Here is a 42,039-nt window from a genome sequence, read left to right on the forward strand (position 1 = left end):
ATAAATAGCGATGAGTAGCAAGCAGGACCCGGGCGGCGGGCTGGTGATCACTTTGCCGCCCCTCCTTGATGAACATGATCTAGAGAGACTGGTTGAACTTGTCAATGCAAAGTCAGACCTTATCTCCAAAAGCCTGGGAACCAGCCAGTTGAGCATCAGATCCACCGAGGAAGGCGTGAGTTTCCCTTGGTGGGATGAGCTGCCAGAATTTGAGAAAATCACAGCCTACACCGAGTTCTTAACGAATCTGGTCGCATACGCTAAACGGATCCGCCGCACAGTCGCTCGCAGTGCGAGCCAGGTAAGTAATGAGAAGTATGAACTGCGCTCCCTGCTTTACCGCATCGGACTTAGCGGTAAAAAGAATGCTGAGGTTCGCAAAATCCTACTTAAACCGCTCTCGGGTAATTCTGCGTGGAAAACCCCGCCACTAATAAACACTAACCAAGAGATGTAAACCACTATTTATTAGGCAAAATAGGCGGCAAAATGACTGGATAAGTAGCGAAGTCTATGGCTGTATATACATACCGAAACGGTACACAACAGAAAGGCACCAGCCATGAACACCAAAGAATCTAATTGCAGCGTCGAGGAAGAAAACACCGAACGCCTTATCGGACGTGCTAACAGGTTGGGATACACCATCACCAGCATTGAGATTGAACCTGGCCGGGTCGCGATTTTTATTGTTCCTTCCCCACTGTTCCCCTACACCCCGGAGCTTGACCGAGACTTTGAAACCGATCAATGGCGGGTGCAAACCACCGCCTACGGAGCGTTGAACCTAGACAACATCGAACAAGTCACCGAGGGATACGGACGGGCAGCAGCGATGGTGCGTGAACTTGAGCATGCTACACCGCGAAACGTTGTCAACTACCATCTGACCCGTTAAAACTAAACAGACAGGCAACCCCACCTGGCGTGGGGTTTTCCTTCATCGTGAAGCGTTATGACCTAGAGATGTACATCTCTAAGTTTTCTTGAAAATAGGCGGAAAATGACTGGATAAGTAGGCGGGTCTATGGCTGTATATACATACCGAAACGGTACACAACAGAAAGGCACCAGCCATGAACAGCACAAAGGTCACCAGCGAAACCCTCCAGATGCGCGTCGATTCCTACGGGACGGTTCTTGCCTACGGGAACTACACGCTAGCAAGTTTTGCTACCTGGACCAAGACTGAAGGCTTTGGCAATAACGCCCAAATCTACCGGTTGATGGAAGAACCCGTCAGCGGGTTCGGGCCTAACTCGAGGAGCCGCGGAGAATGCGAACTCGAACTCATCGCTGAGTCAGACCACCTTTTCGCTGACGCTGGACATGCGATCGCCTGGGCGTTAGCTAATCTGCCCGAAGCCTAGCCCCGCCGGGCATGAGGGCACCTGCTATCGCCGGTAGCAACTGACTTTTTAACCAATAGAAGGTAACTTATTCGTATGCGTCAGCTAGCTGAATATCAACCGACACGGTTCATGGCTGAAAGCTCGCGCTATGACAAGCGCCGAGCCGACTTTGCAGTCGCGTTCATCCAAGCCTTAAAGCATACGAAAGGACGGTGGTCAGGAAAACCTTTTAAGTTGATTGATTGGCAAGAACAAATCATTCGCGACCTTTTCGGCACCCTCAAAGCCGATGGATACCGCCAGTTCACGACTGCTTATGTGGAGATTCCGAAGAAGCAAGGCAAGAGTGAGCTGGCTGCTGCCGTCGCACTCTTGCTGTGTTGCGGCGATGGCGAGGAACGCGCTGAAGTTTATGGGTGTGCTGCCGATCGGCAACAAGCATCCATCGTGTTCGAAGTGGCAGCCGACATGGTGAGAATGTGTCCCCCACTAGCCAAGCGGGTAAAGATCCTTAGAAGCCAAAAACGTATCATCTACTCCCCCACCAATTCCTTCTACCAGGTACTATCGGCCGAGGCCTATTCCAAACACGGATTCAATATTTCCGGAGTGGTATTCGATGAGCTACACACCCAACCCAACCGGGCGCTCTTCGACGTGATGACCAAAGGCAGTGGGGATGCTCGCACCCAGCCGCTGTACTTCCTGATCACAACCGCCGGCACCGACACCCACAGCATCTGCTACGAGCAACACCAAAAAGCCCAAGACATCCTTGCGGGCAAAAAGCACGACCCCACCTTTTATCCAGTCATATATGGGGCAGCGCAAGATGATGATTGGACCGATGAAGCCGTGTGGCATAAAGCCAACCCATCCTTGGACGTGACGGTGCCAATCCAGAAAGTTAGGGACGCTTGTAATAGTGCCAGGCAGAATCCGGCTGAAGAAAACACCTTCAGACAGTTGCGTTTGAACCAGTGGGTCAAACAGTCTGTGCGGTGGATGCCTATGAATACCTGGAACAAAAACGATGGTCCAGTCCACTTGGATGAGTTAGAAGGTCGTGTTTGTTACGGCGGGCTCGACCTGGCATCCACCACCGATATCACTGCTTTCGTTCTCGTATTCCCACCCACGGATGACGATGACAAATACACGGTCGCGCCCTGGTTTTGGATACCCGAAGACAACCTCAAACTCAGAGTTTCTAGGGATCACGTGCCCTACGACCTATGGCATCAGCAAGGCCACCTACTCACGACTGAGGGCAACGTGGTGCACTACGGGTATATCGAGAAGTTCATTGAGGATCTTGGCACCCGGTTTAATATCCGAGAAATCGCTTTCGACCGGTGGGGCGCGATCCAAATGAGCCAAAACCTTGAGGATGCTGGTTTCACGGTGGTGCCTTTCGGGCAAGGCTTCAAAGACATGTCCCCACCATCCAAAGAACTCATGAAACTCGCACTCGAGGGCAAGCTCGCCCATGGCGGGCACCCGGTGCTGGCCTGGATGGTCGATAACATTCACGTGCGCACCGACCCAGCAGGCAACATCAAACCCGACAAACAAAAATCCACCGAGAAGATCGACGGCGTAGTAGCCACCATCATGACCTTAGATCGGGCGATCAGGTGTGGCAATAGTCCTAGTGGCGGTTCGGTTTATGACAGCCGTGGTCTGTTGGTGTTGTGAGGCTTGTGGTGAAAGTAGCTGCCGATGCCATTAGCCACCATTGCTATCAGCGAGTAGGTGGCTGCGTAGCTGAGTGCGGATTCGTTGAAAAAGATGAACATGGGCGCGATGAGAAACAGTATCGGCATCACTATCCATAAAACAGTGAATCCCTCCGTGACTGCGTCCCAGGCAGCTAGCGCAATAGTGACGAGAGGAAATGCTATGAACAGCATCAAGATAAACGCCACCATCCCCGAATCGGAGGCATTGCCTAATCCGATGGCGGCTGTCATGAGAGCAGGCAGTAAAAGATAGCCTGCGAAAAGCCCACCAAAGCGTACCCAGGTGCCGCGTCTTTTCCACCTTTGCATGCACTCATTTTTCCATGACCAGAAGGGAAAAACCATGGGTCTTAGAAACTGGCTTCGCGGCAGACCGAAACCAGTCAAGAATCACCAGCTTTCCACCAGCTAGAGCTTCTTGTTCGGGCCGACATCTGCTGGTCGTCCGGTGACCGAACGTAGCGCGATGCAGATGACTGCCGTCTATAGCTGCGTACGGATCTTGGCTGAGGCGATAGCCGGGCTACCACTGCACGTATACCGTTACAAGGACGGTGGCAGCAAGGAAAAAGCAGTCGATCACGGTTTGTACCGCCTGCTTCATGATGAACCTAACCCCGAGATGACGAGCTTCGTGTTTAGAGAAACGCTCATGACGCATTTGTTGTTGTGGGGTAATGCGTTCGCTCAGGTAGTGCGTAACGGGCTCGGCGAAGTGATCGGACTGTATCCGCTGCAACCGAATCGGATGAGCGTAGGCAGGGATCTAGACAGCAAGGCTTTGTATTACGAATACCAAACCAGCTGGGACGAACCCGCAGGAGAGTACAAGACGATCCGTCTGACCCCTAACGATGTGCTTCATGTTCCAGGGCTGGGTTTTGATGGGTTGGTTGGTTATTCGCCGATCGCGATGGCAAAAAACGCTATCGGGCTCGCGCAGGCCACTGAGGATTACGGTGCTTCATTTTTTGCTAATGGTGCGGCTCCTGGCGGGGTGTTAGAGCATCCAGGCACGATCAAGGATCCTTCTCGGGTGCGTGAGTCCTGGCAACAAACTTTCGGTGGCGCTCGTAACGGCAACAAAGTTGCGGTGCTTGAGGAGGGAATGAAATACACGCCGATATCGGTAAGCCCGGAGCAGGCACAATTTTTAGAAACACGGAAGTTTCAGCTCAATGAGATCGCCCGAATATTTCGTATCCCGCCCCACATGATTGGTGACCTCGAAAAATCCTCGTTTTCCAATATTGAACAGCAGTCTTTAGAGTTCGTGAAATACACCCTTGACCCGTGGGTAATCCGCTGGGAACAAGCCATCACGAAAACTCTCTTGAACCCGCGTGAAAAGCAGCAGTTGTTTGTGAAGTTCAACGTTGAAGGGCTGCTGCGCGGGGACTACCAATCACGCATGGAAGGATACGCGGTAGCTCGCCAAAACGGGTGGATGAGCGCTAACGATATCCGCGAGTTAGAAAACCTTGACCGGATCGAGGCGGCCGATGGCGGGGATCTGTACCTGGTAAACGGGAATATGCTCCCGCTTCCTATGGCTGGGGCTTACAGCGACGCAGACCGAGCGGTGCAAAGCCCAGGCTTTGATACCCGAGGCCAAGGAAGTTGTTGTAGAGAGGCGAAGCCGAACGAACATGCCGACTCACAACAAGCTAAAGAAGGCGAGTCTGGTGATGAACCTAGAGAGAACCAACTATTGAGGAGGAGAATGTGAAGCGTTTTTGGAACTGGCTAATCCCAGAGGAAACCAGCCCGGACAGTGATGGGGGTGACAGGGTTTTGCGTATTAACGGGGTTATCGCTGAGGAATCATGGTTAGATGATGACATAACTCCAGCTGTTTTCGCGTCTGAGTTGAATGCTGGCTCGGGTCCGGTCACTATCTGGCTGAATTCGCCTGGCGGTGACGTAGTGGCAGCTGCTCGTATCTATAACATGCTGCTGGATTATCCCGGTAAAGTCACGGTGAATATTGACGGGATCGCGGCATCGGCGGCATCTGTGATTGCTATGGCGGCGTCCACGGTGGCTATGAGCCCGGTTTCGATGCTCATGATCCATAATCCCGCCACGCTCGCTATGGGTGATAAAACCGAGCTGTCGCGTGCCCTCGACATGCTTGAATCGGTCAAAGACTCGATTATCAACGCCTACCAACTCAAGACTGGACTGTCGCGGGCGAAACTGTCCAAGTTGATGGACGCAGAGACGTGGATGGACGCTACCGCCGCTATCGACCTGGGTTTCGCCGACGAACTCCTCACCAGCAAGAGGACACCAGCCCCAGACGAAGAAGAACCAGACGATGAGCCAGAAGATCCTGATGGTCTTGACTCGGATGACCCCGACCCCGATGAAGAGGACGACGAGAAGGAACCGTCGTGTAAGAAGCGGTCGTTCCCACCAGAGAAAAACGCTGGTGGTGTGGTGTTTTCCAGAAAGGTGAATGAGCAGCGCCTCGTTGCTCAATTAGCTCGTCATCGAAAAGAAGATGGCCTGTCTGGCTCACCACCATCTTCGGATTCCCATTGTTCTTCGCAACCCGCTGCCTCTTGTGGTCGGCGGGTTGTTGATTTATACGCCCATTTAACCAACCAACCCCATTAACTAAGAGAGGAAATATTCCATTATGACTACTGTTACTGATTTGTATACCCGGCGTGCCCAGACCTGGAATAAGGCTAAGAAGTTTCTAGATGAGCGGCGCGATAGCGAGACTGGCTGTCTAAACGCCGAAGATGACGCGGCCTATGCCAAAATGGAGGCTGAGATTGAGGCGCTTAGCGGCGAGATTGCTCGATGTGAGCGGGCCGAACGTCTAGAAAGCACTCTTGCCAAGGCGACCCGTGCACCCACACCGCCACACCCGGCACTGACCTGGATGAGGATGGCAAGGTTAAGCCTGCCCGTGCTAGCACTTCCTACAAGCGGGCATTTTGGGATGCGATGCGGCTTAACACCTCCCCCATGGAAGTAAGGAATGCGCTAAGCGAGGGGGTGGATTCTGAGGGCGGATACCTAGTGCCTGACGAGTTCGAACGCACCCTAGTGCAGTCTTTAGCCGACCAAAACATCATGCGAAGCCTCGCCAAAGTTATTCAGACCACTAGCGGGGATCGCAAGATCCCTGTCGTGTCTACCCATGGCACCGCTACCTGGCTGGATGAAGGCAAACCCTACAGCGAGTCCGATGAAGCCTTCACCCAAATCTCCCTGTCGGCGTTCAAGCTGGGTACCTTCCTGAAAATCAGCGAAGAACTGCTCAACGATGCAGCGTTTAACGTTGAACAATACCTAGCGAGCGAGTTTGCTCGCCGTATTGGAGCTGCTGAAGAAGAAGCCTTCCTGGTTGGCGATGGTAAAGGTAAACCCACCGGCATCTTCAACCCAACCGGCGGAGCAGAAACTGGCGTGACCAGCGCCAAGCCCAGCGACATTAGCGCTGATGAACTCATCGATCTGCACTATAGTTTGCGCTCCCCCTACCGGGCGCGGGCGGTGTGGCTGATGAACGATGCAACCGTCAAAACCGTCCGGAAGTTGAAAGATGGTAATGGGCAGTACCTGTGGCAACCGGCGATAACTGCTGGGACTCCAGACATGATCCTTGGCCGACCCGTCTACACCAGTGTTTTTGCACCTGAGCTGAAAGCAGGGGCGCGCACAGTAGCGTTCGGTGACCTCGGTTTTTATTGGATTGCTGACCGGCAAGGCCGCTCCTTCAAACGCCTAAACGAGCTATTTGCAACCACCGGGCAGATCGGGTTCCTCGCCTCCCAACGCCTAGACGGAAAGCTCGTCTTGCCCGAAGCGATCAAGGTTCTTACCCAAAAGACCGCCGGGTAAACCATAAAAATAGTTAGGAGGTGGCAGCCATGAAAACAGACGAACTCATGGCCTTAGTCAAGCAGAATCTACTGGTCAACCATAGCGAGGATGATTCTTTGATTACCTCGTTTGTTTTGGCTGCCATCTCCTACGCTACCGCTTACCAACATCTGCCCGAGGGCTACTACCAAACGCAGCCCATGTCGCAGGCAACCCGGCAAGGCATTATCATGCTCGCCACCCATTTCTACGAATCCAGAGATGGAGCAACCGCCGGGTTTTGGGCAGACAAAACCGATGCTGCCCGCGCCGTGTGGAACGCAGTAAACACCCTGCTTCGCCTGGATCGGGACTGGAAAATCTAATGAAAGGACGCGCCCCATGGCAACGCTAGGCAAAATGAGCGAGCACATCGACTTGATACAGCCAGTAGTTACTAAAGACGCTGCCGGGTTCGCCACTACTGGTGACGAGGTTATAGCTTCGGTGCGCGCATATATGGAAGTGCGGCACGCAAGTGGTGCGTGGGTCAACCGCGCCGCCTACACCAAAGCAGACCTGTTATTCCGGATTCGAGCAATACCCGGCGTAAAAATAACCGAGGCGATGGAAATCAGCTCCGCACGTGGCAGGTACGTTATTGATGCGGTCGAATACCTCGGCCGCTATGTCGAGATTTTGGCTCACCGCACCGAAGCAGAAGGAGCACCCTGATGGCTAGAGTACAAATCAAGCTTCCCAACGATTTCATTGACGCACTCGACTCAGCCAGCAGCCTCATTGATAACTCCGCTGAGCAAGTGCTTAAAGCCGGGGCTAATATCGTGGAGCCGCGTATGCGCTCTAACCTTTCTGCCGCCATCGGCAGCTCAACGAAACAGCCCTCCCGCTCTACCGGTCAGCTCGCCAAAACGTTAGGAACCGCGCCAGTAAAAGTCAATAGCCGCGGAGACTATAACGTCAAAGTTGGTTTCGCCGAGAACCGAGACGATGGTAGAGCTAACGCACTAATCGCTAACGTTCTAGAACACGGACGCTCCAACCAGCCCGCTAGACCCTTCCTAGCCCCCACGCGTTCACAAACCAGGCGAGCCGCAATCACCGCAATGAAACAAACCCTAGCTACGCGAATCGAACAGGTGAAACCATGAGCGGGCTTTTAGAAAACCTAAGCCACATCGCTAAACAACTTGGGCTCGCCTATGCAGTCAGCTGCTACACCGCCTCCCCAGCCCCAGACACGTATCTAGTCTTCACCCCGTTAACAGATTCTTTCGAGATCTTCGCCGACAACACCCCCGGCGTCGAAATAGAAGAAGCCCGAATCAGCCTGTTCACGAAAACCAACTACTTATCTCTAAGAAACCAGATCACGAAAGCTCTAATCAGCGCTCGCCTGGTTATTACAGGCAGGCGCTATATCGGATACGAGGACGATACCGGCTACCACCACTATTCAATCGATGTTTCGAGTTTTAGAGCCTGTCCTTAAGAGTTTGCAATGATCAGGAAAGTCAAAAATCCGATGAACAAGATCTCCAGGACTAACCCGATGACGTTAATGACTTTTTCGCTCTTTTCAGGCCAGAATCTGGCTAGCAGAGCAAAAACTGCTAAGCCAGTAGCGGCTCCAGCAGTGTTCATTATGACATCGGTGATATCGCTGACCCCAATAGCGAAAACGTACTGAACGACCTCGAATGCCACGCTTGCTAAAAACGGTGGGAGCAATTGAATTAACCATGAGCGCCGTTTCAACAACATCCTCATGTACAAGCCAAACGGGATGAAAATAAGGAAGTTGACCACGATCTCATCAAAGAAGTTCGACCCGTAAAGATTCGCAGAATCTGTAAATGGGATCAGATTTAAGTAGCGCACATGCCGCATGCCCAGTATGTCGTCAACGCTGGTGGCGAATTTGAACAGCACCATCCACAACAACAAGAGCAGATAAATCCCGAACACCGCATAGGTCAAGCATCGCTTTTTCTCTCTCATGCCCCAATTCTATCTCTCGATGACATCTAAAGACACCCATGTCACGAAAACCAATACCCAAAAGGAGAAACATCATGGCAACTATTGGTTTAGACAAGCTTTACTACGCCACTATCACCGAAGACCCCACCACTGGTGAGGAAACCTATGCCACCCCGAAATCCCTCGCCAAAGCCATCAGCGCTGAACTCTCCGTGGAGGTTGCCGAGGCAATCCTTTACGCCGACGACGGGGCATCCGAGATCGTTAAAGAATTCAAGTCCGGAACGCTCACCCTAGGTGTCGATGATCTTGGTGCAGAAGCCGCCGCAGCACTCACCGGAGCCACCTTGGATGCCAACGGCGTGCTCATTAGCGCTAGCGAGGATGGCGGTACACCAGTAGCCATCGGTTTTCGAGCGGCACGTAGTAACGGAAAATACCAGTACTTCTGGCTCTACCGCGTCAAATTCGCCCTCCCAACCACGACCCTAGCTACCAAGGCCGACAGCATTACCTTCAGCACTCCGTCGATTGAGGGCACGATCCTGCGCCGTAACAAGCCCGACACGCAAGGTCGTCATCCGTGGAAGGCCGAGGTCACCGAAGGCGCAGTCGGAGTCAAGGCAGAGACGATCACTGGCTGGTACAAGCAGGTCTACGAACCCGCCGCAGCCTCCACGCCTAGCCGAATCAACAACCACTAAAAGAAAAGGGAGACAGTAATCGTGGGAAAGAAAACCGCAGCCATCAATACCGTTGATTCGTCCCGTAGGGCCACCATCACTATAGGTGGCGAGGATTACGAGCTGGTTTTGACAACGCGTGCGACTCGGTTGATTGCGCAGCGCTACGGCGGACTCGAACATCTAGGCGAAGCTCTCGAAACATCGGAAGATGTAGACAAGTCGTTGGGTGAGGTGATCTGGCTAATCACACTACTAGCAAACCAGTCAGTACAGATTCACAACCTCACGCATCCCGATGATCAGAGACCTGAGCTTACTGAGGATGCGGTGGAGTTGCTGACTGTTCCAGCTGACCTGGCCGACTACCGAACCGCCATCAGCCAGGCTCTGCAGAAGGGCACTCGTCGGGCTATCACCACCGAGACACCAGCCCCAAAAGACTAAACCAAGGCAGAGTCCTAGACAGCGATGAGGCGGCCTTCACCCGCCTGACCTATATCGGCATAGCCCACCTCAACCTCACCCGCACCGAAATAGAGCTAACTGTATTTGGTGAGCTACTCGACCTGGTGGACTGCTGGCGCATCGAAACCGGCAGAGCCCAACCCTTACATCAATGGTTCATCGACGACATCATCCCCGCAGGTATTTAGGCTTCCGGGCTTGCAAGCGAAATGCGGGTCTTTACAAGCTTTTGAGCCAGGTCACCAAGAAAACCGAACTCAAATTCGAGATGTTTATCTGTTGGATCGTTTGCAACATTAGATTCCACTTCTTCTGCAAGTCCAGTGACGGCATTAGCTAATTGCTCAACTTCTTGTGGAAGCATCCCCGGAGCAATCCGCTGATAGATCATACCAAGAGGCAAATTGACTCCTGGAACGGGGATCTTGCTTCCCTGACTAACCGCGATCTGGTTGCTACGAGCCCAAGTTCTAACGTCGTAAAACAGGGAGACGGTAGTAGGATCCATTGGTTCCCGATCCGAGTCACAATTCAAGTTGTCCCAGTAACGGAGTTGCTTTGCTCTCTCTTCAGAAGCGGCCTGAGCTACTTTGCCTCGTTCTGCTTCTTCATGCTTCTTGTCGGATTGTTTTTGAACGATGACCGTTCCCACGATACCGATTGCTGCGCCTACCAGAGTCCAAATGAATGACTCGATCATTATCGTTTCCTCCTATTTAACTTCGCAAGAAGTTCGTACAGTGCTTGGAGTATGCCCATGTCTGATTCTACTTTTGGTTTGAAGATTGGTCTTGAGGGTGAGCGGGAGTTTAAGCGCGCGATCACGGATATTAATCGTGAGATGCGGGTTTTGGGATCTGAGATGAAGTTGGTGGCTTCTCAGTTCGATAAGAACGATAAGTCTGCTTCAGCGTTGACTTCTCGTAACCAGGTTTTGGGCAAAGAGATTGAGGCGCAAAAAGCCAAGATCCAGACCCTTAAAAGTGCTCTTGATAACTCTGCTACTAGTTTTGGGGAAAATGATTCTCGGACGAAGAATTGGCAGATTCAGCTTAATAACGCTCAGGCGACTTTGAATGGTCTTGAGGGTGAGCTTAAAGAGAATAATTCTGCTCTTTCTAAGTTTGCCGATGAGGCTGACGGTGCGGGTGATGATGCGAAAACTGCAGCTAAGGATACTGGGCACTTAGAAAATGCTGTAGATGGGCTGGGTTCGCAGATGGATGGTACCAGTTCGAAGACTCGCATTTTTGGTGATGTGCTTAAAGCCAGTCTGGCAGCGGAAGCTGTTGTTGGTGGGGTGAAAGCTATTGGGCATGCTATTTCTTCTATTGGGCGGGGCATGGTTGGGGCTTTAAAGGATGGTTTGGACTATAACGCCCGGATGGAGCAATACACTACCTCGTTTACTACGATGCTGGGTGATCAAGCCAAGGCTCAGAAACTGGTTAATAACCTCAAGTTGGAAGCGGCTCGTACTCCGTTTGGGATGGAGGATCTAGCCAAGGCTACCCAAACGTTGATGGGGTTTGGCATGAGCGCTGAAGAATCCCAGGTACGCCTCAAACAGTTAGGTGATATCAGCCAGGGGGATGCGCAGAAGTTCGAATCCCTCACGTTGGCGTTTGCTCAAATGAGCTCTACTGGCAAGCTGACTGGTCAGGATTTGAACCAGATGATTAACGCGGGGTTCAACCCTTTAGAGGAGATTTCCCGTAAGACTGGTAAAAGTATTGGTGAGCTTAAAGAAGAGATGGCTAAGGGCGCGATCAGTGCGGATATGGTTGCGGATGCGTTTGCTAGTGCCACAAGTGAGGGTGGACGGTTTTATGGGGCGATGGATGCCCAGTCCAAAACCTTCTCTGGCCAACTAGCTACGCTAAAAGACGGGGTCGATAACCTTAAAGGTCTATTGGCTGGAGGTTTGACCACGGCTTTGGCTGGCACGGTGATGCCGATGGTTAATGGTTGGGTCGATGAACTCACCGGCGCGTTCGAGACCGGCGGGGCACCAGCACTGATTGATACCTTCGGGCAAATCTTGCAGGAGGCGCTGGCGTTTATTTCTAGCCAGCTCCCGCAAGTGGTAGATACCGGGATGAGTATCCTCACTGCTTTGTTGGAGGGCATTATCGCTGTTCTGCCTTCCTTGGCGGAAACTGCCGTGACGTTGATTGTGGCATTGGTGGAAGCAATTATTCAGGCACTTCCGAGTCTGTTGGAGGCAGCGGTCCAGATTATCGCCACCTTGGTTGCTGGTATCGGCCAGGCTCTACCGGAGCTGATCCCGGCGGCGGTAGAAATGCTGATGACCATGATCCAGGGGCTCATCGATAATTTGCCACTTATTTTGGATGCAGCCCTGCAGTTAATTATTGGTCTTGCCCAGGGTTTGATTGCGGCTATTCCGGTCCTTGTTGAGGCTTTGCCGGAGTTGATTGGTGCGATTATTTCTTTCTTAATCGGGGCCGTCCCCCAGATTATCGAAGCTGGGATCGGGCTGTTAACCGCGCTGGTTGGTGCCTTGCCTGAAATTATTACCGCTATCACCGGGGCTTTGCCGTTGATTATTAGCGCTATCCTTGGCGCGATTATCCAGGCAATCCCCCAGTTGATTAACGCGGGCGTGCAACTGTTGACGGCTCTTATTGGGGCGTTACCAACTATTATTAACGCGATTGTGGGGGCTTTGCCTCAAATCATTTCTGCCATATTGTCTGCTATTGGTGGGGCTATCCCTCTTCTTGTACAAGCTGGCATCCAACTATTAACCAGCCTCATTCGGGCTTTACCGACCATTATCGGCACTGTCGTTTCGGCTATCCCGAGGATTATTTACGGCATTGTTCGAGCAGTGATGGGCGGGGTCGGGCAGATGATCTCAGCTGGGGCATCCCTGGTTTCTGGGTTATGGCAGGGTATTCAGTCACTAGCGGGTTGGTTGTGGAACCGGGTCGCTAACTGGGTGTCTTCAATCTGGAATGGGATTCTCGGATTTTTCGGTATCCATTCTCCTTCTAAGCAAATGGCGTGGGTTGGTGACATGCTAGTTGCTGGTCTTGCCGGAGCAATAACCTCACGAGGCCATAAGGCCGCCGATGCGGCAGCGAACATGGCAAAAGACACCATGGACGCTATGGGCGAGTTAACTAACGGGGTTAACGTACCTATCAAGGTCAGGGGGGATTTGTCATTGCCAAGCACCGATCTGACCCCGGCCTCGGTTAACCAAACATCGCAAACTGAAAAGGAAACTAAAACTTACAGCGTTGATGTTCAGGGGGTAGCAGATGCTACAGCTGCCCGGATTCTTGAGGGTTTGGATATCAAGGTTGTTTTAAGTGATGGGACGCTGGTGGGCAAACTCGCACCCAAAATTGATCAGCAACTATCACGGCTATCTCGGCGAGCCAATCTGCTAGCTGCGGGGGTGTAAATCAATGTACGGGTTTGTTCTCGACCATAAGGTTAGCTCTAAAAGCCTGGGTATCCGTTTTTGCGCACCTGTAGAAATCCCAGCAGCCGCCATGGGGATAGATGATATTGAGGTGTCAGGGCGCGCCGGCACTCTTACCCGCTTTAAAGGGTGGCAAGACAGTGAAATAACTTTGAAACTAGCGGTGCGTGGCGGGCTGGAAGCATTCCGCAAAGCCGCCTACGCGCTGACTGGGGCCCACACGATTGGGTTTAGCGGTGAGCCTGGCATGTTCAGGTATCTTAAACACGTCAAAATATCACCAGCAGTGCCTTCGCTGTCCACTTGGGTAATGTTTGAAGCCGAGCTTTGTTGCCAGCCGTTTACCTACCTGGAAACCGGGCTTAAACAGCTAACTTTGAGCGGTTCGGGCACGATTATTAATCCTGGTCTTTTAGCTTCCGATCCGGTAATAACTGTTTTTGGTACCGGGGAGTTGGAACTGAAAATAAACGATACTGCTTTGATAGTTTGTGCTCCTAGCGGGCAATTAACTATCGATACTGCCCGGCTTGTAACCCACGTTGCAGGTAAAACCCGAACCGATGGGATTTCAGGGCTCTTCCCGCAACTTTCTCCTGGCACTAACCACATCGAGCTGGGCACAGGTATTTCAAGAATCGAAGCCCAAGGTAACTGGCGTACCTTGTAGAAAGGACTAACCCATGATTACGATTCATGATCGTAGCGCTAGGGATTTTACTGCCAGTGGGTTAGCGGTGCTAGATCGCCACGTTATCGACCCGATGGTCACTCAGGAACTAAACGGAAAGTTTTCCCTAACATTTTCCTACCCCTTTGATGGGCCAGCAGCGAACCTGTTGGTAATAGAAAACATCGTGGCCGCCCCGGTTCCAGGAATAAACGTCCGGCAAGGATTTCGTATCAGCGAGGTCACCACCAGCCTTGACGGGATACTCGAAGTAGTTGCCCATCACGTGTTTTATGACCTTTCTGCCAACCTTATCGCTGACACCTATGTGGTAAACAAAACCGCTAAAGCCGCCCTAGATCAGCTGCTAGGGGCAGCCAATAGCCCGCACGGTTTTAGCGCTAGCAGTTCAGATAACTCCCATCGATCCTCTGCCCGCATAGTTAGAACCCCACTCAGCGCGGCTCTGTTAGATGACAGCGACAACAGTTTTATTTCGCGTTGGGGCGGCGAGCTTACTTTCGATAACTGGCATATCCACCACGCGCTGCGCATAGGTGCTAATCGTGGCGTGGTTATAAGGGATCGTAAAAACCTGTCCGGATACGAATCGAGCCTGGACTACACCACCGTAGTTACCCGGATTTTGCCGGTTGGTTATGACGGTCTGCTCCTACCTGAACTGTACGTGGATTCTCCGCGCATAGGTGATTATGTTGCGCCGCGTATCAAGGTCATCCGCTATGGGCAGGTCAAAGCCATTAAGGATACGGACAAACCGCGTGAGGATGAGCTGCCACTTGCGCAGGCTCATGCGAGATTGCGTGAACTAGCGAAAGCTGAGTTCTCTAGTTGTCATGTCGATCAACCGCATTGCGCTTACAAGATCTCGTTTGTGGATCTGGCTTCGACGAAAGAATATGAGGGTTTTTGCGACCTAGAAACCGTGACCCTAGGCGACACAGTAACCGTCCGCCACGATGACCTCAACGTGGCACTCACCGCCAGGGTTGTTGCTTATGACTTCGACCCACTCGCAGGTGAATACATTTCGATTGAGCTGGGCAGTGCTGCTGGGAAGTTCACTGACATCACCCACACCATCACTACTGCCCGCGCCGAGGCTAGCCAAGCCCAGCAGGTGGCAAGTATTGCGCTAGCTAGCGCGGATGGGAAAAACACCAACCACTACGGCACCACCCAACCGACAACCGCGCGCCTTGGTGATGTGTGGTTTAAAGACAATGGTGAGCAAGTAGGAATCTGGATCTATAAGGCCACCGATACTGGTCAGCCCGGATGGATAAGTCTTGCCACCGATTTGAACGCGGCCGAACTGGCGGCGAACCTGCAAGCAGCTAAAACCCAGATCGCGCAAGCAAACGCTAGCGTTGAGCAAGTCCAAGCAAGCCTTAAACAAACCCAAGGCGAGCTAGTAAAAACTAATGCTGATACAGCGAATGCAAAAGCTCAAGCCGAAAAAGCTCTCCAGGACGCTACCAGTACCCAAAATGCTCTAGAAGCGTTCAAAGTGCAGGTAGCAGATGAAACCAAAAACATTAACGCCTCCTTGACGATGGTTTCAGACAACGTGAACCTGAGAGTTAAAAGAGCCGAGATTATTACCCAAATCAATCTGTCGAATGAAACCGTTTTGATCGATGCAGCAAAAGTACACATCAGTGGGCAAACCTCAATCGATGACGCTGTAATCGGTACCGCAATGATTGCCGATGCGGCTATCACTAACGCTAAAATCTCTCAGCTATCCGCAGATAAAATAACCACCGGAACCCTAGCAGCTAGCAGGATCGCCGCCGGGAGCATCACTAGCGATAAGCTCACGATTGCTAACGGATACATCCAAACAGTAATGATCCGCGACGCTGCTATAACCTCGGCGAAGATTGCTTACATAGATGCCAGCAAGATCACCACTGGTCTGCTTGATGCCAACCGGATCGCTGCCGGTTCCATTACGGCGGATAAGCTTTCCGCTAATGCTATCCAGGTTGGTCTTGCCGGGTGGACGAGTAATATTCGCATCAACCCCACCCAGATCTCTTGGTATAACGGTTCGGAACTGGAAGGAAAAATCGCTAGTACCGGGATGCAGTTTTGGTACGGGAATCGATATATCGGACAGTTAGGCAGGGGCCATAAAAAGGATCATGAGGAAATAGAGGGTATCTCCACCTCGCTAGCTAACGAGGGTGACTATGTTGCCTGGACCTACCAAGACGCTCCAAACGGGGACTATTTCACGTGTTTGACCCTAGACCCAAAGGGAAGGTTTTATGACTCGGCTGGCATCCACCTTGGGGCTGATCTGCGCACGAATGGATACAAGTTCTATACCACCGAAAACAGATCGGTCACCTTGGAAGATTGTGTACTAACCGATAGGGGCACGCATCCAGGATGGGTCGGGCCGACAAAGCTAGCCAAAGTAGTATTCCACACCTATGACGTCATGATCGTCACCAATGGCACGTTCTATAACATGACCCGACTTTTCGACCGGCTCTCAGACCTTATGAGCCGGGTAAACGGGCTCATCGGGCTGCTTAACCAGGGATGGATCAGCACCATAACCTCCAAAGCAGATGGCACCATCTCCTGGACCTACTTCCATAACACCGGGTATCAACCAATGTCTACCAACACTGCCTAACCAGGCTGTATTCAAGAAAGGAATACGTCATGAAAATTTGGATAGCTAACAAGCACCTAACCGGACTAACAGAACTATTAGCCGCTATGAGTCTTAAACCTGACCCTTCTAGAGCTAGAACCAAACTGCTAGAACTAGTAAGACAGGCCACCAAGCGTTTTAGCGATGACGAATACGAACTGGTAACCCAATACGCCTCCCTAAACGAAAACGGCAAACCCCGCATCGACCCTAAAGGAACATTCACCCTGGCATGCCCAGAAAAAGCCCAAGAATTCTTCACCGCCCGTGAACAACTATTCGATTCCCTGGCCGAAGTATCTGGGCCGACCTACCAAAACCATCTTAAAGAAGTAAAAAGCCTAATAGAAACCTACGACGGCGAGCTCGCCGGGCAACAAGCAGAAGCATTCTGTGCGTTAAGCGAAGCAGTAGAACAAGCCATAAGCAAAGGAGAAACCTCATGATTGAGCAAGCGATAATCCCGATCCCTTCTGACCCAAAACCAGCCCCGCCAGGAAAAACAAAAAACACAGACAATCCCGTATTGGTGGCACCCAGAAAAAACACTATGGATATCACCCGCCTCACGCTGCAAGCCCTAAAGCGCCCATATATACAAACCGAATAGCACCGCCTTGTTTGAAGTTTCAATGCCTGCCTTGTGCAGGCATTTCCTATATCCGCAATCCCCCAGGCTTGTGCTAACCCGTTAACTATTTTGAAAGGACAGCAAGAATTTTGTCTATCAAAACCATTTGGACGCTATTCCAAGGCGCCATCACCGCTATAGGTGCTTGGCTAGGAGCCTTTCTCGGTGGAACCGATTCCCTGCTCTACGCCATCGTAGCCTTCACCATCATCGACTACGTCACCGGAATACTAGCCGCAATCAACGCCCACAAACTATCCAGCTCGGTAGGGTTTCGCGGTATCGCCCGCAAAATCCTAATCTTCGCCCTCATCGGCCTAGCCCACTTATTGGACGTGCATATTCTTGGCACCCCCGGAGTGCTACGCACCGCCACCATCTTCTTCTACCTATCCAACGAGGGCATCTCCGTCCTCGAAAACGCAGGGCTACTGGGTCTGCCGATCCCGGGCGGACTACAACAAGCATTAGACACAATCAAGCAAACCGGTCAAAACCAGCCCGCCTTCAAAACCAGCTCAACACCACCCGCTAAGGCGAGCAGTCCAGATAAATACTCCCCGCCAACCCCTCACGAAAACCAGATAAATCCAGGCAAATATCTGCCCCAACACGCCCTCCCCGACGAAATAGAAAAGCCATGAAACCCTGCATGAAAACAATTCTTAAATTCTTGGCACTCCTAACAGTCTTAACGCTACTTACCGCCGGGATCTGGCTCCTTTTCGCCTTATTCCTTTCATGGATACTAACCCCGCTTATCTACCTGATCGCACTTTTTATCTTGGCCACCGGCTAAACCAACCAAAAAAAGAAACGGAGAACCCAAAATGAAGAACTGGAACACTCTAGAAGCTGACCTGAACCTGTTAATGAACAAACACTTCACCACAGGCAGACAAGGCCGATCCATCAACAAAATAATCCTGCACCACAACGATGGAAACCTTTCCATACAAGGATGCTGGAACGTATGGCAAACCCGACCCGCCTCCGCGCACTACCAAGTAGAAACCAGTGGCCGCATCGGCCAACTCGTCTGGGACCGGGACACTGCCTGGCACGCGGGAAATTGGGTAGCCAACACCACCTCGATTGGAATCGAACACGCAGACGCATCCACGCACCCCTACCGTATTTCCGATGACTGCCTAGAAAACGGGGCACACCTGGTCGCCGCCCTGTGTCACTACTACAAGCTCGGCCGACCGGTCTGGGGCAAAAACGTGTTCGGACACCGCGACTTTTCCGCAACCGAATGCCCCGCCTCCATAGCCGGATCCCAACACGCCGCTTACATGGCCAGAGCCGGCTACTGGTACGACCAAATGAGCGGCAACAAACCCCAGGCATCATCTGCCGGTAAACCAGATATTGAAGCACTAGCCAACGCAGTTATCCGCGGCGAATACGGCAACGGAGACCAGCGACGCACACGCCTAGGTAGCCTCTACGAGGTTGTGCAACGCAGAGTTAACGAAAAACTAGGAGCAAGATCTACGCCAGCCGCACCCAATATTGATGCCTTGGCAGACGCCGTGATTCGAGGAGAATACGGCAACGGCGCTACCCGCCGAGCACGCCTGGGAAATCTTTACAACCAGGTACAAGCCCGAGTAAACCAAAAGCTTGGCTGCTGATCCATTAACTATTTTTCTTTTCAGGCCCCGCCACCATCTTCTGTTCGGCAGATGGTGGCGGGGCCTTCTTTGTTTGTAGGGGTGCAGGTTAACTTTCTGATCCTTTCTGGCCTTGTTTCAGGAGGTAGAAATATCGTGAGAGTTTTCAATGACACAGCAAAAGCTCAAGTGCGTTCTCTACGAAAAGTTGGAATGCCACTGGCAAAGATCGCTAGTGAGCTTGGACTTAACGTCAATACCGTCAAAAGCTGGTGCCGACGCAACAACATCACACCATCTAGCACCAACAAAACTGTGGTGAGGGTAGCTGACGTGGTGGGCTGCCTGATTTGTGGAAGTGAACTAACAATACGCCAATCTCGGTTTTGCTGTGAGTCCTGTCGGCGGGCATGGTGGAAAACCCACCCAGACCAGATCAATCGCAAAGCGTTCTACACCTTTACCTGTGCTCACTGTGCGAAACAATTCACCGCCTATGGAAACGCTAAACGTAAATACTGCTGCCATCCTTGCTACATTAGGCACCGCTTTGGAACCCAAGGTGGGCGTGGGTGACCGCCATGGATATTGATGCGGAGATCGCACTCATAAGGACAGTGGCCTTTATCGACCACCTCACCGATAAAGGCACGCTAACACCTACAGAAGCACGCAGCGTTCTTGGTGTCATAGAAGGTAAATCTAAGACGGTAGTGGGTTCGTTGTTATTAAAGGTTCGACTTGATAAACACAAAGATTAGAGCGTGTATGGATACAACCAGAAACAGTACGTGACAAGCAATAACAATAAGGGAACACAAGAGTAGATAGCATGGTTAAAACGACGCCACAGCTGAAGAAAATTACGGTCAAGCCAGCCAAACCCAGGCTGCTTCGCGTCGGCGCCTATGCCCGTGTCTCTACCGAGCACGACCGTCAGCTTTCCTCCATAGCTGCGCAGGTATCTCATTACTCGCGTCTTATTCAATCCACTCCAGGTTGGGAATATGAGGGGGTATTCATCGATGAAGGAATCACTGGCACCACCACCAAGAAACGTGAAGGCTTCAACGATCTGATGGACGCCGCTCGCTCGGGACAAATCGACGTGATCCTCACGAAATCAATCTCACGGTTCGCCCGTAACACTGTTGACCTACTCCAAGCTATACGTGAACTGAAATCACTCGGTGTTGCTGTAAAGTTCGAACGAGAAAACATAGACACCACCACAGCTGACGGAGAACTCCTACTGACCCTGCTAGGATCATTTGCCCAAGAAGAATCCCGGTCAATATCGCAAAACGTCAAATGGGGAATCCGTAAAAAATACGCCGACGGTCAACTACATTCACGCCAACCCTACGGCTACCGCTACAGAGAAGGCGAACTACACATCATTGACCACGAAGCTGCAGTCGTCAGACGGATTTTCAATGATTTCCTAGCAGGAATAAGCCCAGAAAAAACCGCAGCCAGACTAAACAGTGAGGGAATCAAACCCCGCTATACAAATAAATTCCAAGGCAAAAGACTACGCACAATACTAGAAAACGAGGTTTACATCGGTAATGCATCACTGCAAAAAACCTACCGCCCCCAGATCGCTAATCACTGCACCAAACCAAATCAAGGCGAACTACCACGATTTATCGTGGAAAACTCTCACGAACCAATTATCGACCACCGAACCTTTAACGCAGTCCAAATAGAGCTCGCCAAACGCCGCAAACACGGACGGGCAGCAAGCCCGGGGATAAGCACTAACGCCTTCACTTCCCACATAGTTTGCAGCGTGTGTGGCAAAAAATACCATCGCCGCACGAAAAAACGTGGCAGCCGATCCAGGAAAATTTGGTGGTGTGAAACAGCAACCAAAGGAAAAGGTAACCCCTGTCGGGCACCACAACTTTCAGAAACAATACTGAAAACCATCTGCCTGGATCTGCTTGAACTTAAGGATTGGGACGATACACAAATATTGACCAAACTCGACAAAATCACCGTTTCCCCCAGTCGCTACCTCACCTTCACGCTAAAAAAGCAAAACGAACCAGTAATAGTTGATCTAGCAGATTGGAGGAAACCCAGTGACTGCCACCGCAAAAACCAGGCGTAAACGAGTTAGCGCGATCCCGGCAACCAAAACACTCAGACACACTGCTGACAGTTTTAGCCGCACAATAAAACGTCGGGTTGCAGCCTACGCGCGGGTGTCCACCGAGCAAGAAGAACAAGCCTCCTCATACGAAGCTCAAATCGACTACTACACCCGCCACATTCAATCCAGAACCGACTGGGAATTCGCTGGCATGTACGCTGACGAAGGCATCACGGGCACCAACACCCGACATCGTCAAGGATTCAAAACCATGATCGCCGACGCACTCGCCGGCAAAATCGACCTGATTCTCACCAAGTCCGTGTCCCGTTTCGCTCGGAACACCGTCGATACCTTGACTCACGTGCGCCAGTTAAAAGACGCAGGAGTTGAGGTGTATTTCGAGAAAGAAAACATCTGGACCTTGGACTCTAAAGGCGAACTGCTCATCACGATCATGTCCAGCCTGGCACAGGAAGAATCACGCTCCATTTCTGAGAACGTGACATGGGGACACCGCAAGCGCTTCGCCGACGGAAAAGTCATGGTGCCCTACAAATCCTTACTCGGTTACAAAAAGGGTGACGACGGAAACCTCGCCATCGACCAAACCCAAGCGCCAGCCGTGCGCCGTATCTATGCTCGATTCCTTGAAGGAGCAACACCACAAACCATCGCTAAAGAACTCACCACCGACCAGATTCTCACGCCACGCGGTAAAAACATCTGGTCAGCTAGCACCATCCGCTCAATCTTGTCCAACGAAAAATACAAAGGTGATGCGCTACTACAAAAAAGTTTCACCACCGACTTCCTGACCAAAACCAAGAAAACCAACGAGGGCGAAGTACCACAGTACTACGTGACCGGAAACCACGAGCCGATCATCGAACCTGAAACCTGGGAGATAGTGCAATCAGAACTAGCCCGCAGATCAGGTAAAGGAACCACCTCCGCGCATCCGTTCGCTACTCGGATTAAATGCGCAGATTGTGGGGGCTGGTTCGGACGTAAAGTCTGGCATTCAAACAGCAAATACCGCCGCTACATCTGGCGCTGCAACAACAAATACAAGCCCGGCTACCACTGCACAACCCCACACGTCACCGAGCAAGAAATCAAAGAAGCCTTCACCCAAGCCCTAACCGAACGAGTCAAAGATAACGCCACTCTCGATCATGTGATACGACTACTTGATGACACGGTTTACAACACAACAGAACTCGAAACTCGGCAAGCTAAAATCGCTAAGAAGATGGAAGAAACCGTGGCGTTAATAAACCAGCTCATCACCGAAAACGCCACCGCAGTACACGACCCAGACGAATATGACCAGCGTTACCACCAACTCGAACAGCGCTACCAACAGCAAGAAAAAGAACACCAGACAATCACAAACAAGATCGCAGACCTCATCACCCGCCAAGCACAAGCCAAAGAAATCCACGACTACCTAGCAACCCAGCCACCACTAGAATACAGCGATCAAGCCTGGAACACCCTAGTTGACTACGTGACGGTAATCAATGAAACTCAGCGCATGTTTTGCTTCAAAGACGGGCTCTAATTCCTAAGGTCTGGGAAGAACGTCAGGCTTCACGTAAAATCAGCTTATGATATGTCCTCAATGCCGGTCGGAAGTAGCAGAAGCATCTGCGTTCTGTTCCAACTGCGGGACAAAGCTTTCCGCAGATAATTCACATTCATTTGGTATCACTAAAAACATGATACGAGGGAATATTCAACAGGCTGGTAGGGATATCAATAACTACAACCTGCAAGAGCATACTGACTCTCTTTATCCAGAAGTTAAGGCCACGCCTGTGTGGCGTAGCAACGTCACACAGGCAGCCTTAACCTGGATCAGTTTCTTTATGGGACTTGGATCTTTAGGTTCTTTCATGCCCATTTTTAAAGATGTTCTTGAACTGATTAGTGGGAAAATATCTCCCAGCGTCCTTGACCCAAAAACTTCTGCACCCTGGGTCATCGGTTTTGCTGTGCTCGCGATTCTCGGGGTTTTAACTTGGAGGCTCAGACAAATAACCAAATTGGGGACACGTCATCCGCTTATCTTTAACCTCGCAATTAGCGGTGCGCACAATAAGCTGTCAATCGAGAAGATCTCAGCGGTCTGTCCCATTTGCGGCGGCAAAATGAGATATTTTAATGCCCCCGACGAATGGATTGACTGGTTCTATGCGGATGGGCGAAAGAAGAGAGAAGTTACGAAACGGGTTCCGGCTCTCGAGTGTAGAAGAAATCGAGAGCATTGTTTTCCCCTTGATATAGCGATTGGGTAGCTATTCACAATAGTTGTTATGTAGTTCTTTCAGCTTTCTAGTCATGCACCCAGATTTCTGTATTTGCACCCAAGCTACTTTCTTTGCACCCAGAACCCACCCTGTATCAAAATGAGAGTGAAAGTAACTATGAGAAGTCCGAACGGTGAAAAAGCCTTCGGGCTTTTTCATTAGTGAGGACGACGAAATAGTGCGGAACACGAAGTGTTGCTAGCACGATACGCCCTGGCTAATATCATGTTGGCCAGGGATTTTTCTATTTTCAAACCCTTTACCTGCACATATAGGTTTAACACCCAAATGGGGGTGCGGATTGTTTTTTGGACAGTTTTAGACTACCGGCTGGTAGTGGTGCCTGTATTGTTTTATGGTTAATCCACCGAGGGTGAGTTTGATGCGGTGGTTGTTGTAGAAATTTATGTAGCGTTTAATGGCTGTTTCAAGCTCGTTGGTGCTTTCCATTTGTATCCGTAGTACATTTCATTTTTCATTCGCCCGAAGAAGCCTTCACATGCAGCATTATCGGGTGAGCATCCTTTTTTAGACATTGATTGGTTGATGTCGTGACATCGTAAAAACGCTGCATAATCTCCGCCACGATAGTGAAATCCTCTATCAGAATGAATTATCAACGATTTGTGATCAAAGGGTTCTTGAAGAGCCATATTCATTGAAGCCATTACTATTTCATTACTGGGATGCCCCCGCTAGCCCACCCGACTATCTTGCCGTCAAAACAGTCGATAACAGCTGAAAGATACAGTTTCGATTCCGCTGTGATGAACTCGGTTCTACTGAAATAATCCCTTGCCTCAGCACACCCGGATTACACTCATTGAAAGGCAGATGAAAAGCGGCTCTAATCTCGTGTCTTACCTAGTCACTGACAGGTACTCACGCAACGAGCGCGAAACCGCACACAGTGTTATCTTCTATCAACCCGTTGTATCAACACGTCAATCCAACGTTTGCTGACTTTTCTACTCCGCCGCGCCCTATTTGTTCTGATAGGTAACCTCTAAAGTGGCGCGTGCCAGGCAGTGGAATAGCGCCTGGAAGTTAGCGGCCGCGGCAGACGCGTCCTCATCCAGTTCCAAAGTTTCCGTATCCAGGGCGTGAACAGCAAAAATATAACGGTGCGGACGATCGCCCTTCGGCGGCGCTGCCCCCATATAGGACCAGCCACCTCCATCGTTACGTAAATGGAAAGCTGGTCCGTCAAGCTCTAAGTCACTACTGCCCGCGCCAGTAGGCAGGGAAGTCATCTCCGCCGGAATGTCCGTAATCAGCCAGTGCCAAAACCCCGAAGGAGTAGGGGCATCAGGGTCAAAACAAGTAAGCAGGAAAGACTTGGTTTCTTTAGGGAAACCGCTCCAAGAAAGTTGCGGAGACAGGTTCTCCCCCGCTGCTATCTGCGCGGTCGGCATCTGTCCGCCCGCTGTCATATCAGCAGAAGTCAAAGTAAAAGTAGGAAGCTCCGGCAACGCCTCGTAGGGATCTGGGGCTATCGGTCGAGAGTTTAAATCCATCTTTTCTCCAAACGTCGAAGTTGCAACTCTCTTAAGACTACTGAAATTAGACACTAATAGCTGACAAAACGGATAAAGTACCGAAAAAAATGGCTCAAACCGGCTACTATCAGTAAGAACTCTCCAGAGGACGCAGTAATCGCCCCCCATACCGCCACCTCATCTAATAGACCCCCTGGTCATCTTCAAAACCGTGTCCCCGATTTACCCGTAGCAACTTTTCATTCCCAAAATATCGGGAAGTGAATCAGGAAAGTGTTTTCTGAGTTCTTCCCTTTGTTTACCCTCCTCAAGAAAAACAATAGGATTGAGGGCGTGTTGCATTTGATCTATTTCGAGCCGCGGATTCCGGGAAATACCGGCGCCGCTATTCGGCTTTCTGCCTGCACCGGCACTCTATTACACCTGATAGAACCACTTTGTTTCGACATGGATGACACTAAACTCAAGCGCGCGGGACTGGACTACCACGACCTCGCGCACGTGAAAGTGCACCCTAATTTAGAGGACGCCCTCGCGGAAATACCGGGACAGATTCACGCCTTTACCGGGCATTCTTCTCTTCAGTTTCAAGAGGTTTCTTATGGGGGCGAGGACGGACTGTTATTTGGTCCTGAACCTACCGGTCTCCCGGAAGAGGTTATGAAGCATCCTCGCATAGCTAACCTGGTGCGAATCCCGATGGTTCCGCATTTGCGCTCTTTGAACTTAACAATTTCAGCTAGTATCGGTCTATACGAGGCTCTGCGGCAAAACTCTTATCCGGGATTGGTTTAGAAAAGCTACCTACACCGAGAATTATTTATTTGCTGGACGTAGCGGCGAAGAAACCACCAGCCAGACAATAGTTAAAACACTTAATATCGCGGGCATATAGAAATAGGTTTGTCCCCAGTTGCACAGTAACTGAGCGCATTCTAAGTGAGGCACAGAAAAAACCCACGCAAACAAAACCAACAAGATAATCTCAATCCCGCTGAGCGTCCAGGCTAAAAGCCGCATTCGTCGTCCGTTATGGATAACCGCAACCGAGAGCGTAATCCAGTGCGCAACATTAGCAATCGAAAGCATCGAGAATCCATATCCGGGAGTATTAGCTGCCGGTAGCGTTGAGAACTCGTAAAACAGCGCAACCACAGAGAAAACCACTAGGCACGCCATGAAAATCCGCCCCACTCCCCACGATACGGTACGCGGATCTTTAGGGGACGACTGCGCGGACGTAGATGCTGGCACTATCTCCTCCCTGGTGTTTAGATAGCTATTTTATGATTGTTGGCTTAATACCCAAAGTCTACCCATCGAAGCTGAAAGCAGCATTTTCGGTCCGCTTCCCAACTCCTGCCAACTCCCGCCCCCTAGCACTCTCCCTAATGAGCCCCCTCCCACTCCAAAAAACTCAGCTAGCATTTCCACTTCCACCGCGCCCTCAGCATAGAATTCTCTCCCGTAAATCCCTCAGACCCAGGCAAAACCCTTTTGCCCAAAACCAGCCGCCAAAGCGGCTTCCAGGTGCAGCCGCACAGGTAAAAAGCGAAAACTCGGCGACTTCCTATTGTCATAATCTTCAGAAAGAGCCTTAATCGCCGTGCGTTTAGCGAGTAAAAATGAAAGAATGTGTGCAGGTGTCTAGAATACTATAGGTGCGGTCGCCCATCCTTTTTTGGGGCTACCTGCCTGTATATCTGGACGAGACGCGAGTTTTATCAAGGAGAACATCACAATGACGAGCACCTATGACCTCGTAGTCTTGGGCGCAGGCAGTGGTGGGTACGCTACCGCTTTGCGCGCCTCCCAACTGGGAATGAAAGTCGCCCTAATCGAGGGGGATAAAGTAGGTGGCACCTGCCTACATCGAGGCTGCATCCCCACTAAAGCAATGTTGCACGTGGCAGAAACTGTGGATGCCATCAAAGAAGCCTCTCACCTGGGCATCAATGCTACTTTTAGCGGTGTAGATATGTCTAAAGTCGCGGCCTTCCGCGACAAGACTATTTCCCGTCTACATAAAGGACTTCAAGGACTGGTAAAGTCACGCAAGATTGACTATATCCCAGGTTGGGGACGCCTGGTCAGCGCAAATACCGTCCAGGTTGGCACTGACACCTACCAGGGCAAGAACCTGGTATTGGCTACTGGCTCCTATTCAAAGTCACTGCCGGGACTGGCAATTGAAGGAAGGGTAATTACTTCAGATCAGGCACTGCAACTTGATTGGATTCCTCACAAAGCGATAGTTCTCGGTGGCGGGGTTATCGGAATCGAATTTGCTAGTCTGTGGGCATCTTTGGGGACGGAAGTTACCGTAATTGAGGCGCTTCCGCACTTGGCTAATAACGAGGACGCCGCAGTATCTAAAGGTCTAGAGCGCGCTTTCCGCAGTCGGGGCATTGTTTTTAAGACTGGCACTTTATTTGATTCAGTTACCCAAGACCAGGACGCGGTACAAGTTAGAACCCAGGCAGGAGATACTTTTGATGCGGACTTGTTGCTGGTGGCGGTGGGTCGCGCTCCGCGCACGCGCGATATGGGTTTTGAACAGGTCGGGATTAACCTCGATCGCGGTTTTATCCCGGTTGATGAGCATTTAATGACTAATGTTCCCGGCGTGTATGCGGTAGGCGACATTGTTCCTGGTTTGCAACTGGCGCATCGCGGTTTTGCACAAGGTGTTTTCTTAGCTGAGCATTTGGGCGGTCTTAGCCCGCACCCACTGGTTGAACAAAACATTCCACGGGTTACCTTCTGCGAACCAGAGATTGCTTCGGTTGGTTTAACTCAGGCGCAAGCAGAAGAAAAATTCGGGCAAGAGGGCGTGCAGGTTACCGAATATAATTTGGCTGGTAACGGCAAATCCCAGATTTTGGGAACTGGCGGGATTATTAAAATGGTGGCTCAAAAGGACGGTCCAATCGTTGGTTTCCACGCTCTTGGCAAACGGGTTGGCGAGTTAGTTGGCGAAGGTCAGCTGATGGTCAATTGGGAGGCTTTCCCGGAAGATTTGGCATCGTTGATTCATACTCATCCCACTCAAAACGAAGCAATTGGCGAGGCTGCAATGGCTCTTGCCGGTAAACCCTTACATTCCTAAAGTCCGGAAAGGTTGATAATAATGGCACAAGACATTGAGATGCCCGCTCTGGGCGAATCGGTCACCGAGGGAACGGTTTCTCGCTGGCTAAAGAAAGTTGGCGACCAGGTCGCGGTTGATGAACCTTTACTTGAGGTTTCGACCGATAAAGTTGATTCCGAGGTTCCCTCCCCTATTTCCGGAGTCTTATCCGAGATTTTGGTTGAAGAGGACGAGACGGTAGACGTGGGTACGGTTCTGTGTCGTATCGGGGATGGCTCCGCTATGCCGGAGTCTTCTCCAGTGGATACTTCTGCTAGTTCGTTGCCCGGAGAAACCCCCAGTGCTCCTTCACTTCCGGGTACTTCCTCGGTTCCGCCAGCCCCTAAAGCGCCTGCTGCTCCGGCGGCTCCCCCTGCTCCTAGTTTGCCTGCTAATCTTGCGGATTTGCCGGGTGCCGGGATTCCTTCCTCAATCAAGCGCGAGGGCGACCACCACGTAGTCCAATGGGCATACCCCCAAGCCCACACCGGATACCCCGGAACAATGACCGCCGAAGGACAAAACATCCCCCCATCCACACCGAGCGTATCTCCTATATCCAGTCAGTCTGCACTGCCGGTATCTGCGGCTTCTTCGCTTCCTCCTGCCGCGCCGACCACGCCTAGCGTGCCCGCTGCGCCGAAACCACCGGTATCCACTTCCGGGGCAGCAGAAGAGAAATCTGCGACCGCTCAGCAGGTAAGTTCGGGATATGTCACTCCGATTGTGCGCAAGTTGGCACGAGAAAAGGGCGTAGATATTTCCACTATCCAAGGCAGTGGCGTGGGCGGACGGATTCGGCGCGAAGATGTGCTGGAAGCTGCGACAAAAGAACCGATGTCTTCGCAGCCAGAATCTACTGCCAGCTCTGCGACCCCAATTCCGGTGTCCACTGAACGCGGTAAGACCGAGAAGCTCTCACGTATGCGGCAAACTATCGCTAAGCATATGATGAATTCCTTGGCTTCTACTGCGCAGCTGACCACAGTGGTCGAGGTGGATGTGACCCGAATTGCGAATCTGCGTGCCCATGCGAAAGACGCATTTGAACGCCGGGAGGGTACTAAGCTAACCTTCTTGCCGTTCTTTGTTAAAGCAGCTGTAGAGGCATTAAAGGCACATCCGAAGATTAACTCACGGGTAAATGATGAAACTCAGGAAGTTACCTATTTTGACCACGAGAACGTGGGGATTGCCGTTGATTCCGAGAAAGGTCTGATGGTTCCGGTAATCAAGAACTGTGGTGATTTAACGATTGCGGCTATTGCCCGCAAGATTAATGAATTGGCTGACAAGGTACGTTCCGGCAATATCAGTATTGACGAAATGAGTGGAGGTACTTTCTCAATAACTAATACTGGTTCACGCGGAGCACTCTTTGACACCCCAGTAGTCAATTATCCGGAGGAAGCTATCTTGGGGCTGGGAACGATTGTGCGTCGCCCCAGGGTTGTAAAAGATTCCGAAGGTAATGACACTATTGCGGTACGTTCTTTGTGTTATCTTGCTCTGTCCTATGACCATCGCTTGATTGATGGTGCAGATGCGGCTCGTTATCTATCCACGGTCAAGAATCGCCTGGAAGAGGGAGATTTTGCCGCGGAAGTCGGGATGTAATCTCTAACTAACCTAATTAGTTAAATACCTTGTAATCGTTGTGTGGCTTCAACAAAAGTTTAAGCCACACAACTTGTTACATTCCAAACACGTCGGCGGGACGCTTAGTTACCTGCTGGAAAATCAGTCGAGCTTGACTGTTCTGATGGCGTGTCCAAATCCAGGACTGGACTAATACAGAATCAAAATAGATAACCTGAGCAGTGTGCGGACCGAGTTCCCTTACCTCAATTTCGGAGGGAGAGGGAGGGTCTTCAGCTAGTAAAGCAGCTGCCTCAGTCCTAGAAATAGGCTCCCCCAACTCTCCTATGGATATGAAATCAGGGTGCATCATTTCCCAAATATGCACCCGGTCAGCACTGGAGCAATACTTTTGGAAACGTAAATCCTCGTCTCTAACTACCTGGGTAATAGGTCGCAGATTAGAGGCAGCTCCCCTGGCAGCTGAGCCTAAACCTCCCACGCCAGATGGACCGGGACTTTGGGAGTTCACAAAATCATTTATCCGCTGTTCCGACTGGTATTTTCGAGGAAATTCGGTCACATTATCTGGAAGCGAATCATTGATTCCCACACTTGAACCTAGTTTGGGGGTCAAGTGCTCTATTTTCTTTCCCCTGTCTTTGCGGGTAACCTTTTCGCCAATACCTCCGACCGGTTTTCCCACGCCTTGATCGCGATAGCTATAAACAGTTTCCCGAGCATAAACATGCGCTTGTCTCAGCAAGTCGTGTTCATCAACATTAATGCGTTTAGCTTCCACTTCCCGCGAGTCTAAATTTGCATCGATACCGCGAATCAGGGACAAATCTGCCAGCGGCATTCCGTCAAGTTTCGCCCAGCCATTATTACGCCACTGATGCCGCCAGGTCTGGAGCACGGATGCCACATATTCTAGGGAGGTTAAAACCAGTAGTGGCTCTTGGTCTCCGCGGGTTCTACGCACATATGAAAAGAGCGCCCGAAATTGTGCCTGTGCCATAGATACGGAATCTTCAACATATCCGCACGCCCAATTGTCTTGGTCAATCACCCACGACCAACCTACAAGGTTAGCGTCAGCAAGCACATAGGCATCTATCGCAACCGTTAATTTCACGTAATTATCTTGTCATATTTATTTGTTGCTTGCTTACTTATCCGGTTTTGTGACTCTAAGTTGTGGGTCACTATTGCAATCGACCTGCCAGCAACTGACGGGTTTGCCCCGCTAACACTACCGATCCGAAAACCACGACTCCTACCGTGTCAGCAGGCAGGTCGCCCTCTTCAGTTAAAGCTACTGCCTGGTCAATAGCATCCAGAAGATTCGGGGCAGCGAAAGTTTGTTCCACTCCAAACACTTCGCTAGCAATTTTGCCCAGTTCTGCCCCTTCCATTGCCCGCTCCCCCTCCATCGGAGTGGTTACAATCGCATCGAGCAGCGGCTCCATTTCTGCCAGAATTCCCTCCACGTTTTTATCAGCCATAGCAGAAAAAACGCCTACAACTTTTTGGAATCCAAACGCGTCCTCAATCCCAGATCGCAACGCCGCTGCCCCTGCCGGATTATGGGCGGCATCCACAATAATGGTGGGAGAAGCGGCGAGTACCTCTAAACGTCCTGGAGAACTCGCGGTATGTAAACCGGTTTCTAGCACCTGTTCAGATAGGGGTTTACCAGCTCCCAGAGCCTCCACTGCCGCGATTGCTAACGCCGCGTTCTCGGCTTGATGATGTCCAAAGAGCGGTAGATATAAATCCTGGTAGGTAGCTGCCGGGGTGGACACAGTAAACATCTGTCCCCCAACTGCCATTTTTTGCTCGCTAATCTTGATGTCTTGCCCCAGTAGGCGTAGGTTCGCATCTTTTTGTCTGCAAACTTCCCTAATAACTGCTAGCGCCTGCGGGTCTTGGTAACCGCAAATAACGGTTGCGCCAGGGCGAATAATCCCAGCTTTTTCCCTGGCGATTTCGGCTAGGGTATGTCCTAACCATTGTTCATGGTCAAAGGAAATAGGACAGATTACCTGTACTGGCGATTCCAAAACATTCGTAGAATCCCATCTGCCCCCCATACCGACTTCGATTACTCCTACCTCAATGGGAGCCGCCGCGAAAGCCTGAAATGCGAGCGCGGTCAGGTACTCGAAGAACGATAGGCGACCTTGACCTAGCTTCTCCCCCTCTTTATCGGCAAGAGCAATAATTGCTTCTACGTCCCTATTGGCTTCTAAAAATGCCTGCGCACTGATAGGTTCACCATCTATAGAGATACGTTCGCGCACACTTACCAGGTGGGGGGAGGTAAATCGCCCTACCCGCAGTCCACTGGCTCGCAGCAGACTATCCGCTATCCGCGCGGTAGAGGTTTTCCCGTTAGTACCGGCAATATGCAAGCTGGAATAGGAAAGCTGGGGATTAGCGAGATAATCGAGGGCACGCTCAATGCGAGCCTTGGTCGGCGAAATGTTATGTTCGGGACGCCGAGTGAGGATTTGACTATAGATTTCGGCTACTTGAAAATCTGTTCTCAAAGTTTCATCCGATTTTGATGAGGACGAGGGCGCACTAGCCACTCTGCCCGATTCCTCGCTATCTACAGCGAAGGTATCATTCGGCGCGGTTTGTGTCCCGGAGTCCTCGTCCTCATCAATAACCGATTCGATAGCATCGGGAATCTCTATCCCACCTGCCGCTAGAACTTCGCGTAGACGAGTTAAGTCTGGCTCAGCAGTCGAGATGTCACTGACCGGTAACTCAATCTGTTCTTTGCGGTCTGCTTCCTGTAGGTAGGGCAGCAGTTCCGGGTCAATTTGCCCGTGAGCGCCTTTCGCCTCTTTAGCGATTTGTGCATACGGATTGAGTTCTGGCTCTAGGTGACCTTGAGTGTTCAAAGATTTCTCCCGATTATTTCCGTTAGTTTTCTATCGGATGTACCGCCGTAATCTCGATTTTTACCTCTTTTCCTGGGGATTGCTCGATTTGAAGCTGCGTGGCGAGCACTTCGTGGCTAATCATATCGGCATAGTTCTTGGTGGCTAAAAGGTGTGCTTCGGGCAGATACAAAGTTAGCTCAATCCGGTCAGAAACGTGCAAATCTTGAGTTTTGCGCTCATCTTGGATTGCACGCACTAAGTCGCGAGCATAACCTTCGGTTTCCAATTCGGCGGTAATCTCGGTGTCAAGAACCACCACTGCCCCGCTGCTCAGTACAGTAGCTACTTGTCCCTCCTCGACCTCGACCGAAGTGGACAGGGAGAATTGTTCGCCGCTGAGGGTAACTGCTTGCCCGTCTACCAGCACTTCGGGGAAAACTACCGTGTCAGCTACTTCTTGCCATTGCCCGGTCTTTCCCGCTTTGAACAGTTCAGAGGTGGCTTTGCGGATTTGGGGGGTGAATGCTTTCGGGTTGAGTTTCAGTTGCCGTTGCAGCTGCAAACCAGATTCGCTAGATGCTAGTAACTCTACCTGTTTGACGTTTACTTCCCCAGCTATGAGGTCAGTGAAATCTGCTAGCTTGGCTGCGGAATCATCAACGATTGTTAATGATTTCAGGGGTTGCCGTACCCGCAGTCCGTGAGTTTTTCGGAGAGAATGAGCAGCCGACACTGCGCTGCGTACCATGTCCATTGCGGATACTAGCTCGGGGGCATCAACGGTCTCAGGAATCTGGGGCCAGTCACCTAGGTGCACGGACTCTCCCCCGGTTAATCCCCGCCAGATTTCTTCACTGACCAGTGGAGCTAAGGGAGCCATCACTCGCATTAGCATTTCTAGGCTGGTGTAGAGGGTGTCGTAAGCTGCGTCCTCTTCATTCCAGAACCGTTCCCGTGAGGTACGAACATACCAGTTGGTCATCATATCTAGATGCTCGCTGATGGCTTCGCACGCCCCGGCTAAATCATAGGAATCTAATAGGGCGCGTACCTGGTTAGCTAGCCGTCCGGTGCGTGCCAGCAGGTAGCGATCCATCACATTTAGTTTGCTCAGTTGTTCTTTATCGCTCAGCTCGATTGGTTTAGCTAAATATCCTGCCCCTTTATTGCAGGTTCCGGCATATAGGGCGAAGAAATAGTAGATATTCCACAGGGGCAAAATCACGTGGCGCACGGTATCGCGAATCGCGTCCTCTTTTACGACCAGATTCCCCCCGCGCACCACGGGGGAAGCCATTAAGAACCAGCGCATCGCATCTGAACCATATTGTTCAAATACCCCATTAACATCGGGATAGTTGCGTAGGGATTTACTCATTTTACGACCGTCATCTCCCAGCACAATCCCGTGGGATACGCAGGAACGGAAAGCGGGACGATCAAACAGGGCGGTGGCTAAAACGTGTAGCACATAGAACCAGCCGCGGGTTTGCCCGATATATTCGACGATAAAATCGCCGGGGTAATGGTTTTCAAACCAGTCTTGATTCTCGAAGGGATAATGCACCTGGGCATAGGGCATGGATCCGGAATCGAACCAGCAGTCCAGTACGTCGGGGATTCTCCGCATCATGGATTTACCGGTGGGATCATCCGGGTTAGGGCGCACTAAAGTGTCTATAAAGGGGCGATGCAGATCTTTAACTTCTACCCCGAAATCTTTTTCTAGCTGCTCAAATGAACCATATACATCTACCCTAGGATAGGCGGGGTCATCTGATTTCCAAACCGGGATGGGGCTTCCCCAATAGCGGTTACGCGAAATCGACCAGTCCCGGGCTCCCTCTAGCCATTTACCGAACTGTCCATCTTTAATGTGGGATGGTACCCAGTCGATTTCTTGGTTTAGCTGCACCATTCTCTCGCGGAAGGCGCTTACTTTTACGAACCAGGAGGATACTGCCCGGTAGATTAGGGGTTTGCGGCAACGCCAACAGTGAGGGTAAGAGTGGTTATAGGATTGTTGGCGCACCAGTACTGCCCGTTTTTCTTTCGGGGTACGTGCGAGCGGCCCGGAGTCTTCTTCATGGGCGCGCCGCAAATCCAAAATTATGGGTTTGTTGGCTTCAAAAACTTGCATTCCGGCATAGTCTGGTACCTGTTCGGTGAGCAGACCGGCTTCATCTACCGGGACTACCGCTTTAATTCCGGCTTCGACACATACGTTCATATCGTCCTCGCCGAATGCGGGAGCGATATGTACTAGCCCGGTTCCGTCCTCGGTAGATACAAAGTCTGCCCCAATAATGTGGAAGGCTTGAGGTCCGGGTGTATCTGCGTCGCAGTTGGAGAAATAGTCAAAGATTGGGGTATAGGCTCGTCCTACCAGTTCTGAGCCTTTCAGGGTTTGCAGAACTTTCGGGTTTTCCCCTAGTTCTTTAGCATAGTTTGCGGCTAGTGCGGCGGCGATTACTACTTTTTGTCCCGCCAAAGGAGATTCAACGTCTGCTTCTACTTGTACTACTTGGTATTCAATATCTGGGCCGACCGCGATTGCCAGGTTGGAGGGCAAAGTCCAGGGGGTGGTTGTCCAGATTAATGCGAGTTCCCCGCTTTCTAAACGTAACCCCACCGTAACGGTGTTGTCTTGACGGTCTTGATAGACATCGTCATCCATTTTCAGTTCATGGTTTGACAGGGGGGTTTGATCATTCCAGCAGTAAGGAAGAACCCGGTATCCCTCGTAGGCTAGTCCTTTGTCATAGAGGGTTTTGAATGCCCAAATTACCGATTCCATATAGGAAGGGTCGAGGGTTTTATAGTCATTTTCGAAATCTACCCAACGTGCCTGGCGGGTTACGTATTCTTCCCATTCTTTGGTGTAGCGCAGCACCGAGTCGCGGCATTCTTGGTTGAAGCGTGCGATTCCTACCCCATCTGGACCTTCAATCTGGGATTTATCGTCAATACCCAGGATGCGTTCTGCTTCCAGTTCGGCAGGCAATCCGTGGGTGTCCCAACCAAAACGACGCTCTACCCGTCGCCCTTGCATCGTCTGATAGCGCCCTACCACGTCTTTTACGTAACCGGTTAGGAGATGTCCGTAGTGAGGTAATCCGTTTGCAAATGGTGGGCCGTCATAGAATACGAATTCGTTAGAGCCGGCTTCACCTGCTTGCCTTTGCTTAACTGACTTGCGGAAAGTGTCTGTCTTTTCCCAATGTCCCAGGGTTTCTTGTTCCATTTGGGGGAAGGACGGATTGGCGGGGACGTCGCCATCTTTGTGCCGAGGATAGTAGCCCACGTTTAACCTCACCTGTTTAGAGTCGTTACTGTCAGTGCCGGGACGAAGGCTTTTCAGCCTCGCGGTACCACCCCGCTTTACCCAAAAATGTGGGCCTCATTAACTGCTGTTACGGGCTTACCCGTCTGGTTCTACTGTCCCATAGGTGGGGGTTCTTCCAGCGGCTCCTCGGTGATTGCCGATTCAATGCCTTTATGTAAAGCATATCCGGTTTGGCGTTCTCATTAAATTTTGTCCGCGATAGACTCTAAGCAGTTAATAAATCTCACTTTTTGGAGGACGGATGGTCAAGTTAGGGGTTATTGGGGTTGGTTCCATGGGAGGTGCGATTATTCGCGGTCTTCTTTCTTCAGGGCAACTGGCTCCTGGCGAAATTTTAGCTTTTAACCGCAGCCGCGAGCGATTGCGTTCCCTTGAAGCAGAGTTTTCCTTGCCGGTAGCTCCTAATGCCCATAGGGTTGCGCAGGAAGCAGAATACCTATTACTGGGGGTAAAACCTTATGGGATTGCTCCACTACTAGCTGATTTGGCTGATTCTTTAGTCCATAAACCGGTGGTGATTTCGATAGCGGCCGGAACCCCAATAGCCAAGATTGAAGAACATCTGCCGGAAAAAACCCCACTTGTGCGGGTGATGCCTAATGTTAATGCCCAGATTGGACAGTCTATGTCTGGGATTGCTGCCAACCAGTACGTGAGTGCACAAGCTTTGAGTGAGGTACGCGCCATGTTTGAATCTATTGGGAAAACCGCCCTGGTAGCAGAAGAACACTTTGCAATTTTTTCGGCTCTCGCGGGCTGTTCACCAGCTTGGGTGTACCGGTTTATTGATTCTCTCGCTCAGGCAGGGGTCGCTGAGGGACTTAAGAAAGAGGAAGCAACCCGGATAGTTGCGCAGGCAGTAGCGGGTTCGGCATTGAATGTCCTTGAGAATCTATCTCCGGGGTTAAATCCTCAAGGTTTGATAGATCAGGTCTGTTCTCCGGGGGGAACTACGGTGGCGGGACTGTTAGCGATGGAAGATGCGGGTTTTTCTCCGGCAGCTCGCTCGGCGGTGTTTGCCGCTGTTAAACGCGATAAAGACTTATCGGGCAGCTAGTGCCACCGTGACTTTACTAAGGTAGAATAAGGAGCAGAACTGTAAACGTGAGCCAGTCTCAGCTACCAACAGATAACGGGAGGGAAAGATGGCTACCCCCGAGCATGAGGATAATCTCGCAATGAGTGTTTATATTGTTGATTACCACTACGATTCAGAAAAGCTTTCGTTAAAATGCCAAACCCGCCCGCAGCACCGCGCATTTATGCGTCATTTGAACGCTTTAGGAACTGTGCTTTCTACCGGTAGAACTGCTGATTTACCGGATAAGGGTTCAATGACAATTATGTTGGCACGCACCCCGGAAGAGGCTAAAGAGGTTTTACATGATGACCCCTATATTCAAGCTGGCATAGTTAAGAGTATTACGGTGCGAGAATGGCAGCCAGTAATCGGAACTTTCGCTGACGAATAACCCGTTTTGGGGCCGAAGCCAAATAGTTTTCTTACCTATATATTTTTGCCCGCTGGGTTTGCGCAAAATAAGCAAACCCAGCGGGCAAAACATTTTAAGCCCCTACTTTATGGTTAGGTGATTATTCATCGTCCTCGGGATCGTAATCAACCCCAGCCTCTTTGCGCTGTTCATCCGTGATTGGTGCCGGAGCGTCGGTTAGCGGGTCATAGCCACCACCAGACTTGGGGAAAGCGATTACGTCACGAATCGAATCTGCGTGAGTCATTAGAGCCACGATACGATCCCATCCGAATGCAATCCCCCCGTGGGGAGGTGCGCCATATTTGAAAGCGTTCAGCAAGAAACCAAACTTTTCTTGCGCCTGTTCGCTGGACAAGCCCATCACCTTAAAGATACGTTCTTGCACGTCCCGGCGGTGAATACGGATAGACCCGCCACCGATTTCATTACCGTTAAGCACAATATCGTAAGCATAGGCGAGGGCGCTGCCCGGGTCGTCCTCGAAATGGTCTAGCCACTCCGGTTTAGGGGAAGTAAAGGCGTGATGCACCGCTGTCCAAGCCGATGCCCCTAAAGCCACGTCCCCTTCAGCTTTAGCAGCTGCGGAGGGTTTAAATAGGGGCGCATCAACCACCCACACGAACTTCCACTCATTCGGATCTAACAAATCGCAGCGACTTCCGATTTCTAGACGTGCTGCCCCAAGTAGGGCGCGCGCTTCATCGGTTTTACCAGCAGCGAAGAAAATACAGTCCCCCGGGTTAGCTCCCGTAGCTTCCCGCAGCCCGTCTCGTTCAGCATCGGTGAGATTTTTTGCTACCGGTCCCGATAAGGTTCCATCGGTTTCAACTTTTACATAGGCAAGACCTTTGCCTCCGCGCGAACGCGCCCAGTCTTGCCATTTGTCGAAAGTACGCCGTGGTTGTGCAGCCCCACCGGGCATAACCACTGCCCCCACGTATTCGGCGCTGGCAAAGACTTTGAAGGGAGTGTCCTGGAAGTATTCAGTTAAGTCAGTCAGTTCTAGGCCGAAACGCAAATCCGGTTTATCCGTACCAAAACGGGCCATCGCATCGGCATAGCTCATATGGGGAATCGGGGTTTCAATCTGCACATCGATTAGTGCAAACACCGCTTTTAATACTTGCTCCGCCACTTCGATTACGTCCTCTTGACGCACGAAACTCATTTCCACGTCCAGCTGGGTAAACTCAGGCTGACGATCAGCTCTAAAGTCCTCGTCTCGATAGCAGCGGGCAATCTGATAGTAACGTTCCATTCCGGCAACCATCAACAGCTGTTTGAAAAGCTGGGGAGATTGCGGCAAAGCATACCAAGAGCCCGGGTTTAAGCGGGCGGGAACTAGGAAGTCACGCGCGCCCTCGGGAGTAGAGCGAGTCAAGGTGGGGGTTTCGATTTCTACGAAACCTAAGGAATCTAGCACGTCCCGAGTAACTTTCGACACTTTTGAACGCAAGCGGATACGCCGCTGCATATCGCAGCGACGTAAATCTAGGTAACGGTATTTCAAACGGGCATCTTCGCCCACTTTCCCGGAATCTTCGGCATGTACCGAAACTTGGAAAGGTAACGCCGCTGCCGGGTTTAATACCTCGACTTCATCAGCGTAAACTTCGATTTCACCGGTAGGTAAATCCGGGTTTTCATTTCCCTCGGGGCGAATATGAACCTTGCCTACTATCCGCAAAACGTATTCATTACGCAGTTCGTGGGCTACTTCCTCGTCATGGATAACCACCTGAGCCAGACCGGAAGCATCCCGCAAATCAATGAAGCAGACTCCCCCATGGTCACGGCGGCGATCTAACCACCCCGCTAGTTCAACAGTTTGTCCCACGTGTTCACGGTTTAGAGTTCCCGCATCATGCGTTCTGAGCACATTTGTTCCTTTCTTTACTGTCCCACTGTTCTTTTAAGAAAACCCAGCAGGTAACTTTCACTGCTCTCAAGTCTACCGCGCTAGACCGGCTCTTCCAGATTTCATTTCCTGCATATTTGTCGAGGTGTTGCGATTCACTGACCAGGGCTTTCTGCTTGCCCACTCTCTCCGGTAACGTTGAGAGCGAGATAAAAACTATAGACAGGTTATATATGACTGATTTTAAGGGTCACCCCACCGAAGACACCGCCGATTCTTTATCCACCGAAACTGAAGGCATTGCCAGCAAGGATGAGTCAATCGCTCAGGAAGCTTTTTTCGCCAGCTTAGATTTGCCAAAAACTATTTTGAAAACTTTGGAGAGCTTGGGTTTCGCCCACCCTACTCCGATTCAACAAAAAGCTATTCCTCCTCTGCTCTCCGGTAGGGACGTGGTGGGGATTGCTCAAACCGGAACCGGGAAGACAGCCGCCTTTGGTCTGCCTATTTTAGCTACTTGCAAGGCAAAGAAGCCACTGGTTCAAGCCTTAATTTTGGCTCCTACCCGGGAATTGGCTGCCCAGTCTGCCAATGCGATTACCGATTTTGCGAAGGGCATGAACCTGGGGGTAGTCGCCGTCTATGGCGGCGCTTCCTATACTCCGCAGATTGCGGCGTTGCGCGAAGGAGCCCAAATCGTGGTGGGCACGCCGGGACGGGTCATGGATTTAATGGAACGTGGCGAGCTCGATTTGTCTGCGCTTAGGTTTTTTGTTTTAGATGAAGCAGATGAAATGCTGCGGATGGGCTTTGCCGAGGACGTTGATACTATTGCTACCAGCGCTAACCGTGAGGCGGTCAGGGCACTATTTTCGGCAACGATGCCGCCCGCGATTAAACGGATTGCGCAGCGTCATTTAACAGATCCGGTAGAGATTGCGATTGCCCCCCAATCCTCTACTGTGGATACAGTTGATCAGACTTATGCAGTGGTGCCCTTTAAGTTTAAGTCTGAGGCTTTAGGCAGGGTCTTGGCTCTGAGCGAATCTGATGCCACTATCGTGTTTGTGCGTACCCGCATAGATGCCGAACAGGTGGGCGCAGAACTGTTGAAGGCTGGTTTTCTAGCTGCCGCGATTAGTGGGGACGTTCCGCAAAAGGAGCGGGAAAACATTGTTGAGCGTTTACGACGGGGCGATTTAGATGTGTTGGTGGCTACCGATGTGGCTGCTCGCGGTCTAGATGTTGATCGTATCGGACTGGTGGTTAATTATGATGTGCCGCGGGAGGCAGAAGCCTATGTGCACCGGATTGGACGTACGGGGCGCGCCGGGCGGGAGGGCACTTCCCTTACTTTCTTTACTCCGCGGGAAAAGCGTCTCCTAGCTTTAATTGAGGATTTGACTGGGCAAAAAATGAGGGAGGTTTTTATTCCCTCCCCTACCCAAGTACGCCTCTCGCGCGCTGAGCGCCTTATTTCCCAGGTCACCCCGCGTCTAAATAAGGGGGAAATGGATGTTTATTTTGACGCTATCCAGGATTTAATGACCTCTACCGGGCTTGATATTGGGGATGTGGCCGCTGGTTTATTGGCTTTGGCTTGTGGAGATACCGGCCCGGAAAAACAGCATCTTGGTTTTAAGGTGCGCTACGAAGAAAAGGTTGATGAACTAGGGCGCTTTGTTTCCGCCTGTTTTGAGGAAGGACGAGGGGGCGATTGCGCTAGAAAAGGCTCGAAGAAACCGGTTTCTGGTAAGGGGAAATCGCGTCCTCATTTTAAGGCTGGTAGTGGTTGTCGTTACCGGATTGAGGTTGGTCGCCGAGACCGGGTGAAACCGGGTTCGATTGTGGGAGCGATTACTGGCGAGAGTGGTTTGGCGGGTAAAGATGTGGGGCATATTGATATTTTGCCCAGTTTCTCTTTGGTCGAGTTTGAGCGTCCTTTGTCTGCGGCGGCGCTACGTAAAATTAGTAATGCCCGGATTGCCGGCCGTCGTTTACGTATTCGCAAGGACGAAGGACCGCGTAAACGCGGTTAATATATCTTCAAGGTTTTAGGACGGCGGCGAGGATAACTAGCTTAATCTTGCTGCGATTATTTAGAGACCTTGATTGGTTTAGACGGTTTTACGGTAAAGCCGCGCTGAAACCCATTTCTCTGAGCTGATTTAGCGTGAATCCTGAAAAATTTCACCAATGTTGGGTTTCGTTATATTTATTGGGTTTCCTGGCGGGATAATACATCCCTGCATGAGTACCGGAACTATTCCGACCCTCAGGTGTTGATAGCTCGTTACAATCGAACCCATGCTAGACAACTAGCACCCACATAAGGAGCGGGACAAAACCTGGGACGTTTCAGATGCTTCAATTCTCTCAAAAAATCAAAAACTTAGGAACATAACCTGGGATGCTTCATGGGATAACGCCATCGACCACGACCCTAAATACCAAGACGGATCCCTACGCATCCGCAAAGGCTGGGCAGGTCACTAAACCACCCCGACACGCCCGGCAAAAGACACATATTTGGTGGTGTGGGGTGTTTGGGTTGGTTGTTTCGGGTTATTGCCCGGATGGGGGTTGTTTTTTGGTGTGTATATGTGAGGAGACCAAACCCTTTAGGGGGGTTTGGTCTCCTGTTTAGTGGGGTTGCGGTGGTTTCTTACTCTCCCG

Annotated in this window: 39 protein-coding genes and 3 pseudogenes; 31 read left to right on the forward strand and 11 right to left on the reverse strand. The window is 51.1% G+C overall.

Going from position 1 to position 42,039, the window contains the following annotated elements:
- Positions 1-10 precede the first annotated feature (10 nt).
- The 4 genes from QZT94_RS04475 to QZT94_RS04490 all read left to right on the forward strand — a co-directional run bounded on the left by QZT94_RS04475 (position 11) and on the right by QZT94_RS04490 (position 3,050).
- Positions 11-457, forward strand: coding sequence for a virulence protein (locus tag QZT94_RS04475; RefSeq protein ID WP_296773207.1), 447 nt, complete (start codon positions 11-13; stop codon positions 455-457).
- Between the two features lie 105 nt (positions 458-562).
- Positions 563-898, forward strand: a complete 336-nt coding sequence (locus QZT94_RS04480; RefSeq protein WP_296762998.1) for a hypothetical protein — start codon at positions 563-565, stop codon at positions 896-898.
- Between the two features lie 178 nt (positions 899-1,076).
- Positions 1,077-1,370 carry a hypothetical protein gene (locus tag QZT94_RS04485; RefSeq protein ID WP_296763000.1) on the forward strand — a complete coding sequence of 98 codons (294 nt, stop codon included), beginning with the start codon at positions 1,077-1,079 and terminating at the stop codon, positions 1,368-1,370.
- Positions 1,371-1,445: 75 nt separating this feature from the next.
- Positions 1,446-3,050, forward strand: coding sequence for a terminase TerL endonuclease subunit (locus QZT94_RS04490; RefSeq protein ID WP_296773209.1), 1,605 nt, complete (start codon positions 1,446-1,448; stop codon positions 3,048-3,050).
- Here the strand turns inward: QZT94_RS04490 and QZT94_RS04495 are convergent.
- A complete protein-coding gene (locus tag QZT94_RS04495; RefSeq protein WP_296763004.1) occupies positions 3,020-3,403 on the reverse strand; it encodes a hypothetical protein in 384 nt (127 codons plus the stop codon). The genes QZT94_RS04490 and QZT94_RS04495 overlap by 31 nt on opposite strands.
- Before the next feature lie 34 nt (positions 3,404-3,437).
- Here QZT94_RS04495 and QZT94_RS04500 point away from each other — a divergent pair.
- From QZT94_RS04500 to QZT94_RS04530, 7 genes and pseudogenes are all read left to right on the forward strand, one after another.
- Positions 3,438-4,661: pseudogene (locus tag QZT94_RS04500) on the forward strand (phage portal protein); the annotation flags it as partial.
- Positions 4,662-4,819: 158 nt separating this feature from the next.
- The gene (locus tag QZT94_RS04505) at positions 4,820-5,716 is read left to right on the forward strand and encodes a head maturation protease, ClpP-related (RefSeq protein ID WP_296773213.1); all 897 of its coding nucleotides are present in this window, start codon (positions 4,820-4,822) and stop codon (positions 5,714-5,716) included.
- Positions 5,717-5,738: 22 nt separating this feature from the next.
- Positions 5,739-6,955: pseudogene (locus QZT94_RS04510) on the forward strand (phage major capsid protein).
- A 29-nt stretch (positions 6,956-6,984) separates the two neighbouring features.
- Positions 6,985-7,302: a head-tail connector protein gene (locus tag QZT94_RS04515; protein ID WP_296773214.1), complete on the forward strand. Its 318-nt coding sequence runs from the start codon at positions 6,985-6,987 to the stop codon at positions 7,300-7,302.
- A 16-nt stretch (positions 7,303-7,318) separates the two neighbouring features.
- Positions 7,319-7,651: a head-tail adaptor protein gene (locus tag QZT94_RS04520; protein WP_296762276.1), complete on the forward strand. Its 333-nt coding sequence runs from the start codon at positions 7,319-7,321 to the stop codon at positions 7,649-7,651.
- Positions 7,651-8,088: an HK97-gp10 family putative phage morphogenesis protein gene (locus QZT94_RS04525; RefSeq protein WP_296762274.1), complete on the forward strand. Its 438-nt coding sequence runs from the start codon at positions 7,651-7,653 to the stop codon at positions 8,086-8,088. The genes QZT94_RS04520 and QZT94_RS04525 overlap by 1 nt, the downstream gene beginning before the upstream one ends.
- Positions 8,085-8,429, forward strand: a complete 345-nt coding sequence (locus QZT94_RS04530) for a hypothetical protein (protein WP_296762271.1) — start codon at positions 8,085-8,087, stop codon at positions 8,427-8,429. The genes QZT94_RS04525 and QZT94_RS04530 overlap by 4 nt, the downstream gene beginning before the upstream one ends.
- Here the strand turns inward: QZT94_RS04530 and QZT94_RS04535 are convergent.
- Positions 8,426-8,938, reverse strand: coding sequence for a VanZ family protein (locus tag QZT94_RS04535; RefSeq protein WP_296773216.1), 513 nt, complete (start codon positions 8,936-8,938; stop codon positions 8,426-8,428). The two genes, QZT94_RS04530 and QZT94_RS04535, sit on opposite strands and share 4 nt — an antisense overlap.
- 74 nt (positions 8,939-9,012) lie before the next feature.
- Here QZT94_RS04535 and QZT94_RS04540 point away from each other — a divergent pair, with 74 nt between their 5' ends.
- Positions 9,013-9,624, forward strand: a complete 612-nt coding sequence (locus QZT94_RS04540; RefSeq protein WP_296773218.1) for a major tail protein — start codon at positions 9,013-9,015, stop codon at positions 9,622-9,624.
- Between the two features lie 21 nt (positions 9,625-9,645).
- Complete coding sequence (locus tag QZT94_RS04545; RefSeq protein ID WP_296762262.1) at positions 9,646-10,050, forward strand: hypothetical protein; 405 nt, start codon at positions 9,646-9,648, stop codon at positions 10,048-10,050.
- 205 nt (positions 10,051-10,255) lie between these two features.
- Here QZT94_RS04545 and QZT94_RS04550 read toward each other — a convergent pair whose 3' ends face one another.
- Positions 10,256-10,771 (reverse strand): hypothetical protein, encoded by a 516-nt coding sequence (locus QZT94_RS04550; protein ID WP_296762259.1) that lies wholly within the window; start codon positions 10,769-10,771, stop codon positions 10,256-10,258.
- Positions 10,772-10,828: 57 nt separating this feature from the next.
- On the opposite strand from QZT94_RS04550, the gene QZT94_RS04555 reads away from it, so the two are divergent.
- From QZT94_RS04555 to QZT94_RS04600, 12 genes and pseudogenes are all read left to right on the forward strand, one after another.
- The gene (locus QZT94_RS04555) at positions 10,829-13,507 is read left to right on the forward strand and encodes a tape measure protein (RefSeq protein ID WP_296762257.1); all 2,679 of its coding nucleotides are present in this window, start codon (positions 10,829-10,831) and stop codon (positions 13,505-13,507) included.
- A gap of 4 nt (positions 13,508-13,511) precedes the next feature.
- Positions 13,512-14,198 carry a hypothetical protein gene (locus QZT94_RS04560; protein ID WP_296762254.1) on the forward strand — a complete coding sequence of 229 codons (687 nt, stop codon included), beginning with the start codon at positions 13,512-13,514 and terminating at the stop codon, positions 14,196-14,198.
- Between the two features lie 13 nt (positions 14,199-14,211).
- Positions 14,212-16,872: a phage tail spike protein gene (locus QZT94_RS04565; protein ID WP_296762250.1), complete on the forward strand. Its 2,661-nt coding sequence runs from the start codon at positions 14,212-14,214 to the stop codon at positions 16,870-16,872.
- 29 nt (positions 16,873-16,901) lie between these two features.
- Complete coding sequence (locus QZT94_RS04570) at positions 16,902-17,339, forward strand: DUF1617 family protein (RefSeq protein ID WP_296762245.1); 438 nt, start codon at positions 16,902-16,904, stop codon at positions 17,337-17,339.
- A gap of 274 nt (positions 17,340-17,613) precedes the next feature.
- Complete coding sequence (locus tag QZT94_RS04575) at positions 17,614-18,168, forward strand: phage holin family protein (protein WP_363928432.1); 555 nt, start codon at positions 17,614-17,616, stop codon at positions 18,166-18,168.
- A gap of 186 nt (positions 18,169-18,354) precedes the next feature.
- Positions 18,355-19,164 carry an N-acetylmuramoyl-L-alanine amidase gene (locus tag QZT94_RS04580; protein WP_296762242.1) on the forward strand — a complete coding sequence of 270 codons (810 nt, stop codon included), beginning with the start codon at positions 18,355-18,357 and terminating at the stop codon, positions 19,162-19,164.
- A 192-nt stretch (positions 19,165-19,356) separates the two neighbouring features.
- Positions 19,357-19,719 carry an RNA polymerase subunit sigma-70 gene (locus tag QZT94_RS08915; RefSeq protein WP_363928433.1) on the forward strand — a complete coding sequence of 121 codons (363 nt, stop codon included), beginning with the start codon at positions 19,357-19,359 and terminating at the stop codon, positions 19,717-19,719.
- Positions 19,720-19,724: 5 nt separating this feature from the next.
- Positions 19,725-19,904, forward strand: coding sequence for an AsnC family transcriptional regulator (locus tag QZT94_RS04585; RefSeq protein WP_296762278.1), 180 nt, complete (start codon positions 19,725-19,727; stop codon positions 19,902-19,904).
- Between the two features lie 71 nt (positions 19,905-19,975).
- Positions 19,976-21,262 (forward strand): recombinase family protein, encoded by a 1,287-nt coding sequence (locus QZT94_RS04590; protein WP_296762239.1) that lies wholly within the window; start codon positions 19,976-19,978, stop codon positions 21,260-21,262.
- Positions 21,234-22,811: a recombinase family protein gene (locus QZT94_RS04595; protein WP_296762234.1), complete on the forward strand. Its 1,578-nt coding sequence runs from the start codon at positions 21,234-21,236 to the stop codon at positions 22,809-22,811. Before QZT94_RS04590 ends, QZT94_RS04595 begins: the two co-directional genes overlap by 29 nt.
- Before the next feature lie 46 nt (positions 22,812-22,857).
- Positions 22,858-22,923: pseudogene (locus QZT94_RS08920) on the forward strand (zinc ribbon domain-containing protein); the annotation flags it as partial.
- A gap of 45 nt (positions 22,924-22,968) precedes the next feature.
- Positions 22,969-23,547: a hypothetical protein gene (locus tag QZT94_RS04600; protein WP_296773220.1), complete on the forward strand. Its 579-nt coding sequence runs from the start codon at positions 22,969-22,971 to the stop codon at positions 23,545-23,547.
- A 330-nt stretch (positions 23,548-23,877) separates the two neighbouring features.
- On the opposite strand, the gene QZT94_RS08925 is transcribed toward QZT94_RS04600, so the two are convergent.
- The 3 genes from QZT94_RS08925 to QZT94_RS04610 all read right to left on the reverse strand — a co-directional run bounded on the left by QZT94_RS08925 (position 23,878) and on the right by QZT94_RS04610 (position 25,076).
- Entirely contained in the window at positions 23,878-24,009 is a 132-nt protein-coding gene (locus tag QZT94_RS08925) for an IS3 family transposase (protein WP_079985867.1), read from the reverse strand.
- Entirely contained in the window at positions 23,964-24,227 is a 264-nt protein-coding gene (locus QZT94_RS04605) for a hypothetical protein (protein WP_270627206.1), read from the reverse strand. Before QZT94_RS04605 ends, QZT94_RS08925 begins: the two co-directional genes overlap by 46 nt.
- Positions 24,228-24,542: 315 nt before the next feature.
- Positions 24,543-25,076 carry a YbhB/YbcL family Raf kinase inhibitor-like protein gene (locus QZT94_RS04610; RefSeq protein ID WP_072509774.1) on the reverse strand — a complete coding sequence of 178 codons (534 nt, stop codon included), beginning with the start codon at positions 25,074-25,076 and terminating at the stop codon, positions 24,543-24,545.
- A 315-nt stretch (positions 25,077-25,391) separates the two neighbouring features.
- On the opposite strand from QZT94_RS04610, the gene QZT94_RS04615 reads away from it, so the two are divergent.
- Entirely contained in the window at positions 25,392-25,853 is a 462-nt protein-coding gene (locus tag QZT94_RS04615) for a tRNA (cytidine(34)-2'-O)-methyltransferase (protein WP_072509855.1), read from the forward strand.
- A 21-nt stretch (positions 25,854-25,874) separates the two neighbouring features.
- On the opposite strand, the gene QZT94_RS04620 is transcribed toward QZT94_RS04615, so the two are convergent.
- The gene (locus tag QZT94_RS04620; RefSeq protein WP_072509775.1) at positions 25,875-26,312 is read right to left on the reverse strand and encodes a hypothetical protein; all 438 of its coding nucleotides are present in this window, start codon (positions 26,310-26,312) and stop codon (positions 25,875-25,877) included.
- Between the two features lie 487 nt (positions 26,313-26,799).
- Here QZT94_RS04620 and lpdA point away from each other — a divergent pair, with 487 nt between their 5' ends.
- Positions 26,800-28,167: a dihydrolipoyl dehydrogenase gene (gene lpdA, locus QZT94_RS04625; RefSeq protein WP_296762226.1), complete on the forward strand. Its 1,368-nt coding sequence runs from the start codon at positions 26,800-26,802 to the stop codon at positions 28,165-28,167.
- Between the two features lie 21 nt (positions 28,168-28,188).
- Positions 28,189-29,805, forward strand: a complete 1,617-nt coding sequence (gene sucB / locus QZT94_RS04630; RefSeq protein ID WP_296773221.1) for a 2-oxoglutarate dehydrogenase, E2 component, dihydrolipoamide succinyltransferase — start codon at positions 28,189-28,191, stop codon at positions 29,803-29,805.
- A gap of 76 nt (positions 29,806-29,881) precedes the next feature.
- Here the strand turns inward: sucB and QZT94_RS04635 are convergent, their stop codons facing one another.
- The 3 genes from QZT94_RS04635 to ileS all read right to left on the reverse strand — a co-directional run bounded on the left by QZT94_RS04635 (position 29,882) and on the right by ileS (position 35,967).
- Complete coding sequence (locus tag QZT94_RS04635) at positions 29,882-30,904, reverse strand: hypothetical protein (RefSeq protein ID WP_072509779.1); 1,023 nt, start codon at positions 30,902-30,904, stop codon at positions 29,882-29,884.
- 70 nt (positions 30,905-30,974) lie between these two features.
- The gene (locus QZT94_RS04640; protein ID WP_296762220.1) at positions 30,975-32,681 is read right to left on the reverse strand and encodes a Mur ligase family protein; all 1,707 of its coding nucleotides are present in this window, start codon (positions 32,679-32,681) and stop codon (positions 30,975-30,977) included.
- A 22-nt stretch (positions 32,682-32,703) separates the two neighbouring features.
- Positions 32,704-35,967, reverse strand: a complete 3,264-nt coding sequence (gene ileS, locus QZT94_RS04645; RefSeq protein WP_296762218.1) for an isoleucine--tRNA ligase — start codon at positions 35,965-35,967, stop codon at positions 32,704-32,706.
- A 283-nt stretch (positions 35,968-36,250) separates the two neighbouring features.
- Between ileS and proC the strand changes: the two genes are divergently transcribed.
- On the forward strand, positions 36,251-37,066 hold the full coding sequence (gene proC, locus QZT94_RS04650) for a pyrroline-5-carboxylate reductase (protein ID WP_296762216.1): 816 nt from the start codon (positions 36,251-36,253) through the stop codon (positions 37,064-37,066).
- A gap of 88 nt (positions 37,067-37,154) precedes the next feature.
- Positions 37,155-37,481 (forward strand): YciI family protein, encoded by a 327-nt coding sequence (locus tag QZT94_RS04655; protein WP_072509782.1) that lies wholly within the window; start codon positions 37,155-37,157, stop codon positions 37,479-37,481.
- A gap of 121 nt (positions 37,482-37,602) precedes the next feature.
- Here the strand turns inward: QZT94_RS04655 and aspS are convergent, their stop codons facing one another.
- Positions 37,603-39,384, reverse strand: a complete 1,782-nt coding sequence (aspS, locus tag QZT94_RS04660) for an aspartate--tRNA ligase (RefSeq protein ID WP_296762213.1) — start codon at positions 39,382-39,384, stop codon at positions 37,603-37,605.
- A 212-nt stretch (positions 39,385-39,596) separates the two neighbouring features.
- Between aspS and QZT94_RS04665 the strand changes: the two genes are divergently transcribed.
- Entirely contained in the window at positions 39,597-41,402 is a 1,806-nt protein-coding gene (locus QZT94_RS04665) for a DEAD/DEAH box helicase (RefSeq protein ID WP_296762211.1), read from the forward strand.
- Positions 41,403-42,039 lie beyond the last annotated feature (637 nt).

The sequence above is a fragment of the Varibaculum sp. genome (assembly GCF_008661855.1).
In the GTDB taxonomy this organism is placed as follows: domain Bacteria; phylum Actinomycetota; class Actinomycetes; order Actinomycetales; family Actinomycetaceae; genus Varibaculum; species Varibaculum timonense_A.

Coding starts and splice junctions, on each gene's coding strand:
- QZT94_RS04475 (WP_296773207.1), top strand. CDS start 11: ATGAGTAGCAAGCAGGACCCGGGCGGCGGGCTGGTGATCACTTTGCCG.
- QZT94_RS04480 (WP_296762998.1), top strand. CDS start 563: ATGAACACCAAAGAATCTAATTGCAGCGTCGAGGAAGAAAACACCGAA.
- QZT94_RS04485 (WP_296763000.1), top strand. CDS start 1,077: ATGAACAGCACAAAGGTCACCAGCGAAACCCTCCAGATGCGCGTCGAT.
- QZT94_RS04490 (WP_296773209.1), top strand. CDS start 1,446: ATGCGTCAGCTAGCTGAATATCAACCGACACGGTTCATGGCTGAAAGC.
- QZT94_RS04495 (WP_296763004.1), bottom strand. CDS start 3,403: ATGCAAAGGTGGAAAAGACGCGGCACCTGGGTACGCTTTGGTGGGCTT.
- QZT94_RS04515 (WP_296773214.1), top strand. CDS start 6,985: ATGAAAACAGACGAACTCATGGCCTTAGTCAAGCAGAATCTACTGGTC.
- QZT94_RS04520 (WP_296762276.1), top strand. CDS start 7,319: ATGGCAACGCTAGGCAAAATGAGCGAGCACATCGACTTGATACAGCCA.
- QZT94_RS04525 (WP_296762274.1), top strand. CDS start 7,651: ATGGCTAGAGTACAAATCAAGCTTCCCAACGATTTCATTGACGCACTC.
- QZT94_RS04530 (WP_296762271.1), top strand. CDS start 8,085: ATGAGCGGGCTTTTAGAAAACCTAAGCCACATCGCTAAACAACTTGGG.
- QZT94_RS04535 (WP_296773216.1), bottom strand. CDS start 8,938: ATGAGAGAGAAAAAGCGATGCTTGACCTATGCGGTGTTCGGGATTTAT.
- QZT94_RS04540 (WP_296773218.1), top strand. CDS start 9,013: ATGGCAACTATTGGTTTAGACAAGCTTTACTACGCCACTATCACCGAA.
- QZT94_RS04550 (WP_296762259.1), bottom strand. CDS start 10,771: ATGATCGAGTCATTCATTTGGACTCTGGTAGGCGCAGCAATCGGTATC.
- QZT94_RS04555 (WP_296762257.1), top strand. CDS start 10,829: ATGTCTGATTCTACTTTTGGTTTGAAGATTGGTCTTGAGGGTGAGCGG.
- QZT94_RS04560 (WP_296762254.1), top strand. CDS start 13,512: ATGTACGGGTTTGTTCTCGACCATAAGGTTAGCTCTAAAAGCCTGGGT.
- QZT94_RS04565 (WP_296762250.1), top strand. CDS start 14,212: ATGATTACGATTCATGATCGTAGCGCTAGGGATTTTACTGCCAGTGGG.
- QZT94_RS04570 (WP_296762245.1), top strand. CDS start 16,902: ATGAAAATTTGGATAGCTAACAAGCACCTAACCGGACTAACAGAACTA.
- QZT94_RS04580 (WP_296762242.1), top strand. CDS start 18,355: ATGAAGAACTGGAACACTCTAGAAGCTGACCTGAACCTGTTAATGAAC.
- QZT94_RS08915 (WP_363928433.1), top strand. CDS start 19,357: ATGCCACTGGCAAAGATCGCTAGTGAGCTTGGACTTAACGTCAATACC.
- QZT94_RS04585 (WP_296762278.1), top strand. CDS start 19,725: ATGGATATTGATGCGGAGATCGCACTCATAAGGACAGTGGCCTTTATC.
- QZT94_RS04590 (WP_296762239.1), top strand. CDS start 19,976: ATGGTTAAAACGACGCCACAGCTGAAGAAAATTACGGTCAAGCCAGCC.
- QZT94_RS04600 (WP_296773220.1), top strand. CDS start 22,969: ATGATACGAGGGAATATTCAACAGGCTGGTAGGGATATCAATAACTAC.
- QZT94_RS08925 (WP_079985867.1), bottom strand. CDS start 24,009: ATGGAAAGCACCAACGAGCTTGAAACAGCCATTAAACGCTACATAAAT.
- QZT94_RS04605 (WP_270627206.1), bottom strand. CDS start 24,227: ATGGCTTCAATGAATATGGCTCTTCAAGAACCCTTTGATCACAAATCG.
- QZT94_RS04610 (WP_072509774.1), bottom strand. CDS start 25,076: ATGGATTTAAACTCTCGACCGATAGCCCCAGATCCCTACGAGGCGTTG.
- lpdA (WP_296762226.1), top strand. CDS start 26,800: ATGACGAGCACCTATGACCTCGTAGTCTTGGGCGCAGGCAGTGGTGGG.
- sucB (WP_296773221.1), top strand. CDS start 28,189: ATGGCACAAGACATTGAGATGCCCGCTCTGGGCGAATCGGTCACCGAG.
- proC (WP_296762216.1), top strand. CDS start 36,251: ATGGTCAAGTTAGGGGTTATTGGGGTTGGTTCCATGGGAGGTGCGATT.
- QZT94_RS04655 (WP_072509782.1), top strand. CDS start 37,155: ATGGCTACCCCCGAGCATGAGGATAATCTCGCAATGAGTGTTTATATT.
- QZT94_RS04665 (WP_296762211.1), top strand. CDS start 39,597: ATGACTGATTTTAAGGGTCACCCCACCGAAGACACCGCCGATTCTTTA.